General features: G+C 48.3%; 23 protein-coding genes (2 of these 23 only partly in view). 2 read left to right on the forward strand and 21 right to left on the reverse strand.

The features are described from left to right. The 7 genes from M1D67_RS11200 to M1D67_RS11230 all read right to left on the reverse strand — a co-directional run. Positions 1-1,957: the 5' portion of a non-ribosomal peptide synthetase gene (locus M1D67_RS11200; RefSeq protein ID WP_479831828.1), read on the reverse strand. The gene continues 1,847 nt to the left of window position 1, outside the view; the window shows 1,957 of its 3,804 coding nt (coding positions 1-1,957); it begins with the start codon at positions 1,955-1,957; its stop codon lies beyond the left edge, outside the window. Positions 1,958-1,974: 17 nt separating this feature from the next. After that, on the reverse strand, positions 1,975-12,765 hold the full coding sequence (locus M1D67_RS11205) for a non-ribosomal peptide synthetase (protein WP_479831829.1): 10,791 nt from the start codon (positions 12,763-12,765) through the stop codon (positions 1,975-1,977). 22 nt (positions 12,766-12,787) lie between these two features. Continuing rightward, positions 12,788-20,428: an amino acid adenylation domain-containing protein gene (locus M1D67_RS11210; protein ID WP_479831830.1), complete on the reverse strand. Its 7,641-nt coding sequence runs from the start codon at positions 20,426-20,428 to the stop codon at positions 12,788-12,790. A 16-nt stretch (positions 20,429-20,444) separates the two neighbouring features. After that, positions 20,445-28,139 carry an amino acid adenylation domain-containing protein gene (locus M1D67_RS11215; RefSeq protein ID WP_479831831.1) on the reverse strand — a complete coding sequence of 2,565 codons (7,695 nt, stop codon included), beginning with the start codon at positions 28,137-28,139 and terminating at the stop codon, positions 20,445-20,447. Positions 28,140-28,165: 26 nt separating this feature from the next. Next, the gene (locus M1D67_RS11220) at positions 28,166-35,821 is read right to left on the reverse strand and encodes an amino acid adenylation domain-containing protein (protein WP_479831832.1); all 7,656 of its coding nucleotides are present in this window, start codon (positions 35,819-35,821) and stop codon (positions 28,166-28,168) included. 508 nt (positions 35,822-36,329) lie between these two features. After that, positions 36,330-37,967, reverse strand: a complete 1,638-nt coding sequence (locus tag M1D67_RS11225) for an AMP-binding protein (RefSeq protein WP_020451703.1) — start codon at positions 37,965-37,967, stop codon at positions 36,330-36,332. A 31-nt stretch (positions 37,968-37,998) separates the two neighbouring features. After that, entirely contained in the window at positions 37,999-39,159 is a 1,161-nt protein-coding gene (locus tag M1D67_RS11230; RefSeq protein WP_020451704.1) for an acyl-CoA dehydrogenase family protein, read from the reverse strand. Between the two features lie 230 nt (positions 39,160-39,389). Between M1D67_RS11230 and M1D67_RS11235 the strand changes: the two genes are divergently transcribed. After that, on the forward strand, positions 39,390-39,950 hold the full coding sequence (locus tag M1D67_RS11235; RefSeq protein WP_020451705.1) for an NAD(P)H-dependent oxidoreductase: 561 nt from the start codon (positions 39,390-39,392) through the stop codon (positions 39,948-39,950). 34 nt (positions 39,951-39,984) lie between these two features. On the opposite strand, the gene M1D67_RS11240 is transcribed toward M1D67_RS11235, so the two are convergent. The 7 genes from M1D67_RS11240 to M1D67_RS11270 all read right to left on the reverse strand — a co-directional run bounded on the left by M1D67_RS11240 (position 39,985) and on the right by M1D67_RS11270 (position 47,049). Beyond that, a complete protein-coding gene (locus tag M1D67_RS11240; RefSeq protein ID WP_020451706.1) occupies positions 39,985-40,335 on the reverse strand; it encodes a winged helix-turn-helix transcriptional regulator in 351 nt (116 codons plus the stop codon). A 208-nt stretch (positions 40,336-40,543) separates the two neighbouring features. Continuing rightward, positions 40,544-41,815 carry a glutamate-5-semialdehyde dehydrogenase gene (locus M1D67_RS11245; protein ID WP_020451707.1) on the reverse strand — a complete coding sequence of 424 codons (1,272 nt, stop codon included), beginning with the start codon at positions 41,813-41,815 and terminating at the stop codon, positions 40,544-40,546. A 25-nt stretch (positions 41,816-41,840) separates the two neighbouring features. Beyond that, positions 41,841-42,962 (reverse strand): glutamate 5-kinase, encoded by a 1,122-nt coding sequence (gene proB / locus M1D67_RS11250; RefSeq protein ID WP_020451708.1) that lies wholly within the window; start codon positions 42,960-42,962, stop codon positions 41,841-41,843. 38 nt (positions 42,963-43,000) lie between these two features. Next, positions 43,001-43,852, reverse strand: coding sequence for a pyrroline-5-carboxylate reductase (gene proC, locus M1D67_RS11255; protein WP_075213104.1), 852 nt, complete (start codon positions 43,850-43,852; stop codon positions 43,001-43,003). A gap of 351 nt (positions 43,853-44,203) precedes the next feature. Beyond that, the gene (locus M1D67_RS11260; protein WP_020451710.1) at positions 44,204-44,881 is read right to left on the reverse strand and encodes a DUF421 domain-containing protein; all 678 of its coding nucleotides are present in this window, start codon (positions 44,879-44,881) and stop codon (positions 44,204-44,206) included. Between the two features lie 303 nt (positions 44,882-45,184). After that, on the reverse strand, positions 45,185-46,324 hold the full coding sequence (locus M1D67_RS11265; RefSeq protein ID WP_057957866.1) for an inorganic phosphate transporter: 1,140 nt from the start codon (positions 46,322-46,324) through the stop codon (positions 45,185-45,187). 14 nt (positions 46,325-46,338) lie between these two features. Then, the gene (locus M1D67_RS11270; protein ID WP_020451712.1) at positions 46,339-47,049 is read right to left on the reverse strand and encodes a phosphoadenylyl-sulfate reductase; all 711 of its coding nucleotides are present in this window, start codon (positions 47,047-47,049) and stop codon (positions 46,339-46,341) included. Positions 47,050-47,660: 611 nt separating this feature from the next. On the opposite strand from M1D67_RS11270, the gene M1D67_RS11275 reads away from it, so the two are divergent. After that, positions 47,661-48,425: a phosphosulfolactate synthase gene (locus M1D67_RS11275; protein WP_020451713.1), complete on the forward strand. Its 765-nt coding sequence runs from the start codon at positions 47,661-47,663 to the stop codon at positions 48,423-48,425. An 18-nt stretch (positions 48,426-48,443) separates the two neighbouring features. Here M1D67_RS11275 and M1D67_RS11280 read toward each other — a convergent pair whose 3' ends face one another. The 7 genes from M1D67_RS11280 to gltB form a co-directional block, all read right to left on the reverse strand. Next, positions 48,444-49,067: a YitT family protein gene (locus M1D67_RS11280; RefSeq protein WP_020451714.1), complete on the reverse strand. Its 624-nt coding sequence runs from the start codon at positions 49,065-49,067 to the stop codon at positions 48,444-48,446. A 90-nt stretch (positions 49,068-49,157) separates the two neighbouring features. Beyond that, positions 49,158-50,264: a mandelate racemase/muconate lactonizing enzyme family protein gene (locus M1D67_RS11285; RefSeq protein WP_023855743.1), complete on the reverse strand. Its 1,107-nt coding sequence runs from the start codon at positions 50,262-50,264 to the stop codon at positions 49,158-49,160. Positions 50,265-50,281: 17 nt separating this feature from the next. Beyond that, positions 50,282-51,523 carry an MFS transporter gene (locus tag M1D67_RS11290; RefSeq protein WP_020451716.1) on the reverse strand — a complete coding sequence of 414 codons (1,242 nt, stop codon included), beginning with the start codon at positions 51,521-51,523 and terminating at the stop codon, positions 50,282-50,284. 65 nt (positions 51,524-51,588) lie between these two features. Further along, complete coding sequence (locus tag M1D67_RS11295) at positions 51,589-52,596, reverse strand: glycosyltransferase family 2 protein (protein ID WP_020451717.1); 1,008 nt, start codon at positions 52,594-52,596, stop codon at positions 51,589-51,591. Positions 52,597-52,618: 22 nt separating this feature from the next. Continuing rightward, positions 52,619-54,319: a DUF6044 family protein gene (locus M1D67_RS11300; RefSeq protein ID WP_223254868.1), complete on the reverse strand. Its 1,701-nt coding sequence runs from the start codon at positions 54,317-54,319 to the stop codon at positions 52,619-52,621. A gap of 564 nt (positions 54,320-54,883) precedes the next feature. Further along, positions 54,884-56,365, reverse strand: coding sequence for a glutamate synthase small subunit (gene gltD / locus M1D67_RS11305; RefSeq protein ID WP_020451720.1), 1,482 nt, complete (start codon positions 56,363-56,365; stop codon positions 54,884-54,886). 16 nt (positions 56,366-56,381) lie between these two features. Then, on the reverse strand, positions 56,382-57,671 hold the 3' end of the coding sequence (gltB, locus tag M1D67_RS11310) for a glutamate synthase large subunit (RefSeq protein WP_479831303.1). The gene runs 3,276 nt beyond the window's last position; the window shows 1,290 of its 4,566 coding nt (coding positions 3,277-4,566); the start codon falls outside the window, past its right edge — the gene reads right to left on this strand; its stop codon occupies positions 56,382-56,384.

The raw sequence follows: 57,671 nt of genomic DNA on the forward strand, positions 1-57,671 counted from the left end.
TTAAGATCAATCGGTCATTTGTATCGGCTGATGTGTAATTGCTGTTTGAGATCAGTGATACGACATTGCGGTGCGAAATCATTACGCCCTTTGGTTTGCCTGTCGAACCTGATGTATACATGATATAAGCCAGATCATCCGGACGCGTATTTATGTTGATAGCGCTGACAGGTGCCAATTGCGCTTCCTTGGATATCAACACTTTTTTCGGAAAATCAATGTCCGTCTTGAGTCCTTTCTGAACGGCCAATACGTCCGCCCCGCTTTCTTTCAGCATGCAGCTGATCCGTTCAGGCGGCAGTTCGGCATCGAGCGGGAGATAGGCGCCGCCTGCTTTCAAAACGGCAAGAACTCCGATGATGAATTCAGGTGAATGCTCTGCTAAAATGCCGGCAATTCCGTTTTTCTTTAAGCCTTGTTCTTGGAAGATGCGGGCCCATGCAGTGGATGTTTGATCCAGCTCCCGGTATGTCATCGTCAAGCCGCCGGCATGTAGTGCGATATGATCCGGCGTTTTCTCTACTTGATTGGAAAACAAGTCAGTGATTGTTTTGTTCGTATCGTAATCCGTTTTTGTATCGTTGAATGCCCCGATGATCCGGGCTTTTTCGTCAGGCGCGATCATCGGCAGCCTGGAGGCGGGGATATCGGTGTCCTCCGCCACTCTTCGCAAGGCTTCCAGCAGGTGGCCCCTCACACAGTCAATCCATGATTCATCATAAACGTTTGCATTGTAGATGAACTTGATGACAAGTTCATCATCCGGGGCAATCATGAGGTTGAAGTTGTAGCCTGATTGCTCCGACACTTTTACATTTTCGATCTGAAGCGGTGATTCAGCGCGGTTTGCCGAGTCTTGCATTTGCTGCAAAGGGTAGTTTTCAAAAACGAAAATATGGTCAATAGCATGCTGTTTGAAAGCGATATGCGACTGAATGTCAGCCAATGGATAAAAGTTGAACATGTCTTGAGCGAGCCTTTCTTTTTGGGAGCGGCGAAGCAGCTCTGAAAAGGTTTCATTTTCGCTCTCGGTCTTGATTCGCACCGGCACAGTATTGATAAATAAACCGATGATCTTCTCAACGCCCGGAATCACGGAAGGACGGCCGGAAACGACAGAGCCGAACACGACATCATCTGTCCGGTTATAGCGCTGAAGCATTAAGCCCCACACGGTTTGTATGAGAGTGGCGAGTGTGGCTCCATGCTGTTTGGCGATTGTTTTGAGTCTGGCTGTCAACTTTCGGTCTAATGAAAACATCAGCTCTTTCTGCCGATATCCCTTTTCAGCAGGTTTTGCAGACACTTTCGGAAGACCTGTTGGCGCATTGAAGTCTGTCAAGTAGTTCTTCCAATATTCCTTGGCTTTGTCTTTGTCCTGATCATACAACCAGGAAATATATGCGCTGTATGGCTGAACAGGATCTAAAGGCACAGATTCACCCGTATAGATGGCTTCGTACAACTGCATAAATTCTTGGAGCACGATCCCGAGACACCAGCCGTCCATTAAGATGTGGTGATGGCTCCATACACATACGTGTTGTTCCGGCGCCGTTTTGAACAGAGAAATACGCATCAGCATATCTTTTTGCAGATTGAAGCCTTTCTGCCGATCCCGCTCTTTAAACTGGCTGATATATGCGGTTTGATCGGTCTCCGGCATTTCGGTCAAGTCTTCAGCATGCAACTGAAAGGATCGATCGCGTAAAACGACCTGGCGCGGTTCTTTCAGCCCGGCAACATGAGGCAAAAAAACCGTTCTGAAAATATCGTGGCGGTCAATGATCGATTGGACACTTTGTTGAAACCAGTCTAAATGGAGCTGACCCCTTATTGTGAAGACGGACTGTTCAATATATGCGGTTCCTTCGTCTTGCAGGAAAGAATGAAAAAGCATTCCTTCCTGCATGTGGCTTAAAGGATAAATGTTTTGGATTTTTTGTGTATGATCCATTGTTTCCCTCCGCTCGTTTAATGAAATCCGAGTAAGTCGGTTATATTTTTAAAAGCTTCCTCGGTCAGCTCGCGATCATCAAAGTCGCTGACGGTCTTCTCTGTTTCAGTTTTGCCGAGGCAATGGTTCATCAGCTTTCTGAGATAGTACTGACAATCTTGGGAAAGCCGCTCGATGGTTTCTTTTTGAAAACGCCCTGTTTCATATGTCATGTTAACGGTCAGTTTGCCTTCGGCTACGAGTGCGCTGATATCCAGCGACTGTTCACGCTTCCAAGTGCCGGTGATATCCTCGCCGCCCCCCAAAGGAGAAAATGTAAATGCATCAAGCTGTTCTGTTTCGGTTTGCGCACGGTTTCCGATTTCAAATTGTCCTAAATAGTTAAAGGTGATATCAGGTGCTTTGCCGAATTTGATCTTTGCTTTTTCAGGCGGTGTCATATATTTGAGAACACCGTATCCAAATCCTTTATCAGGTATCCGCCTTAACGTGTCTTTTGTTATTTTTAATGCGCGGATCATATATTCTTCATGATGGTCATCCCATGTATTGGGTTCAAGTTGAAGCAATACTGGATATATGGAAGTAAACCACCCTACGGTTCGGCTGATATCGTGATATGCCGCCTCAGATTGACGGCCATGCCCTTCAAGCGCGATTTTTAGCGCCTTTTGCGGCACCCATTGCCATATAGCGAGTACCGCTGACGCCAATAGCAGGTCTTGGGTATCCGTATTGTAAGCATTGTGCACATCTTTTAGAATCGCGTCTGTTTCTTGTTGAGCTAAAGTAAATGATACGGTGTTACGTTTTTTCAAAGCGGTTTTGTCGATATGTGTCTGATCTTTTGGCAGTGCAACTGTTTCATGTTGTTCGATGGCGCGCCAATAGTCTGCTTGCTGTAATAACCGCCGGCTTTCTGCATACTTGGCTAATTGCTCGGTATATGTCTGGAATGATGCGGTTTTTGGCGGGAGTGCTATGTCATCTCCGCGAATCGCCTGCTCATAGACGGATGCCAAGTCTTCCAGGATAATCCGCCATGATATGCCGTCGACGGCCAAGTGATGGATAGCAAGAAACAGGTCATCTCCTTCGCTTGAGCGGAAAAGCCCGACTTGCACCAGCGGCCCGTTTTCCAAGTCCATTGCTTTTTGCAGCTCACGAACTTGGTGTTTGATAATGTGTTCATGATCTTTTGGTTCGCCGGCCAGATTGAAGATTCGCAAGTTGTAAAGCTGGTCCTCTCCGATGTTCGCTGGACGATTGTACAGGCGCAAGTTCCCTTGTTCATCTTTGACGCATATGAGCCTGAGTGCATCGTGATGGACGGTTATCGCTTTTAGCGTTTTCCTCAATGCATCTTCATCTAACGGATTTGACCGATGCAGCATAACCGACTGATTAAAATGGTGGGCTTCTTTTATATCTTGAGACAGGAACCATTTTTGCACCGGTGACCATGTCATCTCGCCTTCTACAGATGCTTGGCTGATCGGTTGTTGTGATAAACGGACATATGGCGCCAATTCTTGGATTGTCGGATGGCTGAAGATATCTTTTACGGCCAATTGCTTTCCTGATTGATGCAATCTCGCGGAGACTTGCAATGCCTTAATGGAATCTCCGCCAAGCTCAAAAAATGATTCATCAATTCCGATCTTGTCCACACCGAGCACCCCGCGCCAGATGGCAGCCAATTCTTTTTCAATATCAGTGGCCGGAGCCGTAAATGTTTGCCTAGTCTCTCCCTTGTGCGGGATCTTTGCCAGTGCGGGCTTATTCAGCTTCCCGTTTGGCATGGTAGGCAATGCATCAAGCGTTTGGAAAAACGCCGGTACCATGTAAGACGGCACTTTTTTGGCCAAAGCTTTGCGCACCATGCCGCAATCTGCGCCGTCTTCAACAACAATATAAGCGCACAGTTCCTTATGACCTGCTGCGGTAACAGAATCCACCACTGCCGCTTCTTTTACTACGGCAAGGCCGGAGAGTGCCGCTTCCACTTCTTTTATCTCGATTCGGTAACCTCTGATTTTGACTTGTTCATCCATCCTGCCGACATACTGCAATGTGCCGTCCGGCAGCCATTTCGCCAAATCCCCCGTCCGATACATGCGCTGATCTGGATGGAACGGATCTTGAACGAAAGATTTTGCCGTTTGCTCAGGAAGATTGATATATCCTCTTGCAAGCCCCGGTCCTGTAATGCAAAGTTCTCCGGTGACACCAATAGGCTGCAAGTGATCTCCTTTTAAAATATAAACATTTGTATAGCCGATCGGCCGGCCGATCGTGATGTTTTCTTCTCGTTTCAATCTTCTGGCCGCAGTGGCCGTGATGCTGCTCTCTGTCGGCCCGTATTCATTGGAAATTTCTATGTCAGGGCGGAGCGAGAAACTGCGCTCCAGCAAATTCGGTTCAATCGCTTCGCCTCCTAATGTGACAAGTCGCAGTGTTTGTACATCTTCCGGCTGCAATACGTCAAGCAGTGTCCGGTATAGAATCGGAACGAGATTCATATGCGTAATGCCGTAATCGGCTAGATATTGTTTAATAGCGAGAATGTCTTTCGCTTCTTCCTCAGCCGGGATAACGGTCTGCACTCCTGATATAAGCGGCGCAAACATACTTGTGACAAATGCGTCAAAAGAAAATGAGGAAAGCTGAAGCGCGATATCATGATCATGAAATTCATAAAAAGCACTGCGCCACTGAACTGTATAAGCGACTCCTCTGTGTTCCACCATGACGCCTTTTGGCTTGCCCGTCGTACCTGATGTATAAATGATATAGGCCAAATGATCAGGCCCGGAAGCAGTTAGAATAGGTGAGGTGTCCTGTTCCTGTACATCTTCAATCAGAAGCACTTCGCCTTTAAAACCATCAGGTACTTGATGAATTGTTTTTTTATCGGTGATCAGCAGTTTAGCTCCGCTGTCGGCTAATACATATTGTTTGCGCTCGTCCGGATATCCAAGATCAATTGGGACATAGGCGCCCCCTGCTTTCCAGGTTCCGAGAACGGCTGCGATCAAGCCTGTTGATTTAGGAATCATAATACCTACAGTGAGATCCGGACCAATCCCTTGATTTTGCAATGTTCTCGCTATTTTGTTGGACCATTCGTCTAATTCTTGATAAGTGAGCACCCCTTCCCGAGTGATGAGTGCAGTTGCACTCGGCGATTTTGCCGCCTGACGGGCGAATAATTCGTGAACGGTTATGTTAGGGCCGTGTTGTTCCGGCATCCTGTTAAAGTTTGTCATCAGCAGCTGTTGTTCTTTAGCTGTCAGCATGCTGATGGCAGGCAACGCTGTCTGCGGTGCGTGGACAATGTGCTGAAGCATTGTCGTGAAATGTGATGCCCAGCGTTCGATCGTATCTTGTTTAAATAAAGATGATGCATATTCAAACCGAAAGTGTATGCGTTCATCCCCTTCTGAAACTTGCAGCGTCAGATCAAACTTCGCCCCAGTCTGAGGCATATCGGCAGGCTGAATATGCAGTCCATCCAGGAAAAGCTCTTGGCGATCCATATTTTGTACGACAAGCATAGCGTCAAACAACGGATTGCGGCTCATATCACGGACGACATCAAGCCTGTCGACAAGCTCCTCAAACGGATAATCCTGATGTTCGAACGCCTCAAGCGCCGTTTCGCGGACCTCCTTTAAGAAATCGCTGAAACATTTGTTTTCTGCCGGCTGCGTTCTGATCGCCAATGTGTTGACAAACATGCCGATGACAGGTTCTAAGTCTTTGTGCGGCCTTCCGGCGCTCGGTGAACCGATGATGATATCCTCCTGTCCGCTGAGACGGGCAAGAAGCGTGCTGTACGCGGCGAGAAGAACCATATACAGGGTGCAACCGTTGTCGCGGGTGATCTTGTATAGGCCGGCTGTTGTTTTCGCATCAAGCGTGCGGGACACTGTATCACCCGCAAAGCTTCGCACCGCCGGGCGGGCGTTGTCGGCCGGAAGCTCCAGCACCGGCAGCTCTCCGTCGAGCTGCTTCAGCCAATAGGCTTCCTGTCTGTTGTACGCCTCCCCTTGTTTGAATGCCTGTTGCCAGACGGCGTAGTCTTTATATTGAATCCGCAGCGGGGCAAGCATCCGGTTGGCGTACAGCTCGCTGAATTCGCGGATTAAGGTGCCGACAGACACCCCGTCGGAAATGATGTGATGCATGTCCACCAACAACAGGTGGCTCTCCTCCGCCTCCTTCACAAGAGCGGCGCGGAAAAGCGGCGCTTCTTGAAGCCGGAACGGACGGACAAAGTCTTCAGCCGCGGCCAATTCCATCAGCTGAAACGGGACATCATCATGAATGCGTTGAACAGGCTCGCCGTCTGCCCCGGTTTCAAACGACGTCCTGAGCGATTCGTGGCGGCGGATCAGCTGCCTGAATACTTCATCAAGCCGGGCGCGGTCGAGCGGTCCTGTCAGCTTAAGCGCCGCCGGCATATTGTAGCCGACACCGCCGTCTTCCAGCTGCTGAAGCACATACATCCGCTTTTGCGCCGAGGACACCGGATAGGTGTCCTGTTTGTCCGCCGGTTCAATCGCCGCATGCGGGCTTTCATCCAATTCCTGAATCACGGCTGCGAGCTCTTCCAGTGTCGGCTTGGCGAAAATCTCCTTCAGCGGCACCTGCACGCCAAACGCTTTGGCGATGCGGGAGACGAGCGCTGTCGCTTTCAGCGAGTGGCCGCCTTGTTCGAAAAAGTGGTCGCGAATGCCGGCAGGGCCGTATTTCAGCACCTCTTCCCAAAGCTTGGCGAGCTTCATTTCCGTGATGGTTTGCGGCGCGGTGTAAGCGCGTCGTTCAGGCGCTCTGTCGGGAGCGGGCAGCGCCTTGCGGTCAAGCTTTCCGCTCGGAGTGACAGGCCACTCACGCATCTCGATGAAGGCTGAAGGCATCATATAGGCCGGCAGGCGTTTGCGCAGCTCTGTCCTTACAGTCTGTTGGTCCTGACCTTCAATATAGGCGCAAAGCTCGGTTTCCTCCCCTTCTGTCCGGGCGATAACCGCCGCTTCCCGCACGCCGTCGATCTGGCGAAGCACCGCTTCGACTTCCCCCGGTTCGATCCGGTAGCCGCGGATTTTCACTTGACCGTCCATGCGGCCCAGCCATTCAACGGTGCCGTCCGGGAGCCATCTCGCCAGATCGCCCGTTTGATACATGCGTTCCCCTGAATAAAAGGGGTCATCGAGAAACCGTTCTTCTGTCAGCTCCGGACGGTTCAAGTAGCCCCTTGCGACGCCCGCGCCTGCGATATACAGTTCCCCTCGACAGCCGAACGGGAGAAGCTGCCGTTTTTTATTTAAAATATAGAGTCTCATATTGTGTCCTGATCGGCCGATCGGGACATGGTCAAGTGTTTTCCTTTTAGGGACATCAAAGTATGCCGCTTCTACCGTCGCTTCCGTCGGTCCGTAGGAATTTGTCAATTCCACCCTCGGCAGAAGCTCATGAAAACGGGAGACGAGGTGCGCCCCCAGCTGCTCGCCGCCTGCAAAGACTCTTTTTAAATGTCTGATGTCGGCCGGTTTTTTTCTTTGATTCATATATTCCAAGAATGAGTGAAGCATAGAAGGGACAAAATGGGCGGCTGTAACTTCCTTTTCCTCCAGCGCTTTTAAGATGATTTCAGGATCTTTTTCCCCTCCTTGAGGAAGCAGATAAACAGAAGCCCCGGCGAATGGCCACCAGAACAGCTCCCATATTGAAGCATCAAACGAGTAAGACGTTTTATGCAGAATGATGTCCGAGTCGTTAAGTGAGTAGCGGGTTTGCAGTGAGTATAAAAAATTGACCGCGGACCTGTGTTCCACCATGACGCCTTTTGGGCGTCCCGTTGAGCCAGATGTATAGATGATATAGGCCAAGGCATCGGGCGGTACCGGGAGATTCGGATTGACTGCCGCTTCTCCGTGATTCTCGCGCCCGCCATCTAGCGGCAAAATGGTTCCCTCAAACATCGATGGATTAGATTCTGCAAGCAAGGTCTTTGCGCCGCTGTCCTTCATTAAAAAACGGATTCGTTCTTCAGGATAGTCAGGGTCGATCGGCACGTAAGCAGCTCCCGCTTTTAAAATGCCATAAATTCCAATCAGCATATCTGGTGAACGTCTCCCCATCACGGCAATCACATCTTCCTGTTGAATACCGAGGCCAATTAGCTTCCATGCAATTTGATTGGCCCGTTCATTCAGTTCTCTGTAGGAGATGGAGACGCCATCCGCCAAAACGGCCGGACGATCAGGCGTCTTTTCTGCCTGCTGCTCGAGCTGATGATGAAGCGGCTGATCCAGTGGGAAATCCATTTTTTGCATCGGGCTGAGGTTTTGCAGAAGTGCGCTTTCTTCCTTTTTCGAAAGGATTGACAAATGGTCCAGTTCCAGCTCCGGATGCTGTGCAGCGTTTTTAGCCAACGTTTTAAAAAAATCGGCCCATTTTTGAATCGTTTTCCGTTCAAACAAATCTGTACTGTATTCAAACTGACAATATATTTGTCCGCCGCTTTCGGCCATGTACAGTGACAGGTCGAATTTAGAAATCGGGTGGCTGATATCTTTCTGCCGAAACTCAAGCCCCTCCATCGACAATTGTTGCCGCTCCATATTTTGCAGTGCAAACGTTGTATCAAAGAGCGGATTTCGGCTCATCTCCCGCTGAACGCCGAGGCGGTCAACCAGCTCCTCTAACGGATAGTCCTGGTGTTCATAGGCTTCTAGCGCTGTTTCTCGAATGTCCTGTAAATATTGTTTGAAAGATATTCCGCTCACCGGACGTGTTCGAAAAGCCAATGTGTTCACAAACATTCCGAGCACGGATTCCAGGTCAGCATGCGGTCTGCCCGCGATCGGCGAACCGACAATGATCTCTTCCTGCCCGCTTAGCCGTGATAATAAAACGGTGTATATCCCAAGAAGCGTCATATACAGTGTGCATCTGTTTTCTCCTGCGAGCTGTTGTAAACGTGATGTAAGATCCTGACTGATCTCGAACGTAACCCGGTCACCTGCAAAGCTTTTTGCCGGGGGCCGCGGTTTGTCCGTCGGCAATTCGAGCACTGGCAGCTCACCGGCCAGTTGTTTGAGCCAATACGATTCTTGCCGTTTGTATATGTCGCTTGTTTTGAATGTTTCTTGCCATGCTGCATAGTCTTTGTATTGAATGCGCAACGGAGCCAGTTCAAGTCCTTTATACAGCTCGCTGAATTCCTGCATGAGCAATTGGATGGAGACACCGTCTGAAATAATATGGTGCATGTCCACTAAAAGCAGATATCGTCCTTTTTCAATGGTCGCTAAGCCCGCCCTGAAAAGCGGAGCCTTTCCAAGATCAAACGGCCGGATAAATGATTCAGATGAAGATTCGTTTGAAAAAGCAAACGGCACCTTTTCATGAATCCGCTGCACCGGCTCGCCGTCGTCTCCTGCTTCGAATGATGTCCTAAGGGGTTCATGCCGGCGGATCAGTTCGCGAAATACAGCTTCCACCCTCTGTTGATCGAGCTCGCCTGTCAGCTCCAAAACGGCCGGAATGTTGTAGCTGACTCCTCCGCCATCAAGCTGGTGCAGAACATACATCCGTTTTTGTGCGGAAGAAACCGGATTTGTCTCCTTCTTCTCTATTTGCTGAATCGAAGCAAACGGGTTTTCTTCCGCTTCACTGATGACTGCTGCCAACCCTTCTACGGTCGGATGGGCAAAGACATCACTTAACGGAATCTGAACGTTCCATTCTTTGGCGATGCGAGAGATGAGCGATGTTGCTTTTAAAGAATGGCCGCCCAGTTCAAAAAAGTTGTCGCGGATGCCGACCGGTCCCCTTTTCAGTAGACCTTCCCAAAGCTGTGAAAGCCTGAGCTCGTTCAAATTGCGAGGTGCGGCGTATGACTGATGCGATGCGGATGATGTCGGTTCTGGGAGGGCGCTTTTATCGACTTTTCCATTTACGGTAAGCGGAATCGCTGGCACAGCAGTCCATTTTACTGGCATCATGTAGTCAGGGATGGCGTCGGCCAAATCATGACGCAATGCAGAAGGGTCGATCGGTTTCCGTGTGCTGTAGTATGCGCACAATTCATGTTCCCCTTCACTGTCTTTTTGAACCAGGACAACCGCTTCCTTAACAGCAGGATGATTTGCCAATGTCACCTCTATTTCCTTAGGTTCGACCCGGTAGCCCCTGATTTTCACTTGATCATCCGTCCGGCCGATATAGTCCATTTGTCCGTCTGCACGAAGCCTTGCTATATCTCCTGTTCGATACATGACGGCTCCCGCTCTGAATGGATCGGGCAAAAATTTCTGTTTTGTCAAGATTGGATTATTGACATATCCTCTCCCGACGCTCGCGCCTGATATATAAAGCTCTCCTGCTACACCGCAGGGCTGAAGTCGTTTGTATTTGTCAAGGATATACATGGCGTTATGGCTGATCGGTTTTCCGATCGGCGGAGAATCCGGGATGTCGCCCTCAGGATGAATGGTGCATGTCGAGACGACATGGGTTTCCGCCGGGCCGTAATGATTATGCAAGTGTATGCCGTGCCGCTTGAGCAATGCCTTAAAAATATGCGAGACCGTCAATTGCTCCCCCGCAGTGATGACATGCTTCACACAGTTTGGAAAGTGGTTCGCATAGTGTTCCTCATTAAAAAGCATCTTCACAAAAGCCGTCGGGAAAAAGACGACTTCTGTTCGCTGTGTATTGATCAACAAAAACAACTGAGCTGGGTCGCGCTTGATTGATTCAGGCGCGATGCAAAGCGTGCCGCCGCTAAGCAAAGTTGTAAACAATTCTTGATAGCAGACGTCAAACGCACAAGATGCATACTGGAGCACATTTGTTTTGAAATCAATACGTGAGTTTTCAAATTGGTCATGAAGCAAATTGGCCATATTTCGATGTTCAAATAAAACACCCTTCGGCTTCCCCGTTGTTCCAGATGTATACATGATGTAAAGCAAATCTTCCGCAGTGTTTACCGTCTCGACATTGCTTCCGTCGCTTTCCGCATCTGCTTCTTCTATGAATGTCACAGATCGTTTTGTTGTGGCTGACTTTGCTAAAGCCGCCACATGATGCTGTGATACAATGTGCTGACAGCCGCTGTTTTCTATGCAATAGCGAATGCGTTCGGCAGGATGGCTCAGGTCAATCGGAACAAATGCCGCGCCCGCTTTTAAAATGCCGAGTACTCCCGCCGCTAATGCGGGAGAACGTTCGACCATGATCGCGACCGGCTCCTGGCGTTTGACACCCCGTTTTCGGAGAAGGCGTGCAAGTTTGTTGGCCATTTCATTCAGCTCTTTATAAGTGATCGACTGCCCTTCATAGTGAATTGCATTTTCATCAGGGGATTGTGCCGCCTGACGTTCGAACATCGACTGGATCGTTTTATATTCACGCTGTTTAGTCTCTATTTTCAACGTGCTGAGCAGGTCTTTTTGTTCCTGCTGTGTTGTGATCGTCAATTCCTCCGGGGTCAAATTCGGATTTTCCAGCACTTGTGCGATGATATGCTGCAAATGGCCTTTGACGCTTTCGATGAAAGAACGTTCATGAATGCCGGAATCAAATCTCATTTTGAGATGAATGTTTTCACCTGGTGCTACCATGAGATAAAAGCTGTAGTTGGTCTCGTCTTCCATGTTGAAATCATGAATGCGAAACAGATCCTCTGCATCTTGTCCACTGTTCAGCAGTGCGATTTCTTTTTCAACAGGATAATTTTCAAAAACAAGAATATGGTCGATTAAGCCTTGTTTGACGGCGGATTCCGCCTGTATCTCATAGAGCGGGTGGTAGCTGTACGGCTGCCCATTGAGCGCATCTTTTTGCACTTGTTTAATCAGTTTCACAAAAGGCACTTTTGTACCGGTAACACGCACCGGTACCGTATTAATGAAAAGGCCGATCATCCGCTCTATCCCTGCAATTTCAGCCGGCCTGCCGGAAATAACCGAACCGAAAACCGCATCATCCGTCTGGTTATAAGCTTGCAGCAACATTCCCCAAAGCGTGTGAAAAATGGTGCTCAATGTGACTTCTTCCTTTGCGGCCAGCTCTTTCAGCTTATCCGTAACTGTTTTAGAAAGGGAAAATGTGACTTCTTCTTGTCTGCTTTTGGCGCCCGCTTTTTTTTGCTGCGGCAGCCGGCTCTGTTGGTCATATCCTTCAAGATAACCCTCCCAGTACCGGGCGGCGGCTTCTTTGTCCTGCTCCATCAGCCATTGAATATAGCTCCCGTAAGGCACAGCAGGCTCAAGCTTTAATGGTGTTTGGTGCAAATGGGAAGCGTATATATGGAAAAACTCCTTCAGGACAATCCCGAGGCACCAGCCGTCCATAATGATGTGATGGAAGCTCCATATGCATGTAAATTCGCGTTCCCCTGTTTTAAAAAGAATGACGCGCATCAATCCATCTTTTTGCAAATGAAATCCTTTGGCTCTGTCTGTTTTTTTGACGTCATCGATCAATCTAAGCTGGCCGGATCGATCCAAATGAGTCAGATCTTTTTCTTCAACGGTGATCGTCCGTTCTTTTAAGACGACCTGCTGCGGAACGGATACATTTTGACTGATAAAAATCGTTCTGAAAATATCGTGCCGGGCGCACAGAGCAGTGATGCTTTTCTGAAAAATGTCTGTGTCAACCTTTCCTGTCATTGAAAATGAGGCTTGTTCGACGTATGCCTGTGTGTCCTTGTTAAGAAGGGTGTGAAATAGCATGCCTTCCTGCATATAAGAAAGCGGATAAATATCCTGAATCTCGTGTTTTTTTGTCATATTTTTTCCCTGCCTCCTGTTCCTACAGTTCCTCGACAAAGCTCGCAATATTGTCCAAATCTTCCGCTGTTAACGATTGGCTGCTAAAATCGCTGACCGTTTTCTCTGTTTCTTGTTTATGTGCGCAATGTTTGATGATTTGGTGCAAATGATGTTTCACCATGTGCAGCAGCTGTTTCATTGTTGTTTTATGGAACCGGCTTGGCGGATAGCTCAAATTGAAATGCAGCTGATTTTGCCTTACCATGGCGCTCATTTCCAGCGTTTGCTCACGCTGCCATGTAGGTGTAATGTCTTTCCCGCTTGCAAGCCCCGAAAAGCTGAACTTTTGTTGGCGTTCTGTATCATTGAATTGCCCTAAATAATTAAAACCGATTTCAGGCGCTTTGCTGAACTGGATTGTTTTGTTTTCAGAGAATGTTAAATATTTCAAAATGCCGTATCCCATTCCTTTGTCCGGTATTCTGCCGAGTGTATCTTTGACTGTTTTCACTGCCAGCCCCAACTCGCCTTCGACTGCATGTAAATCAATCAACACAGGATATATTGTGGTAAACCAGCCGACTGTCCGGCTGATATCCAATTCAGGAAGGGTGTGATCTCTCCCATGTCCTTCCATCGCGATCCGCAGTTTCCTCTCTCCCATCCAATCACACAGGGCTAATGATGCTGCCGTCAGCAGAATATCCTGGGTGTCTGTGTTGTAGGCGTTGTTAACCTTGTGGATTAAAACGTGTGTGTCTTCTTCGGAAAGGGTAAAGCTTTCCGTTTTCCGAATGTTGTCCGCAGCGCTATGCGGTTTTTCACAAGAAAGTAAAGCGGCTTTTTCTTTTTCAACAGTGCGCCAATACGATTGTTCGCGAATGACCTTGCTGCTCTCTGCGTATTCGGCAAGCCGGTTTGCGAAATATTGGTATGAGTCCGTTTTCCGCGGAAGCTGAACCGGTTGTCCTGCGGCCGCCTGACTGTATGCTGCCGATAAATCCTCAAGCAAAATCCGCCATGAGACCCCGTCGACGACCAAATGATGAATGGTGAGAAATAAATAAGTTCCCGACATTGTGTTGAACAAGCCTGCTTTTAGCAGTGGGCCTGTTTGCAAATGGATACTGCGCTGCAAATCAGCGACTTCGTCTTCAATCAGCTTCTCCCATTGTGCCGTTTTAGAAAGGTCTCTTATGTTCAGGCTGTAAAGTTCTCCATGAATTCCCCTGTTAAATTGCTGCAGCTGGCCGCCGTCATCGATGATTGTCATGCGGAGGGCATCATGATGGATGACAAGATGCTGTAAAGCTGTTCGAAGCGGCTGTTCCTGAAATCCTTCTGAGCTATGAAGCATGACAGATTGGTTGAAATGCTGCCTCTTTTCGATATGCTGTGCGAGGAACCAGCGCTGAACGGGCGTCCAAGGTACTTCTCCTTCAATCGGCCGCTGATCTATATTTCTCTCAGTCTTGCGGATGAGAGGCGCGGCTTCTTTAATAGTTGGATGGCGGAATAAGTCGCCTGCCGTGATTTTCAAGTCAAACCGTCCAAGGCGCGCAGATACTTGGAGGGCTTTAATCGAATCGCCTCCCAGTTCAAAAAACGAATCCTCAATCCCGACTTTTTCAACGCCGAGCACCTCTTGCCAGATCACGGCAAGCCGTTCCTCCAGCTGGTTGCGCGGAGGGGCGTATGCTGTGTTGATTGCTGTGGTCTCCGGCTCAGGCAGCGCTCTTCTGTCGAGCTTTCCGTTTTGTGTCAGAGGCAAGGCGGCAAGCTCAACCAAATGCGCCGGGATCATAAACCCGGGCAATTGCTGAGAAAGAAGGGATCTGACTTTCTCGATATTCATTTCCGCTTGCAGACTCATATAGGCAAGGAGTTCTTTATGTCCTGAGGGACCGGTTCGCACGATGACGGCGGCTTCTTTGACACCGTCAATCTGCCGCAATGCTGCTTCAATTTCTCCCAGCTCAATCCTGTAGCCGCGAATTTTCACTTGATCATCCATCCGGCCGATATATTCAATCGACCCATCCTTCAGCCAGCGGGCCAAATCACCGGTCCGGTACATTCGTTCACCAGGTGTGAAGGGATTTGGCACAAATTTTTCTTTCGTCAGTTCAGGTCTCCCGAAGTAGCCTCTGGCTAGCCCGTCCCCGCCAACGCATAATTCTCCGATGACACCCATAGGCTGCAATCTCCCGCGGCTGTTGACAATATAAGCGGTTGAATTAGCGATTGGGCGGCCGATCGGAATGGAATGCTTATACTCGTGTTCAATCCGGAAGCACGTTGAGAATGTTGTGTTTTCCGTTGGGCCGTAGCCATTCCATAGCGCGAGATCCGGCGCCGCGTTGCGAACGCGATTGACATGGTTTGGCGACAGGGCTTCTCCGCCGAGAATCAATCTGGACAGGTCGGAAAATGTTCGTTCATTTTGTTCTGATAATTGATTAAATAAGGATGATGTCAGCCATAAAGTCGTGATGCCGTTCTGCTGTATGAATGTCTTGAGCCGATCGGAATCTAAATAAGTTTCCTTGTCACTGATGTATAAACAAGCACCGTTTAATAGCGGTCCGAATACTTCAAATGTCATCGCGTCAAATCCCAATGACGCTGTCAATAAAATCCTGTCTTCAGGTGAAAATGCCATATCGCTGTTTTTTACGAGACGGACGACGCCGCGCTGTTCAACCATTACGCCTTTTGGCGTGCCGGTTGATCCGGATGTATACATGATATAAGCGAGAGAATCAGGACCGCCCTGCTGTTCGGGATTGTTTGCTGAAATGCCGGCCTCAAGCTGGATGTCTTCTATGAATAACCGTTTTCCTGCCATATGAGATTCTAATCGATCTGATTGGAGGAGCATCACAGCATTGCTGTCAGACAACATCCATTCCAGCCGTTCTGTCGGCATGTCTTCAGTGACGGGAAGATAGGCTCCGCCGGCTTTTAAAATACCTAGAATTCCGACCGCAAGTTCAGGGGTGCGACTTGTTAATAGTGCGACAACACTTTCTGAACCGACGCCATTTGCTCGAAGCGCAGCGGCTATTCTGTTGGCGCGTTCGTTTAGTTCACGGTAAGTCAAGGTTTGCCTGTCATATATAACGGCCGGGGCGTGAGGTGTTTTGGCTGCTTGATATTCAAATAAACGGCTGATCGTTTCGTGTTTCGGGTAGTCTTGTTTTGTCTGATTAAATGTGTGAATGAATGAGCTTGTCTCATGTTCATCTAATACATGGATATCTCCGAGATGAATGTTCTGATGTTCGATCACATGATGGAGAATATGAATATAGTAGGAAAGCCATTTCTTGATCGTTTGTTTTTGATAGATGTCTGTATTGAATTCAACATCAAAACGGATTGTCTCTTGATCTTCTTCAGCTGCATAAAGAGTCATATCAAACTTAGAGACTTTATGGGCGTCATGAGCTATAGTCGTCAAATGCAAGTCATGCAGAGTCAGTGATTCCCGCTCCATATTTTGCAGAGCGAACATAACGTCAAATAACGGATTGCGACTCATATCACGGACGACATCAAGCCGGTCGACAAGCTCTTCAAACGGATAATCCTGATGCTCGAACGCCTCAAGCGCCGTTTCGCGGACCTCCTTTAAGAAATCGCTGAAACATTTGTTTTCTGCCGGCTGCGTTCTGATCGCCAATGTGTTGACAAACATGCCGATGACAGGTTCTAAGTCTTTGTGCGGCCTTCCGGCGATCGGTGAACCGATGATGATATCCTCCTGTCCGCTGAGACGGGCAAGAAGCGTGCTGTACGCGGCGAGAAGAACCATATACAGGGTGCAGCCGTTGTCGCGGGCGATCTTGTATAGGCCGGCTGTTGTTTTCGCATCAAGCGTGCGGGACACTGTATCACCCGCAAAGCTTCGTACCGCCGGGCGGGCGTTGTCGGCCGGAAGCTCCAGCACCGGCAGCTCTCCGTCGAGCTGCTTCAGCCAATAGGCTTCCTGTCTGTTGTACGCCTCCCCTTGTTTGAATGCCTGTTGCCAGACGGCGTAGTCTTTATATTGAATCCGCAGCGGGTGAAGCGTCCGGCTGGCGTAAAGCTCGCTGAATTCGCGGATTAAGGTGCCGACAGACACCCCGTCGGAAATGATGTGATGCATGTCCACCAACAACAGGTGGCTCTCCTCCGCTTCCTTCACAAGAGCGGCGCGGAAAAGCGGCGCTTCTTGAAGTCGAAACGGACGGACAAAGTCTTCAGCCGCGGCCAACTCCATCAGCTGAAACGGGACATCATCATGGATGCGCTGGACAGGCTCGCAGTCTGCTCCAGTTTCAAACGACGTCCTGAGCGATTCGTGGCGGCGGATCAGCTGCCTGAATACTTCATCAAGCCGGGCGCGGTCGAGCGGTCCTGTCAGCTTAAGCGCCGCCGGCATATTGTAGCCGACACCGCCGTCTTCCAGCTGCTGAAGGACATACATCCGCTTTTGCGCCGAGGACACCGGGTAGGTGTCCTGTATTTCTGCCGGTTCAATCGCCGCATATGGGCTTTCATCCAATTCCTGAATCACGGCTGCGAGCTCTTCCAGTGTCGGCTTGGCGAAAATCTCTTTCAGCGGCACCTGCACGCCAAACGCTTTGGCGATGCGGGAGACGAGCGCAGTCGCTTTCAGCGAGTGGCCGCCTTGTTCGAAAAAGTGGTCGCGAATGCCGGCAGGGCCGTATTTCAGCACCTCTTCCCAAAGCTTGGCGAGCTTCATTTCCGTGATGGTTTGCGGCGCGGTGTAAGCGCGTCGTTCAGCCGCTCCGTCGGGAGCAGGCAGCGCCTTGCGGTCAAGCTTTCCGCTCGGTGTGACAGGCCAGTCACGCATCTCGATGAATGATGAAGGCATCATATAGGCCGGCAGGCGTTTGCCTAGTTCTGTCCTTGCGGTCTTTTGATCCTGACCTTCAATATAGGCGCAAAGCTCGGTTTCCTCCCCTTCTGTCCGGGCGACAACCGCCGCTTCCCGCACGCCGTCGATCTGGCGAAGCGCCGCTTCGACTTCTCCCGGTTCGATTCGGTAGCCGCGGATTTTCACTTGGCCGTCCATACGGCCCAGCCATTCAACGGTGCCGTCCGGGAGCCATCTCGCCAGATCGCCCGTTTGATACATGCGTTCCCCTCGATAAAACGGGTCATCGAGAAACCGTTCTTCTGTCAGCTCCGGACGGTTCAAATAGCCCCTTGCGACACCCGCGCCTGCGATATACAGTTCTTCGGCCACCCCTATGGGCTGGACAGCTTTCTCACTGTCTAAAATATAAAGACGGGCTCCCGGTACAGGTTTTCCGATCGGAAGCCGCATCCGTTCCCTGTCTTTTTCGTGGTCGTACCGAAAAAATGCGGCATCCACCGTAGCTTCTGTCGGCCCGTAGCCGTGAATGACCGCAGTCTCCGGCAAAGACCGGGCAAATCGGGCGGCTGTCTGGGGAGCGAGCGCTTCACCTCCGGCGAATACGCGTTTCAAGGTTTTCGCAAGGCTTGTCCTTTTCTCCTCTGTTTCCATCTCGACCTGGTCTAAAAAGCTGTTGGCCATCGCCGGGATAAAATGCGCCGTCGTCACTCCTTCGTTTGTGAAGGCCTCTGTCATCAAAGCGGGATCCTTCTCCCAGCCCTGCGGAAGCAAATACATGGAGGCGCCGGGAATCATCCACCAAAACAACTGCCAGATCGAAGCATCAAATGAAAACGATGACTTGAGCACGATGACATCATCTTCAGTTAATGGGAACTGGCGCTGCATCCCGGACAAAAAGGCGGCAGCCTGTCGGTGCTCAACCGCGACGCCCTTCGGTGTCCCGGTTGAACCGGATGTATAGATGACATAGGCGAGTGAGCCGCCATCTGTATGAACGCAAACCGATTCGGTCTCCGCTGTCTCCGCTTGAAACGATGACAGGTTGACTTCAAGCGTCTCACCGGCAAAACCGGAGACGGACAAATCCGGCCCTGTGACGAGAAGCTTGGCGCCGCTGTCGGCGAGCATGTATCTGAGCCGTTCTTCAGGATAGTCTGGATCAAGCGGCACGTAAGCGCCGCCGGCTTTCAAAACAGCCAGCACCGCGATCACCATCTCCGGTGAACGGTCGGCGAGGACGCCGACCACACTTTCTTTGGCAACGCCTTTTTTCTTCAACCGGACAGCGAGCTGATTGGTATACTGATCAAGCTCTCGATATGTTAAGGTACCGCCGGAAAAACGAAGCGCCGGCATGTTCGGCGACAGAGCTGCACGGCGGGTGAAAAAACCATGCAGCGTCGGCGCCAAAGGTGCAGCGGGCTCTGTTTGATTGAATTCGTACAGCATCTTTTTGGCAGTCTCTTCGCCAAGCAATGCAATTTGTGCGATTTGTTGATTGGGATCAGCGATGACAGAGCCTATGATATGGCGTAAATACAGTTCGATTTTTTTCATCATGGCTGGATCATACAGTCCGATATCAAAATTTATGCGAATATAAAGCGAGCTTCCCGGAATGATTTTAATGCTGCATCCATAGTTGGTAACTTCCTCCATATCGAAATCATCGACTGTGAAATCGAATGCATCAGCTTGATTCAGACTTTCAATTTCGCGCTGGGCCGGTATGTTTTCAAATACGACAATATGGTCAAACAGCTCATGTTTCAGCGTGCTTTGCGCCTGAATATCATATAAAGGATAATAACTGTACGCTTCCGCTTTCAGTGACTCCTGCTGCAAGTGGCTGACCAATGTCAAAAAGGACTCCGGCCCGCTTTTGACCCGGACGGGAATGGTGTTAATGAAAAGCCCGACCATTTTTTCTACGTCCTCAAGATCAGACGGCCTCCCGGAAATAACGGAGCCGAAGACTGCGTCATCACAGCGGTTGATCTTTTGCAGAATGATTCCCCATAATGCCTGAAAAACCGTATTCAGCGTCGCGCCTGCTTGCAAGGCCAATTTTCGCAGCCCTTCAGTCTGTTCTTTAGATAGGGTAAATGCCATCTGCTCAAGCTTTCCTTTTGAGGATGATGATGTTTTGGGCAGTGATGCGGTTTGTTTGACATCGACAAGCCTTGTTTTCCAAAAGGCTTCAGCTTCTTTTCGATCCTGTCGCATCAGCCATTTAATATACTTGCTGAACGGCTGAACCGGTTCAAAATCAGGAAGCTGCCCTTTTCCTAAAGCCTTGTAAATCGCAAGAAATTCTTTCATCACAATACCAAAGCACCAGCCATCCATTAAAATGTGATGATGGCTCCAAATACAATGATATTGTTCGTGTGCCCTTTTTAAGATAGATACTCTCATAAGAGGGTCTGTTTGCAGATCAAATCCTTTTTTCTTGTCGTCATGTTCGAATTGATCGACAAATGTTTCTTTAGCCGCCTCGTCCAGATGAGAAATATCAACAAATTGAAGGCGGCTTTGCCGCTCTTTTAACACGACTTGGCGCGGTTTTGCCACATTTTTGTGTATAAACGCAGTGCGGAAAATATCATAGCGTTCAATCAGCGCGTCTAAACTTTTTTGAAACCGTTCTGTATCAAGCGAGCCGTTTATCGTAAATGATGCCTGTTCAAAGTAGGCTCTAGATTCCTGATCCAATAGCGAGTGAAACAGCATGCCCTCCTGCATAAAAGATAAAGGATAGATATCTTGTATTTCCGGTTGCTGCACCATCAGCGACTCTCCTTTTCTATAATTTATTGACAGCTCCCATAATGTCGCTTAGTTCCTCCAAAGTTAAATCTTCATCAGTGAAGTCTGTTGCACTTTTTTCATGGTTTTCTTTTTCTGTGCAATGCTTGATGATCGTTTTGAGAAAAAATTGAACATGGTCTGCTAGAGCTTGTACTGTTTCTTTCTCATATTGAAGCCGGTTGTAGACAAAGTGCATGACGAGACATTCTGAAGATATGGCGCCGCTGATATCGAGAAGATGAGGCCGCTCCCAATCCGGACTGATCTCATGCCCCGCTTTGACGGGAGAAACGCGAAATCCGCTCGACTTGATATCTTCGTCAAACTGTCCCAAATAGTTAAAGCTGATGTCGGGACGCTGGAAATCTTCAGGTTCCCACATGCCGCCGATGTATTTCAGCACCCCGTAGCCAACGCCCTTATACGGAATACGGCGCAGCATGTCTTTTGTCCGCTTGATGTGGTAGCCGAAACGCTCATGATCATCTGCGGACTCCGGAAGGCTTGCATCGAGTAAAACAGGATAAATCGAGGTAAACCAGCCGACCGTCCGGCTGATATCGATATCCTCCAAATGCGCTTCTCTTCCATGGCCTTCCAAGCTGATTTTGAATCGATCATTGCCGGTCCATTTGTGAAGCGCAAGACCTAACGCGGCGAGTAATATGTCATTTGTATCTGTCGTATACGGCTTGTTTACAGCCGTTAACAGACGCTCTGTTTCTTGTTTTGTCAGCCGAATGTCTATGGTGTCTGTATCTTGCAGCAGATTCGTAATGGTTTCGGCATCTTTCGGAAGCGGTTCAACTCTTGTTTTTTCCCTTTCAGTCCAGTAATCTATTTCCCGTAATAGCTGTCGGCTTGTTGCGTAATCAGTCAGCCGCTTGGCATAGGTTTGATAGGAATCTGTCTTTTCCGGAAGCACGATTTCTTTTCCCGCCAGGGCCTGTTTGTATCCGGCGGTTAAATCTTCGAAGAGGATGCGCCATGATACTCCGTCGATGACAAGGTGATGAATCACAAGCAGCAAATGATCGCCGTCCGATCCGCGAAAAACGCCGGCTGCAACAAGCGGTCCTGTCTGAAGCTGAATCGATTTCTGAATATGTTCCGCGGCCCTTTCAATCATCACATGCTCTTGAGCTAATGATCCTGCTTCTCTTACATCAAGCAGTTCAAACGAAAACAGCTCCTCTTTGGCAAGCTCTTCGGCTCTGTTGTACTGTGTTAAAACTCCGTCTTGATATCCGCATACCATCCGCAATGCGTCATGATGGACCACGATATGGGCGAGCGTTTTTTGCAGAGCTGTTTCATCAAATCGCGCGGAACTGTGCAGCATGACAGATTGATGAAAGTGATCGTGTGACAAAGATTGTGAGAAAAACCAGTGCTGTACAGGCGTCAGCGGCACTTCGCCGTTGACGGGCGCTTGATCAATCTCGCGCCGGACTTTCGTTACCCGCTTTGACAGCTCGCCAAGCGTCTGATGTTTAAACAGCTCGCGAACCGTTGTTTCATAGCCTCGCTGCTTTAGCCTTGCGCATACTTGCAGCGCTTTAATAGAATCTCCGCCAAGGTGAAAGAAATGGGCGTTCACACCGAGCCCCTCCATTCCTAAGAGCTCTTCCCAAATCTCAGCCATCATCTGTTCAATATCGTTTCTTGGGCTTATATCTTCATCTGCGCCCTGATTGGCCGCCGGTTCTGGCAGCGCATTTTCGTCGAGCTTGCCGTTAGCTGTCAGTGGCAGTTCATCAACCTGTATGATCCGCGCGGGTATCATGTATTCCGGGAGGAGCGTTCTGAGAGATGTACGAATCTCTGCTTCATTCAGGCTTTGCGCCGTTACCGCATATCCATAGATCGATTGCTGTCCGTCTTTGTCATTTCTTGTTATGACTGCTGCTTCCTTGATTGGAGGCAGTTCTTGAAGGGCGCTTCTGATTTCTCCCAACTCAATCCGGTATCCTCTGATCTTCACTTGCGCATCTTTTCTGCCGACATATTCCAGCTCGCCGTTTGGCATCCTTTTGACGATGTCTCCCGTACGATACAGGCGCTGACCTCCGACATATGGATTTGTGATGAATCGGGAAGCGGTCAGCTCTTCTCTGTTGATATAGCCTCTTGCGACTCCGGCGCCTGCGATATACAGTTCTCCCGGCACACCGACAGGCTGCAGGTTCATATAGGCGTCCGCGACATAGGCTTGTAGGGTTGCCAGAGGTTTTCCGATATTGCTTTTATTGTGTTTCATATCGGTTCGAGTCAGCTTTTTATACGTGGCGTGCACCGTTATTTCGGTAATGCCGTACATATTGATGAGATCCGTTTCTGGATACTTCTCAATCCAGTTCATCAGCATCCCGGGCTGCAGGGCTTCTCCCCCGAAGATGACATAGCGGAGCTGTAAGCGGTCCGAATGCCTTAATTCTTCATCGATAAGCCCGTGAAAAGCTGTAGGCGTCTGGTTTAGCACAGTCACGCCTTCTTTTTGTAAAAGCCGCCGGTAGACATGGGGATCGCGGGCGGTTTCTTTCGGGACAATGACAATTTTTCCGCCGTGTAAAAGAGCGCCGAATATTTCCCAAACCGAGAAGTCGAAACAATAGGAATGGAACAGTGTCCAGACGTCCCGGGATCCGAATGAAAAAGGCAGCTCGTCATGTTTGATCAGGCTGACCACATTGCGGTGTTCAATCACTACACCTTTTGGCTTTCCTGTTGTTCCTGATGTGTAGATCACATATGCCGGCTGTTCGGCTGATATCGGCTGGCGCCGCCTTTTCGCTGCGGCTTTTTCTGCCTCGTCAATATATAAAACAGGTATGTCTATAGGTTCTTCCCATTGTTGTCCGGATTGAGTAAGCAGCAGTTTGGCCCCGCTGTCATTCAGCATAAAGCGGATCCGTTCAGCTGGATAATCAGGGTCGATCGGCAAATAGGCGCCTCCCGCTTTTAAGATGCCGAGAATCCCAACAAGCATATCGAGTGAACGGTCTGTCATTAAACCGACCACTTGCCCTGAACCGACACCATGTTCATTCAACACAGCAGCTGTCCGTTCAGCCTTTTCATCAAGTTCCCGGTAAGACAGCTGCCGATCATCGATCACGGCGGCTATTTGATCCGGAGCGGCTATTGCCTGTTTTTCAAATAGACTCGCGATGTTCTCTTGTCTCGGGTATTCAGCCGTTTCTCCTGCAGCATTGATCAGCATGTTTTGTTCTTTCGGAGTCAGCATTTGCATGTCGGACAGTTTCATGTCGTGATTGGCCGACATGCTGCCGATTAGCGCTTTAAAATGATCAGACCAGCGCGCGACCGTTGCCTTTTCAAATAAGGCGGTACTGTACTCAAAATGACAGCTGATCGTACCGTCATCTTGTTCTTCGGCATGCAAAGTCAAATCAAACTTTGACGAGTGATGCGGCAGTTTATGTGATAAAAGCGTCAGTTCCGGTAATTCCACCTTGAAATCATCGCTGTTTTCAAGCACCAGCATAGCGTCAAAAAGCGGGTTGCGGTTCACTTCTCGTGGGGCGTCAAGGTGTTGGACGAGCTCCTCAAACGGATAATATTGGTTGTCAACAGCCTCAAGTGTCAGTGTTTTGATCTCTTTCAAATATTTACGGACTGTTTTATTCCCTTCAGGCTTGCTTCGCATCGCCATTGTATTCACGAACATCCCGATCACGCCATCAAGTTCTGCGCGTTCTCGGCCATGTGCCGGCGAACCGATGACAATATCCTCTTGGCCGCTCAGTTTAGAAAGAAAGACTGAGAAGCCAGCCAGCAACACCATATATAACGTTGAACCGGTCTCATCCATTAACTGGCGTAGCTTTTCCCCTGTTTCCCTGTCAATATGCGTGGTCAAAGTGTCTCCGCTAAAATCGGGGAGAAGCGGCCGTTTTTGATCAAGCGGCAAGTCCAGCACCGGTAACGTTCCCTTCAGCACTTCCAGCCAGTACTGTTTTTGGCTGCCGAATACCCCGGCTGAAAACTGTTCATTTTGCCATACAGCGAAATCTTTATATTGCAGTGTCAATGGAGGCAGCTCTTTCCCGCTGTAAATGGCCGTGAATTCACGAATAAACGTGCTCATTGACATTCCGTCAGCAATGAGATGATGCATATCAAGCAGGAAGAAATGCCGGTCTTTGTTCAACGCGGCTAAGCAGACTCTGATCAGCGGAGCTCTTTCAAGATCAAACGGCTGAACGAACGATTCCAACACTTCATTGAGCGATTTCTCGGATTGGATGTGCAACTCTGTCCATTTCACTTCGGCAGATGATACGACTTTTTGCATCGGCTCCCCGTCCTGTAAAACAAACGAAGTGCGCAGCGCCTCATGTCTGTCGATTAATGATGCAAAAGTTTCTTTCAATCGCTTTCGGTTCAGTGTTCCGCAGAGTTCCAAGCAAGCGGGCATGTTGTAGCTTGTACTGTCTTTTGCCAGCTGATGTAGGGCATAGAGCCTTTTTTGCGCGAAAGACAAAGGATACAGATTTTTTTCCGGTGCTGGTTTTATCTCCGGACGGGTCTCACTTTTGACCCGTTCTATTGCAGGAGCCATGCTGGCAATCGTCGGATATGAAAAGACTTCGCGAATCGGCAGCTGAACATTAAGCCGCTGATAGATTTTTGAGACAAGCGCCGCCGCTTTAAGAGATTGACCGCCCAATTGGAAGAAATCATCATGTATGCTAATCCGCTCCCGCTTCAACACGTCTTGCCAAATCGACATAAGCTCTGTTTCCAGCAAAGTGCGGGGCGCTTTCGGCATGACGTCTGTCCCGCCTGAATGTGCCGGTTCCGGGAGACCGGAGCGATCCAGCTTTCCGCTCGTTGTAAGCGGCATTTTGGGCAGTATTGTAAAGCTGTCAGGCATCATATAGGCCGGCAATTTCCCGGCAAGGGCTCTATGCAGGTCCAAGCGCTCTGTTTCCTTTTGCAACACAACATAAGCCGCAAGCTCCTGTTCTCCATCTGCTGTGGTGCGTACGAGTGCCGCCGCGTCTTTTACCCCGGAAATACCGCGAAGTGCGGATTCAATTTCTCCTAGTTCTATTCTGAATCCTCTGACTTTTACTTGGTGATCCAGGCGTCCAAGGTATTCGATCGTTCCATCCGGCAAAAAGCGCGCCTTATCCCCTGTCCTGTACAGCCGTTCTCCTTCATGAAAGGGATGGGCGGTAAAGGCTTGATCTGTCAATTCCTTTTGCTGAAAGTACCCTTCAGCAAGGCCTTTTCCTGAAATGCATAATTCACCGACAGCACCGATCGGCTGAAGGAGGTTCCCGTGCATAATATAGACAGATGTATTATCAACCGGCCGTCCGATTGTCAATCGCTCGCTTTTCTGAAGATTCCGCAGCACCGTCGTTGACACGCTGTTTTCTGTCGGTCCGTATTCGTTTATCAGTTCGGCGTTGCTGCAAATCTCGCGGCTTACGGTGATTAAATCAGGTGTCACGGCTTCCCCGGCGAATGTCACAGCCCGGAGTGTTTCCGCGTCTGTTTTTGTCAAGGTCTCCAGCAGTACGCGGTATAAGGAAGGAACGAAGAGCAGATGGCTGACGCCGTGTTGGGCGATAAGCTGTTTCATAGCCACGACATCTTTTGCATCATCTTCATCGGTCAGCAAGACGCAGGAGCCTGACAGAAGCGGTGTGAACAGACCTGTTATTGACCCGTCAAACACATATGAAAAGAGATGGAGCGCGATATCTCGGTCTGTCATGCTGTATTCTTCCCGTCTCCATTGCAATGTATTGGAAATGCTTCTGTGGCTGACGAGCACCCCTTTGGGCTGCCCCGTTGTCCCTGATGTATAAATGATGTAGGCCCAATTTTCGCTGTCTGACTGTGCTGAAAGAGCGGCTTTTGGTTCCGCGTCTGTTTCTTCAATTGTTACAATCTTCCCTTTGTAATCCGCAGGGATAAAAGGGAGCAGTTCTTGTTGCGTAACGAGCCATTTGGCTTGACTGTCGCGTAAGAGAAACGAGAGCCGCTCAGGCGGATGATCCGGATCAAGCGGCATATACGCACTGCCCGATTTCCAGATGCCGAGAAGAGCTGCGACAGTTTCTTTTGAGCGGCGCAGCATAACAGCTGCAACTTGATTTGGACCTGCGCCTTCTTTCCTTAGCGCACGAGCGATTTGATTAGCTCGCTCATCTAATTCACGGTAGCTCCAGCTTGTTTCATTGAATCTGAGCGCCTCTTGTTTCGGTGTTTTGGCGGCCTGCTCTTCAAACAGCTCATAAACTGTTTGATCCGGATAAGTTCGCTGTTTGCCGTGAAAGGAATGAATCAGTTTTTTTTCAGCGAGTGGCACGGGATCAATGCTTGTGATCAATTGATCGGGATCTGATAGTATACAATCGATCACTTCTTTTACATGCCCTTGAAGCCGAAGTATGTCGGTTTGATCATAGACCTCGGCGTTATAGCTGAATTTTATGTAAAAGGTCTCACCGGGAACAATGACAATATTCAAGTCGTAATTGGTTTCCTCTGACGTGGAAAAATGATCAAGATGAAGAGCGTTTTCCTCCGATTCTTCCCAGCCGTTAACCTCTTTCTGCATTTGGACGGGATAATTTTCAAATACAAGGATATGATTGACCAGGTCTTTGTTTAAGCCGCTCTCGTTTTGAATCTCATAGAGAGGATAATAGCCGTGATCTTCACAAGTCAGGATGTCTTTTTGCACCTGTTTGGCGAGTGAAGAAAATGACATACCCGCAGAAGAGCGAATCCGGACAGGCACCGTGTTAATGAACAGTCCGGCCATTGATTCGATCCCGTCAATGGCGGAAGGCCTCCCTGAAACAACTGCGCCGAATACAGCGTCATCAGTCGCGTTGTAGCGGTGCAGAAGCAAGCCCCATATACTTGTAAACAACGTGTTTAACGTCACGCCCAATCGCCTTGCTAAATCGGAAAGTTTTTCAACCGTTTCCGGCTTGAGTGAGAATTGAAGGTGACTCGGTGTATAAACGCCTTCTGTTGTTTTGCTTTTTGAACCGGGGACAGAGACAGGCTCCCCGTACCCTTCCAAATAATCGGACCAGAAGGCAGCTGTTTTTTCTCTACTCTGACCGCGAAGCCAAGTCATGTATGTGCTGTAAGGCGCCGGCTTCCCAAGGCGGAAAGGCCGGCCGTTTCTTAGAGCGTAGTACATATGGAAAAAATCTTGCAGCACAATACCTAAGCTCCATCCATCCATCATGATGTGGTGGTGGGTCCAGACGCATGTATGTCGTTTTTCTCCTGTTTGATACAGGGTCAGCCGCATTAATGGGCCTTTTTGCAGGTCGAACCGTTGATGCCGATCTGCTTGTTTGCAGCTATTTATCAACGTATTCTGTTGTTCAGCCGTCAAGGCAGAAATATCCTCCGTCTGAACAGCTACTTTTCGGTGTGATAGAACGACTTGCTGCGGCCCGTCCAGATCAGGCACCTCTTTTATATAAATCGTTCTGAAAATGTCGTAACGTTCAATCAATAGATCCAGACTCTTCTGAAATGAATCCAGACACAAATCACCGCTGATGGTGAAGGAAATTTGTTCAATATAGGCGTTTGAATCAGGGTGAAGCAGTGAATGAAACAGCATTCCTTCCTGCATATACGACAATGGATAAATATCTTGAATCTCTGTCTCTTGCGCCATGAATGCCACACACCTTTCCGGCGAAATTAAAGTTCTTTTACGAGATTGGCAATACTTTCGAATGAAGCGGAAGTCAATTGTTTATTGCTGAAATCGCTCAATGTTTTTTCTCGTTTTTTCTTGGCGGAACAATGCTCAATGACCTCACAAAGGCGGTCATAGAAGCCATCCATAAATGTTTCAATCGTACGCCTGGAAAAGACGTCGGTATAGACAGTTTGAATATCAAGCCGCTGATTGACGACCATTGCATTAATGTCCAAATCAAATTCTCTCGGCCGCTCTTCTGCAATGTTGTGGCGCTGCTGATAAGGAGACATCCGCATCATTCCTTCGAGACCGTCGAACTGTCCGAGATAGTTAAAGCAGATTTCAGGTTCACGGTGCTGAATACGTTGGGACGATTGCAAAAGCCCGTATCCGGTTCCTTGGTTCGGCACGCGTCTCATCATGTCTTTCACGTTTTTTATACGGCAAGCGGTTTTTTCGCTTGAATTGTCCGGTGCACTCATGTCCAGAAGAACCGGATAAATCGAGGTGAACCATCCTACAGTTCTGGAAATATCAATGTCCGGAACATGTCCTTCCCTGCCATGTCCCTCAACACTGACAAGGAAATGCTCACGTTTCGTCCAATCGGCAAGCGCCATTCCCAAGGCCGCCAGCATCAGTTCATTCACCTCTGTGCCGTATGCCTGTTTTGTCTGAAACAGCAGCTGGTTTGTCAGTTTCACGCTTAACATGCGCGAAGCGATGAGTGCCGTTTTTTGCAGCCTGTCCGCATTCCTATGACCGTCTTTTGGTAATGCGGTCGTTTCAAAAGATATCGCATGCTCCCAATATGCCGCTTCCTCAAGCAGTTCGTTGCTTGTTGACAATGGATGCAGCCTGTTTGCATATGTTACGTAAGAATCGCTTTTCTGCGGCAATTTAATTTTTCTGTCTGCTAAAGCTTGCTGATAAGCTGTTTGTAAATCTTCAAGCAAAATTCTCCATGACACACCATCCACAATCAGATGATGAATGGCGATCAGCAGATGGTCTGCATCCCGCAATCTGAACAATCCAATGTGACAAAGGAGTCCTTCGTCCAAACGCATTGCCCGCTGTATTCGTTTTTCCTCCGCTTCTATGCGTTCGGCAATCTGCGTCTCATCGGCGAGGTCTATGGTCTTAAAGCTGAATCCATCCTCATCCGTTTGACTGATTCCGCGATTATATTGAAGGATGCGTCCGTTATCGTCTTTTTTAAACATCATCCGCAAGGCGTCATGATGCTTGATTAAAGCGGATACGGCCCGGCGCAGTGCAGTCTCGTCCAATCTTTTTTCACTTGTGAGCATGACAGCTTGATTGTAATGATGTTCAAAGGCGCCAGGATAGGCAAAAAACCTTTGCTGTACAGGTGTTAGACTGGCATTCCCTTCAACAGGTCCCTGATCGGCAATTGATACGGTCGGAGTCAGGTGACTCGCCAGTTCTTCAATGGTCGGAAATTGAAATAAATCCCGAATCGTCATATCCCATCCTTCAGCGGCAAGACGAGCCGACACTTGCAGCGCTTTTATGGAGTCTCCCCCCAGCTGAAAGAAAGAGTCGGTGATGCCGGCTTGCCGTACATGGAGAACATCCTCCCAAATCCGGCATAGCAATGCTTGTTTTTCATTTTGCGGGGCATGGTAAGTTTCCAGTGGCTGAACATGTGCAGCAGGCAAAGCGTCTTTATTCAATTTGCCGTTAAATGTAAGCGGCATTTTCTCTAAACCGACAAAATGAGCTGGAATCATGTAAGCCGGAAGCCTTTTTGCCAAATCTAAACGCAAATCGATGATGTCTGCTTCTTTAGGAACGACGTATGCCGCCAAATAGGTTTTCCCTTCAATATCTTTTTGAATGGCGACTGCCGCTTCTTTGACATGCTCGTTCTTCAAAAGCGCATTTTCTATTTCTTCGAGCTCAATTCTGTAGCCCTTTATTTTGACTTGTTGATCAAGACGCCCATAAAGACGGAGGGTGCCGTCGGGAAGCCAGCAGGCCTGATCTCCGGTTTGATACAGCGGCCGACCTTGCGCTAATGGATCGCTGAATTTGGCTTTTGTCAATTCAGCTTTTTGCCAATAACCTTTGGCCACGCCTTCTCCCCCAATAAAAAGTTCTCCCGGGACGCCGATGGGCTGAACTTGTTTGTTCTTGTTGAGAACATACATTTGTACATTTGGGAGCGGAATGCCGATCGGTACAAAATCGTGATAGCGCTCTTTACTCATCGTGATTTCATAATAGCTTGAATCAATGGTCGCCTCTGTTACACCGTAGCTGTTGATGATCCGCATCTCTTTTCCGAATCGTTCATTTAATGTGTAAAAATCCTGTGCACTGACAATATCTGAGCCCAGAATCAGCACCTTTAGGCTCGGTAATCGATATTTCCGCCGGTAAACATATTCCATAAAGGGAACAATCAGGGCTGGTGTCGATTCCATTAATGTAATCTGCTGTTGATTCATCAGCTTACATAACAGTTTGGGCTCAATTCGGACATCATCCGGGCAAATCACAAGCGTTCCCCCGTCTAAGAATGCCCGGGCTATGTCTCCTGAAAAGACATCAAACGAGAAACTGGCCATTTGCAGCACTCTCACCGGTGTGCGGTCAAGCTCATAGATGCTTCGCCAAGCAAGCGCTGCATGTGTGAAATTGCGATGTCTGACTTCAACTCCTTTTGGCGCTCCTGTTGTTCCCGAAGTATAGATGACATAGGCAGTATCTTTTGGAGTTGCTGTTGAAACCATATTTTCCTCGTGCAGGCCATTATGTTCATGGTCAAGCTGGATGCAAGGCATACTGCCATCTGTCAAAAGTGAAGCGATATCTATATATTCAGCCTGGGCCAGTAGCGCAGATGCTTCGCTGTCTTTTAATAAAAACCGAATTCTTTCTTCTGGATAATGGGAATCTATCGGGATATACGCTCCTCCCGCTTTCAGCACGGCCAAAACACCTATGATGGCTTCAATCGAACGATTGGCCAAAATCGCAACTCGTTTTCCAGGACCGATTCCGGCTGTTTGAAGCGTCCGCGCCAGTCGATTGGCGCGACCATTCAATTGGTGATAGCTGATCTGTTTCGAGCCCTCAATGACTGCGATTTTCTGAGGATTATTCGCTGTTGTTTCTTCAAACAGTTCGTGAAACACTGCTGTTCGTTCTGGAAGTTGAAGGTGTTTGTGATTAAATTCAACAAGAATTTGGTATTGATCTTCATCGTTCAGAAGATTGAAGCGTGCAAGATCTGTCTCGGGCTGATGGGCGATATGGCGCAAAAGTACAAGCAAATGTTTCATCCAGCGCTCGATGGTTGTTTTTAAGAAAAGATCGGTGCTGAATTCCATGTCGAGACGGATATTCCCGTTAGATTCGCAAGCGGTCAATGTAAGGTCAAAAATAGATACTTGATGGGCAAATGTTTGAACGCGATTGACTTGAAGGCCGGCTAATTGCATATCGTGCTGTTCCATGTTTTGCAAAATAAACATGGCGTCAAACAACGGATTGCGGCTCATATCACGGACGACATCAAGCCTGTCGACAAGCTCCTCAAACGGATAATCCTGATGTTCAAATGCCTCAAGCGCCGTTTCGCGGACCTCTCTTAAGAAATTGCTGAAACATTTGTTTTCTGCCGGATGCGTTCTGATCGCCAATGTGTTGACAAACATGCCGATGACAGGTTCTAAGTCTTTGTGCGGCCTTCCGGCGATCGGCGAACCGATGATGATATCCTCCTGTCCGCTGAGCCGGGCAAGAAGCGTGCTATACGCGGCGAGAAGAACCATATACAGGGTGCAGCCGTTGTCGCGGGCGATCTTGTAAAGGCCGGCTGTTGTTTTCGTATCAAGCGTGCGGGACACTGTATCACCCGCAAAGCTTCGTACCGCCGGGCGGGCGTTGTCGGCCGGAAGCTCCAGCACCGGCAGCTCTCCGTCGAGCTGCTTCAGCCAATAGGCTTCCTGTCTGTTGTACGCCTCCCCTTGTTTGAATGCCTGTTGCCAGACGGCGTAGTCTTTATATTGAATCCGCAGCGGGGCAAGCATCCGGTTGGCGTACAGCTCGCTGAATTCGCGGATTAAGGTGCCGACAGACACCCCGTCGGAAATGATGTGATGCATGTCTACCAACAACAGGTGGCTCTCCTCCGCCTCCTTCACAAGAGCGGCGCGGAAAAGCGGCGCTTCTTGAAGCCGAAACGGACGGACAAAGTCTTCAGCCGCGGCCAATTCCATCAGCTGAAACGGGACATCATCATGAATGCGCTGGACAGGCTCGCCGTCTGCCCCAGTTTCAAACGACGTCCTAAGCGATTCGTGGCGGCGGATCAGCTGCCTGAATACTTCATCAAGCCGGGCGCGGTCGAGCGGTCCTGTCAGCTTAAGCGCCGCCGGCATATTGTAGCCGACACCGCCGTCTTCCAGCTGCTGAAGCACATACATCCGCTTTTGCGCCGAGGACACCGGATAGGTGTCCTGTTTTTCCGCCGGTTCAATCGCCGCATATGGGCTTTCATCCAATTCCTGAATCACGGCGGCGAGCTCTTCCAGTGTCGGCTTGGCGAAAATCTCCTTCAGCGGCACCTGCACGCCAAACGCTTTGGCGATGCGGGAGACGAGCGCTGTCGCTTTCAGCGAGTGGCCGCCTTGTTCAAAAAAGTGGTCGCGAGTGCCGGCAGGGCCGTATTTCAGCACCTCTTCCCAAAGCTTGGCGAGCTTCATTTCCGTGATGGTTTGCGGCGCGGTGTAAGCGCGTCGTTCAGCCGCTCCGTCGGGAGCGGGCAGCGCCTTGCGGTCAAGCTTGCCGCTCGGGGTGACAGGCCAGTCACGCATCTCGATGAAGGCTGAAGGCATCATATAGGCCGGCAGGCGTTTGCCCAGTTCTGTCCTTGCGGTCTTTTGATCCTGACCTTCAATATAGGCGCAAAGCTCGGTTTCCTCCCCTTCTGTCCGGGCGACAACCGCCGCTTCCCGCACGCCGTCGATCTGGCGAAGCACCGCTTCGACTTCCCCCGGTTCGATCCGGTAGCCGCGGATTTTCACTTGACCGTCCATACGGCCCAGCCATTCAACGGTTCCGTCCGGGAGCCATCTCGCCAGATCGCCCGTTTGATACATGCGTTCCCCTGAATAAAAGGGGTCATCGAGAAACCGTTCTTCTGTCAGCTCCGGACGGTTCAAGTAGCCCCTTGCGACGCCCGCGCCTGCGATATACAGTTCTCCGGCCACCCCTATGGGCTGGACAGCTTTCTCACTGTCTAAAATATAAAGGCGGGCTCCCGGTACAGGTTTTCCGATCGGAAGCCGCATCCGTTCCCTGTTTTTTTCGTGGTCGTACCGAAAAAATGCGGCATCCACCGTAGCTTCTGTCGGCCCGTAGCCGTGAATGACCGCAGTCTCCGGCAAAGACCGGGCAAATCGGGCGGCTGTCTGGGGAGCGAGCGCTTCACCTCCGGCGAATACGCGTTTCAAGGTTTTCGCAAGGCTTGTCCTTTTCTCCTCTGTTTCCATCTCGACCTGGTCTAAAAAGCTGTTGGCCATCGCCGGGATAAAATGCGTCGTCGTCACTCCTTCGTTTGTGAAGGCTTCTGTCATTAAAGCGGGATCCTTCTCCCAGCCCTGCGGAAGCAAATACATGGAGGCGCCGGGAATCATCCACCAAAACAACTGCCAGATCGAAGCATCAAATGAAAACGATGACTTGAGCACAATGACATCATCTTCAGTTAATGGGAACTGGCGCTGCATCCCGGACAAAAAGGCGGCAGCCTGTCGGTGCTCAACCGCGACGCCCTTCGGTGTCCCGGTTGAACCGGATGTATAGATGACATAGGCGAGTGAGCCGCCATCCGTATGAGCGCAAACCGGTTCGTTCTCCGCTGGTTCCGTTCGAAGTGATGACAGATTGACTTCAAGCGTTTCCCCGAAAAATCCGGAGACGGACAAACCCGGCCCTGTGACGAGAAGCCGGGCGCCACTGTCAGCGAGCATATATCTGAGCCGTTCTTCAGGATAGTCTGGATCAAGCGGCACGTAAGCGCCGCCGGCTTTCAAAACAGCCAGCACCGCGATCACCATCTCTGGTGAACGGTCGGCGAGCACGCCGACCACACTTTCTTTGGCGACGCCTTTTTTCTTCAACCGGACAGCAAGTTGATTGGTATACTGATCAAGCTCTCGGTACGTTAAGATACCGCCGGAAAAACGAACCGCCGGCAAGTTCGGCGACAGCGCCGCGCGGCGGGTGAAAAAACCATGCAGCGTCGGCGCCAAAGGTTTGACGGAATCTGTTTGGTTAAAAGCAGACAAAATCCGTTCCTTTTCGTTGGACTCTACCATATCGATGTTTTTAATCGGCTGGTCCGGCTTCTCAAGTGCCTTCTCCAAAACGGTTAAAAGATGGGATTGAATCCGTTTGATGTCATGATCAGTAAACATAGCGGTTTGATAATCAAAATTTAACTGTATGATACCGGTATCAAGGCGCTCTTTAATTGAAACAGACAGCTGATTTGCAGTGCGCCCGCTGAAATACATGGCCGTTTCATATTCAAAGCCATCTGCTTGTTGCCATTGAAGCGGCTGATACTGTATGGAAGTGACAATTAAATTTTGCAGATCACCATGCTGATGCCTTAATTCGTTCATCAGCAGATTGTAGGGATATTTTTGATGACGCATGACTGAAAGCTGTTCTTTCCCGATGCTTGTGACAAATGAAAGAACATCACAATCCGGATCGACTTCCATTCTGATTGGCAGTGTGCTCACAAACATACCGAGCATGTCTTTTTCCAGCCTGGAGGCGCGGTTACCGTAATAGGTCCCAATCACAATATCCTTGCTGGATGTCATTCTGCTGATGCATATGTAAAACGAAGCCATAAACAGAGAAAGAATGCTGATTTGATGCTTTTCGCAAAAGTGTCGGATTGATTCTGCCAAGGGATGTGAAAGAGTCAGGGTTTCTCTTAAAGCGGCGGTGCTTTGTTGTTGAGGCAAGGCTTTTTCTGTTAGTGGGAAATGTTCTGGAATGGTGTGGTAGGTGTTTGTCCAAAATAAGCGGTCTTTTTCAAACCGGGAAGATTGCAAGTATTGCTTCTCTTTTTCGATATAGGTGAGATAGGAAGGTTCATGATGTTGAGGTAAGGGTTCATTCCGAATCATTTTTTGATACATCTCTATCAGTTGATTGCCTAGCAGATTAAGAGAAATACCGTCCATTATGATATGGTGGAATTTTGCATAGAGCCAAACTTCTTCGCTCGAAATCGCCAGCAGGGTGAATTGATAAAGCGGTGAATGAAACAGCTTAAACGGAATCGAAGTCTGATCGTCAATCCACTTATTCCGTTCGGACTTGCCGGCCTTTGTCAAATCAATAGTCTCTATGGAAAGCGGGCGATGTTCAGCGAGATAAAGATCAGGCTCTTCCCCTTTCCCTTCTGTCAGCTGAAAATGAAGTGAATCATGCCGGGAAACTGAAAAATCCAAAGCCCGCCGCAGCACATCAAGGTCAATAGCGCCCCTGAATTTGACACAGGCTGCAAGATTGCAGATACTTGTACCCGGATCGAGCAGCTCGGTAAACCATACTCTCCTTTGAGCATGGGTCAAAGTGTAGGTTGTGTTCAATGGAACCCCTCCATTTCAAATATAAGAGAATAAAAAAAGTAAAATAATTACAGGTTATATGACAATATATGGCTAAATCATACGTATGAGAATCATTGTAATACAAATTCGATAAAATACAACAATGTTTACAATAAATTCAATAATTTTTTAGAAAATGGTTATTTTATCTCATCTGCAAAATTCTTGTCTTTACTGCTCATAACATAAGAAAAGCTCTAAAGCGGAGAAAATATCACGATGTTTATACCATTTTATTCAAAAAACAGAGCTGGAATTCCACGCACTCCGAGCAGAAATGCAAATAAATTGTCATCATTTATTCGTAAAAAATATCATCTCACGTGTTTTTGAAAAACCTCATAAAAAAACTGTACCTTAACCAATTAAGATACAGTTTTGCTTCACTTTCAAAAGCTTTAGGCTACACGGCATCCGTTTACATGTGCGGATGATCCGTTTAACAAAAGAGTCCCTCATTTTAGTTCGTCGCACTTGCAAGAGAAAATTACAATTGAAAATGTTCAAGCGCTTGCTCCCTTAATTTAAATTTCTGCACTTTTCCCGATGCCGTCATCGGGAACTCTTCGACAAATGCGATATAGCGCGGAATCTTATAACGGGCGATTTTACCTTTGCAGTATTCTTTTAATTCGTCAGCTGTCATGGATGCTCCGCTTTTCAGTTTGATCCAGGCCGATATCTCTTCACCGAATGTTTCGTCAGGCACACCGACAATTTGGACGTCGAGAATGTTGGGATGCTTGTATAAAAACTCTTCTATTTCCCGCGGGTATATGTTTTCTCCGCCTCGGATGATCATGTCTTTTAATCTCCCGGTAATCCGGCAGTAGCCTTCTTCATCCATTACGGCTAAATCACCTGTATGCAAAAATCCGTCCTCATCAATCACCGCTGCCGTGTCCTCAGAATTTTTGTAATAGCCTTTCATGACATGGTAGCCGCGTGTGCACAGCTCGCCTTGAACGCCTCTTGCAACCTCCTGATTTGTGCCCGGTTCAGTTATTTTGACTTCAACATTCGGCAAGGCGCGCCCTACGGTTTCGACCCTTCTTTTGAGCGAATCGTTGACCCTCGTCTGGGTAATGACCGGTGATGCTTCTGTCTGTCCGTATGCAATCGTTATTTCAGACATCCCCATGTTATTGATCACTTTTTTCATAACTTCAATCGGACAGTTTGAACCGGCCATGATACCCGTTCTTAAAGAAGACAAGTCATATGATGCAAAATCTTGATCATTCAGTTCGGCAATGAACATGGTCGGTACACCGTGCAGCGCCGTGCATTTTTCCGTTTCGACAGCGGAAAGCACTTCTTTTGGATTGAATTCTTGCACCGGCACCATCGTCGCACCGGCGGTGACGCAAGCGAGAGTTCCCAGCACGCATCCAAAGCAGTGAAAAAAGGGTACGGGGATGCACATTCTGTCTTTTCTCGATAAATTCATGCATTCCGCAATATTTGCCGCGTTGTTTGCCAAATTGGAATGAGTGAGCATCACGCCTTTTGGAAAGCCTGTCGTACCTGATGTATATTGCATATTGATGACATCATGCTCTTTGAGTCGTTCCATCCTGTGATCAAGCGCTTTTTCGCTTACCGAACCGGAGAGCTTTAATATGTCATCCCAAAGGTACATGCCGGGATGCCTTTTATCTCCCATCAAAATAATATTTTTTAAGAAAGGCAGTCTTTCAGATGCGAGCTTACCCGGTTCCGACTCCTTCAATTCAGGAATCAGTTTGTAAAGGATATCAATGTAAGAAGTGCCCCGGTATGATTCCATTAAAATGAGTGTTGTGGCATCTGACTGTTTCAGCACATATTCAAGCTCTGATAATTGATAGTTCGTGTTGACTGTGACAAGCACCGCGCCCGTTTTTGCCGAGGCAAACTGGGCGGTGAGCCATTCCGGAGTATTGGAAGCCCAAATTGCGACATGTTCACCTTTTTCAATACCGAGCGCCACCAGTCCTTTTGCGACTTTTCTGCACAACTGGTCAAATTGCCGGTACGTATAACGGAGACGGCGATCCGGATAGACGACAGCCTCGTGATCAGGTGCGTTTGCCGCGGTTTTCTCCAACAATTTTCCGATAGTCAAATGGAGCAGCTCTGCCAACGTTGTCCCTCCCCTCTCCCGGAAAGCGTTTTCATTTTGCCGCTTGTTTGCCTATGCCGAGCTGCCTTGCGATGACGAGCCGTTGAATTTCTGAAGTTCCTTCACCGATTTCCATTAATTTGGCATCCCGCAGCATCCGCTCGACTCCGTACTCTTTCATATACCCGTATCCTCCGTGTATTTGAATGGACTGATTACATGTCCTGAACGCCATCTCTGAGGCATAAAGCTTGGCGAAAGCCGCTTCCTTTGTAAACGGCCGGCCTTGATCTTTCAGCCATGCGGCCTTCAGCACCATATTGCGGGCAAGCTCAATTTCCATGGCCATGTCGGCAAGCTTGAACTGAATCGCCTGGAAATAGGAGATGGGCCGGCCGAATTGTTTTCGTTCGTGTGCGTATGCAAGCGCGGCCTCAAATGCGCCTTGAGCGATACCGACGGCCAGCGCGGCGATCGAAATTCTGCCCCCGTCAAGTGTATTGAGAAACTGTTTAAACCCTTTTTCCGGGCTTCCCAACAGATTTTGTTTTGGAACGCGGACATTGTCCAAGATGAGCTGCGATGTATTGGAGCCGCGGACACCCATTTTGTCATATTCGCTATTAATGGTGAAGCCTTCCGAATCTGTCGGAACGATGATGGCGGAGATGATGTTTTTTCCGTTGTCATCTTTTCCGGTGACGGCGGTGACGATGACGGTCCGGGCATATCCGGCATTGGTGATCCAGCATTTCTCCCCGCTGATCACATAGCTGTCCCCTTCCGAGCGGGCTTTTGTCCGGGTGCCGCCCGCATCTGATCCTGCATTCGGTTCGGTCAGCCCGAACGCTCCGAGCGCCCGGCCCGTCGCAAGTGGCACGAGATATTCTTGTTTTTGTTCTTCGGTGCCGAAATAATAAACCGGTGCAGCCCCGAGCGATACAGCCGCAGCATAGCTTAGACCGGTGCTCCCGCACGCTTTGCCGATTTCTTCGACGCTAAGCGCATAGGAAATCGTATCCCCGCCTGACCCGCCGTAGCATTCCGGAAACGGAATCCCCAAGAGGCCGAGCTCCCCCATTTTTTTAAATGTCTCAACCGGAAATTCTCCCGTCCTGTCAACATGTTCGGCATGCGGTGCAATTTCCTGTTTCGCAAAATCTCTGGCGAGTTCGCGAACCATTTGCTGTTCTCTTGTTAGTTCAAAATTCATAAAGTGACCCCCTTTTTGGATCGTCAAATTCCTTAGGCAGCAGAGCTTTGTAACATTATATTAAAAAAGTGCATTTTTCATGCCAGAGGATTTTGGACAGGCAAAATCGGACCGTTTGATGACAACTGATACTTACCTTTACGTAAGTACCTGAACCAAAAGTGCATACTTACAAATTCGCAGTGTGAACTTTATAATCAAGATGAAAACATGCCGAAGGAGGAAAATTTTTGAAAACACTGATTATCGTTGCACATCCAAGTTTAGAAACATCAGTTATCAATAAGCGCTGGGTAGAGGAGCTCAAAAAATATCCGGAAAAGTATACGGTTCACGAATTGTCCGACGTATATCCGGATGGAAACATTGACGCGGAAAAAGAACAAAAATTGGTGGAAGCGCACGGCAATCTTGTTTTTCAATTCCCTATCTATTGGTTTAACTGTCCGCCTCTTCTTAAAAAATGGCTTGATGATGTATTGGCTTACGGATGGGCTTATGGTTCAAATGGAGGTGATCGATTAAAAAATCGTAAAGTGGCATTAGGTGTATCCGCCGGAATTAAAGAAGAAGATTATGGTGAAAACGGAAGGTACCGCTATACGCTTGAACAAATATTAGTTCCATTTGAAACGACATTCCGATATTGTCATGCAGACTATCGTTCATTTTTTGCGTTTTACGGCAAGGAAAATGAGCCCGGCGGAAATGAGGAAGAAGCGACCGGGCCGGGAGCGGGAGAATTGGAGAAAAGCGCCCGGGATTATTTGCGTTTTATTGACAATCTTTAAGTTTTGCGGAAATCATTCCGGTTGAAACAGGCTGTCAGCCCAGCCTGTTTTTCTCTCCCCACTCACACATCATATTGAACAAAGGTAAGAGAGAACGTCCGCGTTCAGATAATGAATACTCCACCTTTGGGGGAATTTGGGGAAATTCCTTACGTATAATAAGGCCGTCTGCCTCCAGCTCTTTTAACATGATGCTCAGCGTTTTGAAGGAAATGGTGCCGATGCTTCGCTTCAGCTCATTATGCCGCATCACTTCGCGTTCAGACAGCCAATATAGAATGATTATTTTATATTTGCCGCTTATCAATGACAACGTATATCCAAAACCGGTGTTTTTAAGATCCACACCGGTCGGAACGCAGGTTTTTCCGGTTGGGGGTTGCATAACGTACACTCTCCTTTTGAATCCTATATCATAGATCATTATGTAATTTGATTGAAAGGATGTAAAGGAAGGATTTTAAAGGATGCTTAAAGAAAAACCACTGCGCCGTATGTTTTCCGTGATACGGCGGATGCAGCCGTAAGAAAAAACTGCACCTCAAGATTGTCAGGTGACAATTGAGGTGCAGTTTCAATGCAAGCTTTTTTATTTATCTTCTGATATGGCCGTCGCCTCTCATGATATATTTGCATGTGGTCAATTCTTTCAGACCCATAGGTCCGCGGGCGTGAAGCTTCTGTGTAGAAATCCCGATTTCCGCGCCGAAGCCGAGTGCGCCGCCGTCGGTGAACCGGGTTGAGGCATTGTGATACAGTGCTGCCGCATCAACGGTATTCAGAAAAGCCTTGGCTGTTTTCGGATTTTCGGTGATAATCGCTTCTGAATGCTTTGTTCCGTATGTTTCGATATGATCGCAGGCTTCTTCAAGACTTGCTGCGACTTTAACCGCGAGATCAAGGCTTAAATATTCGTTCTGCCAATCGGCTTCCCCCGCTGGTATCGCGCCTGGAATCCATTGAACCGCCTTTTCGTCCCCGTGAACTTGAATACCGTGTTCGTTTAAAGCATTGATAAGCGCTGCACTGTTTTCCTCAAGCCATTTTTCGTGAACAATCAGCGTTTCAAGCGCATTGCAGACGGCGGGGCGGTCTGTTTTCGCATTGATCATGACATTGATTGCTTTTTCAGGGTCTGCTTCCCGGTCGATATAGATGTGACAGTTGCCGACTCCCGTCTCAAGAACGGGAACGGTTGCGTTCTCAACGACTTCCTGAATGAGGGCACCGCCTCCCCGGGGGATGAGTACATCGATATGCTCTTTCATCTTGAAGAGCTGCTTCGTGGCGCTTCGGTCCGTGCTTTCGATAAATTGAACAGCATCGCGGGGAATGTCTGTCGTTTCCAGCGCTTGGTGCATGACCGATACGATCGCTGTATTCGAATGAATGGCGGAAGAGCCGCCTTTCAAAACGATCGCATTGCCCGATTTTAGAGCGAGCCCGGTCGCATCGACAGTCACATTCGGACGCGCTTCATAGATCATGCCGATGACGCCGAGAGGAACGCTGACTTTTTCCGCCTTTAGCCCGTTGTCGAGCGTCCAGCTTGATAGCGTTTCTCCGACCGGATCATCCAGTTCCGCGACTTCCAGCAGTCCATCGGCAAAATCCAGTACCCTGTCTTCATTGAGCGACAGGCGGTCGATGTAGGCTGCATCATAGCCTTTTTTTCGTCCCGCTTCAATATCTTTGGCATTTTCAGTGAGAATATAGCTCATGTTTTGTTTCAGGTGTTCGGCCAGTGTAGCAAGCGCCTCGTTCTTGTCTTTTTCAGTTGTCAGCCGCAAAGATTTTGCAGCTGTTTTTGCCTTTATCGCTTTTTCTTCGATTTGTGCCCTGATGTTCTCGCTTGTCGCCGTCATGTCAATTCCTCCTTTGATTTGTTTTTTAAAGCGGAACGGATAGCTCTAAATGACAGACAAACGCTTCTCTGTCAACGACAGCCTGTGAGGAAGCGGCTGTTTCCTGATTCGTATCCTTCTTCCATTTACGAAGCTGGGATGAGGAAAAGTTGACGACGCCGAGGCCGATTTCCTCTCCTTCCTGATCAAGGATTCGAACGACGGAACCGTTGCTGAAACGGCCGTTAATTTCGTAAATACTAGAAGGATACAGGCTTTTTTTACGGTCGATAATAAACTCTTTGCTTTCGTTGTGGACGATGATGTCTCCTTCAGGTCCAGAGTTAAATGCTATCCATTGCTTTTTATGGTTGAGTGTGTGTGAATCGTCATTCGGAATAAAATACGTTCCCCTCGCAGTCCCGCTGATTGCTTCTTGCAACAGACCGGAGGTGTCTGCACGCCCTAAAAATCCTTTGATGCCTGAAGCCATTGTAATTTTAAAAGCGTCCAGTTTCGACTTCATGCCGCCTGTTCCGACTTCGCTTCCGGCATCCCCTGCTGAAGCTTCTATCTCCGGCGTGATTTCATTTACTTCCCGGACGAGTGCGGCGTCCGGCGTTTTTCGCGGATTCGCGTCATAAAGGCCGTCTATATCAGAGAGGATGGTCAGCAGGTTAGCGTCGATCAGACCCGCCACTTTAGCAGAAAGCGTATCATTGTCTCCGAATTTGAGCCGGTTGACGGTAACTGTGTCATTTTCGTTGATGATCGGAATAATGCCGCGTTTCAACAGAACATTCATCGTATTTCTCACATTGTTGTACCGTTTTTCATCTGAAAAATCGCTTTTTGTGATTAATATTTGTGAAGCGATATAGCCATGGGATAAAAAGAGCTTGGAATACGCTTCGATTAGTAAGCCCTGGCCGACAGATGCGGATGCTTGTTTTTCAGGCAATGTATCCGGCCTGTTAATGAAGCCAAGTTTCCGGTATCCGGCCGCCACAGCGCCAGATGAAACGAGGAGGACTTCGTGCCCTTCATCTTTGAGGCGGACGATCTGCTCAACGAGCTTTTCGAGCTTTTTGCTGCTGATTTCGCCGTGAAGACTTGTTAAAGAACTGCTTCCCACTTTGACAACTACCCTCTGTTGATTAGAGGTCATTTTATCACTCCTGTAGTATTTTTCTTCGTTACGGGTGCTTACTTTGCTGCGACTAATTGTTCAAGTTCGAGACTGATGGTTTTGGATCGTTTTGCGGCTTGTTTGACCGCCTGTTCGATCGCTTCGCCTCCGCCGCTTTCCTCCAAGGCCTTTAAACCGGCGGCAGTCGTACCGTTAGGGGAAGTGATGTTGTCTTTGAGAACAGCTGTATCTTCAGGGCTTTCCAACAGCATTTTGGCGGCGCCTAACAATGTCTGCGCGCCGATTTCCCTCGTTAGTTTTTGGCTTAATCCAGCCTCGGCTCCCGCTTTTTCGATGTGCTCCATTAAATAATAAAAGTAAGCAGGCCCGCTGCCGGCAATGCCGGTGAAAATGTCCATTTTGCTTTCTTCGATGGAATAGACTTCTCCCATGCATTGAAGCAGTTGTTTCGCGGTTTTTGACAGATCGGCTGTTACATGGCTGCCTTCGGCCATGGCGGTTGCAGATGCGCCGATTGCACTTGAGGTGTTAGGCATGATTCGGATGACAGGCTGCATGCCGTGCAGCTCGTTTTCAATAAATGAAATTGATATGCCAGCTAAAACTGACACGATAAGCTGATGGGGTTGAATATGCGGTTTCATGGAAATAAGAGCACTCTCTGCATCTTTCGGCTTCATCGCCAAGATGAAGCAATCGATGTTCTGATAGTCAAGTTCTTCTTTTCTGACGCCTCGTATTCCATATTTCTGCTGGAGTTCTTCTAAACGCCGGTGGTTCGTGTGGTTTGTAACATAGATTTGCGAAGCAGGCAGTTTTTTGGATTGAACGATGCCTGAGATCATTCCCTCTGCCATTGATCCTGCCCCTATAAAAGCTACGTTTTTTTGATTAAAGATCTTTAACATCTCCCTTTGTTCGCATTTCTGTTCGTATTTTTTCGAACACGGTTAGTATATTAACACTTTAGATATTTATGTCAAGTTTGCGTGTTTTGATTGGACGGCGCAGGTCATGTGAAAAATGGAGATTTTTGAAGAAAAAAGGAAAAGAAAAAGAGGCTGAAAGCAGATTTTTCAGCTTCAATTGCACCTTTTGTCGTTTGTCTTTCCTCCATTTGAAGGCCGTTTGAATGATTTAACGGAATTTTTTAGAGATTGACAGCCTTTCGGACCGGTAAAAAAGTACGATCCTTTAGCCGTGTGAGCGCAAATAGAAAAGCGCGGGCTCGAAGCTTGTCGAACCCGCGCTTGCCAATATCAATAGGTTGTAACGTAAAGCTGCCCCTCATCGCCGCGCCATTCCGCATAAAGCACCTCTTGATACTGTGTAATACCTTGACTTGATAATTGATTTTGCAGCCAAAGCTCGTCAAAGCCGGCTTCATGCAGATTGTTCTTTTCGAGCTCGCCGTCGAGGATTAACGGCACCGGGAGCTGAACCGGTTTGTAAGGGATGTTTAAGTCTTCTTTTGTCGGCATCCCGTATTTGTGTTTTGGCAGGACGCTGAGCGAACCGTCTGTTTCAAGGATGGCATATTGAATCTCGTTTAAGGAAAAACAGCCTTTTTCACGTGCCAATGTCTGCAGCTGGTTCAGGTCCAATTTATTTTTTTTGAGGGCATTATAATCGATTTTTCCTTTATTGATCACAATACTTGGCCTGCCCTCGAGAAAACCTCTGATGTTTTGCACTTTTTGTGATAAAACTTCTATTGAATAGATTAGAATGGCCCAAACGAGGATGGCGAAAAGGACTTTCCAGATGGTGACATCCTGATCGAAAATCGCGTTTCCAACCATTTCCCCCAATATTAAAGCGGAAATAAAATCAAACGGCGTAATTTGGGCAAATTGGGTTTTCCCCAGAATTTTCGTCATCAGAAATAAAGCTGCAAACCCTATCGTCAGTTCGACTACCAAGTGTACATATTCCATCAAGGTTCCCTCCCGAATCTCTCTCTTCATTGTTAACAATCGGGATGTAGTTTAAACCAGAGGAATACTTTTCCTGAGAAAAAGGGCCATCTGCTGCGCCGCGCCTTCTGCCAATCCATTGGTATTCTTCAAAAAATAGCGGCGTCGTGCCAACCTCTTCTTCGATCATACGGCTGAGAAGTGCCGTTCCGCTCATGACTTCTCACGATCAGGCAATGAAACAGATAAAGCTGCACGAGCGCCTTTTTTAAATCCGGCTGATTCCGGGCCTTAGTCCCAATCATCCAAAACAGGCGGGCCCGGTTAACTAAAGTCCCTCCATGCGGCAGGCTCTCTTTTTTGCCCTCTTCCTCCAACGATCGACTTTACATGATCCCTGTTTCTTCGGACATCTGATTGTTTCTGCCTGGCATGTTTCATAAGGCTTACAGATCCAAGAGTGGCAAGAAAAACACATAAAACAACTGCAACTGAATATAAATCAAAATCGAGAAAGATTTTCACGAGACTATACGAAATGACAAGTGAAAAAACCGGTGAAACAACCCATACTTTCATTAACTTCAAAATAACGCTTTTACGAAAAATTGCCCTTCCCTTTTCAGAAAGGCCAATCCCAATGATGCTGCAAGTCGTAATCTGGGTTTGCGGCACGGGAATGCCAAATAGCGAAGCGCCGATGACCAGGGACGCACCGAGTCCTGAAACACATGACCCTTGCAAAAGCGAAAACTCGGTGATTTTTTTCCCATTCGTCTCAATGACTCTGCTTCCAAGGCAAATGGCTCCGATAGCCACGAACAGTCCCCCAAGAAACGTTCCGCTGCTGACTGACAAGAGGCCTGCTCCAACGAGAGGTCCGACGGAATTCGCGACATTGTTCATTCCCGCCGAAAAGGCTTCTAAAAACCCGGTTAAAATCACTAGTGCGGTGAGCAGCCGCGCCCATTTTTGCTGTTTAAGCCACCGCAGCCTCTTCTCGGCTTTTTTCAGCAATTGTCCAATGAAAAAAGCGAGAAAAAAAGCGGCAATCGGAATGATCAGCCAATACATGACGATCACCAACAGCTTATCGGTAAATACCGCTTGAAATGCGACGCCGACCCCGACAATCGAGCCTACCGTCACCTCGCTGGTTGAAAGGGGAATCCCCGCGATGTTTGCAATAAACAGCGAAATCGCAGATGCTCCGAGGATAATCACGACAATATGCACATTGAGAATAGACGTGGGGATAATGCCTGAACCGATTGTTTTCACAACCTCTCCTCCGCCTATCATGGCGCCCAAAAATACACCGATTCCGCTGATCCACAAGGCCGCCTGCCTTTTCCGGACGGCACCTGCGCCATACGCTATTCCCATTGAAGCTGCTGCTCCGCTCGCTCCTATGTTCATGGCAAAAAACAAAGCGATAATGAATGCCAAAATGGTAATCGTCATCTTTTACCCAGCTCCTACCGGAATTGATGCAGCCCGCATTCTGTTTTTTCCTGACGGGCCCACCTTCCCGCTCTTAAATTGCCGCCGTCTGCCACGGGAGACGTACACACCTCACAGCCGATGCTCGGATAATCTTGATCATGAAGCTTGTGATACGTCAGCTGATTCAGCTTAATGTAAGTCCAGACATCTTCCCATGTCCAGTGAATAAGGGGGCAGATTTTAATCAGTTTAAAATTGTCGTCCTTGTTGATATAACGGACATGTTTCCGTGTTTCCGACTGCTCCCGCCTCAGCCCGGTCATCCATGCCTCCATCCCTGACAGATGCTCTCTGAGTGGCTCGATCTTGCGAAGGCGGCAGCAATGGTCCGGATGGCGTTTCCAAAGTTCGCTGCCATAGCGTTTTTCCTGTTCTTCAAGCGAGAGGCCGGGTTTTAAAAAGCGAATCGACAGACCGGGATAGCGATCTTTCACTTCATTGATAAGTTCATATGTTTCCGGAAAATGCAGTCCTGTATCTAAAAACACGATGTCCGCTTCTTTCACAACTTTTGAAATCAAGTCGATCAAAACGATTCCTTCCGCGCCGAAACTGCAGGCATAAACAATTTTTTGATACGTGCTGTACGCCCATTTCAAAACGTCCATCTCGCCGCTGAAGGTATCCATCACCTCTTCAGAAGCTTTTTCATTCCATGTGTGATACGTTAAAACATCGTTCATCGATTTTCCCCCAATACGCCCTAAAGGTTAGTTTTCTTACCCCCTGATACGAAACATGAACTGAAAGAACATATAGGCAGATTATTCACTTTTTAAACTAAATGTGATCTGGAAATTGTTATGATTTCAGCAATTTTGTGAATATCTGAAAGACCCGGCGCGCCAAATTGAAATAAACCGATTCATATCAGTCAATCATTACATCTGTCTTGCGGCATTAAAATAAAAACTGGCGGTGAGAGATCCGGATTTGATATACTGATATATTTTCTAAGATTAAGTAAGGGCTTCGCGTATCTGTCGCGGGCCTTCTTTTTACGTCAGTTTTCATTGTGAAGAACTAGTGAGGAACCATATGAAAGGACGGCGAATATACTTACTTTGACTTCACAAAATGGATAGATACCTAGTTGAGAAGCAAGTCAGGAGATGAGAGGCTAACATGCTGCCTAATGGGAGGTGGACGAAGATCACTCCTTGCCGAACGGCAACACATGAATGGGAGAAACGATAAACGGGAAAAGGTGAATTCTTATTGTGACAGCTGAATAATGGCCGACAGACATTTACCTAAAAGTATGAAAGATACAGCAGATTGTGAGGGGTAATCAATGATTTCATCTGAACTGATACTGCCCGACAGGCAGCTTAAACCAAGATTAAAAGGGATCACCATCCTGATTGATAACGGGGTTCCCTTGAACTTTTTTAAAGATACGATTCACGGAGCGGCAGATTATATAGATTTTGTGAAATTTGGATGGGGAACATCTTTAATTACGAAATATTTGGTTGAGAAAATCGATTGTCTGAAGCAAAATGACGTTCAATTCTTTTTTGGCGGAACGTTGTTTGAGAAGTTTTTAAGCCAGGATAAAATTGAAGATTACTATCGCTACTGCAAATTATATGGATGTCGTTATGTGGAAATATCAAACGGAACGGTCCGTCTCTCTAATAAAGATAAAGCAAGCTTTATTTCCGATTTTTCGAAAGAGTTTCACGTGTTCAGCGAAGTCGGCAGCAAAGACAGCGCCCTCAGCAGTGAGCTCGAGTCAGCCGAATGGATCGATTACATCCTCGAAGATCTTGAAGCCGGGGCCGAGAAAGTGATCACGGAAACGAGGGAAAGCGGCACGAGCGGGCTGTGCAAAAGCGATGGAGAAATGCGGTCCCAGCTTATTGAGGAGATCCTTCATTCCGGCATCGCTTCAAGGGATTTAATTTTTGAAGCGCCGACGAAACAGCTGCAGACGTGTTTCATTGAAAAAATCGGTCCTGACGCCAATTTGGCGAATATACCGTTTCAGGATGCCATTCCGCTTGAAACGCTGAGACTGGGACTTCGATCAGATACATTTTATTTATATGATTAGGGTCGTTTGAAAAGCGGCCTATTTTTTATTGCGGAAACTGGCGATAGGCATCAATAACGGACGGAAGCGAATCTGATAAATCGCATCGATGATCCTCGTAGAAATCCACTGGCAGATTAGAGCTTGGATAACGATTCCCCAGGCGATGACAGACGCCGTCAAAAGGAAGATGAATGCGTTCATCATAAACAGCGCCGTTCCCGGTTTTCCACCGCGGTAAATCGATATCATTAAAGCCAGGGCGCCAAAACCGCCGTTAGAAATATTGTATTTATATAGCAGTCCAACCCCCGTCCCCAAAAGGACGGATCCGTAAAATAAATCCAGCCAGATATTGTTCGTCGTCATGAGGGGCATGCAGGATTCGAAGATCTGCACCGAAACGGACGTCATGGTAATCGCCCCCATCGTCCCGAAGACCGTTACGGGTTCAAGCCATTTAACGGCCGTTAAAAGCAGCGAAAAGTTGACAGCCCAGACGGTTAATCCGTGCGGAACCTGAAACCAAAAATTGAGCAAAACAGCGATGCCGGCTGCGCCCCCTGAAGGAATATGGTTCGGAAACAAAAACAGCGCCATGCCGAGACCCTGTAACACGCTGCCCAGCACGATAGCATGTACGATTTTGAGCTTTCTTCCCATACGGATATAATCCCCTTTAAAGAAACTTGTCCTCTTCCTACTATATGTAAGGGGAAATGAAAAATATCACATTTTTTCGAGTTGGCGCTTTCACATGTAAGACGAGCCGTCCCATCCATACGCTTCTACGAGCTCTGTATCGATTTCGATTTTGTCCGGGACTTGAATGTATCCGTCTTTTATGCTGACGGGCACGAGTTTTGTGAACGGATTCTCCATCGCATCCCATTCGAGCGGTTCGATATCTTCTCCGTCCATTTTGCTCCAAGGCGGCAGACAGGCTTGTCCGAAAACGGCGTACATTCTTGAAAGTCCGCCGTCATAGCTGTGGGGAGAAACCCTTTTTCCGAAATGCCTGGCGAGCTTCAGAACGGTTTGAAAATCGTCTGTGCCGTCACAGTGCATAACATCGGGTTGAGCAATATCGACTGCGTTCTCCAGAAAAATCGGCAAAAACGGTTTTGCGCCTTTTACATTTTCTCCTCCGGCAACCGGAACAGAAAGCGCTGAACGCAGCATCCGGTATTCAGCGGGAACGTCAAACGGCATGGGCTCTTCAAACCAAAGCACGTTGCCCCAGGCGGAAAACCACGTTTCCCACTTCCGTGCGGCGGCCTGGTCATAACTCTGGTTGGCATCGAGTATCAGTCCGGTGTTTTGGCCTGTCATCTCCTGGAACGCCTGAATATGCGCCAAGTCTTCGGAAAACAACTTGCCTCCCGCTTTCAGCTTGACGGTTTTAAATCCGGACCGCACGGCCTTTTCGACGAGCCGGAGGGAATGGCGGCTCCAATCGGGCCTGTCTGAATATGATTGAAATGAGGCATAGACCGGGATCTGCTCCCTCAGTTTTCCTCCCCATAATTCACATACCGAAAGGCCTGCTTTTTTCGCCGTAATGTCCGTTAAAGCCATGCTAACGGCAGCTGCGGCCCGCTGATGCCACTTTTTGATGACGGTGACAAGCTCCGTGCGATTGCCCGCTTCTTTTCCAATTAAGTAAGGAATGATCCGTTTTTTAAAGCCCGCATCCAAAGCAGGCAGCCAATCCGCACATTCTCCCCATCCCGACAGGCCTGAAGCTGTCGTGATCCGAATCAGGTAGCACGTTCTGTAGCTTTTCAATCCGTTCGCATCGCCGTAAGGGGAGGAAAGCCTGTGGAACAGCGGAAATGTGTCAACCTTTTCAATGCGCATATTTTTTCTCTTCCCTCCTATCTTGCGTCAGCAGGCTGCAGCCCCTTCTCCCCTTTTTTGGTGTCTTCCTTTTTGACATGAATCATCGTCAGCACCAACACACCGACGACTAATGTCAGGCCCGCAATCGACATAAACATGCCGAGTTTCGACCATTCCATCAGCCTCCCGAAAATCGGCGGACCGATCGCGACTCCTAAAAATCTGACCGATCCGTACAGCGATGTCACAAAGCCGCGCCTCTCTTTTCCGACAGCCCCGGTTATGAAGCTGTTGACACACGGCAGAACAAAGCCTGTACCGATGCTGCTGATGACAAGGATCGAAATAAAAGGAATGAGCGCGGAGAAAAAAGACAGTGTGCCGTAGGAAACCGTAATCAGAGCGAGCCCGATAACCATCATTTTTTTCATCAGCTGCTGATTTTGTCCGATTTTGCTGCCCGTAATATATGATGTTGTACACATGACAAGCAGAGGGATCGCCAAGATCAGACCTTTCTTTACGCCGTCTGTATGAAATTCTTTTTCCAAAACATCAGATAAGTAAAAGAGGATGCCAAACAGAGTAAACAAACAGACGGCCCCTGCGAGATATGCGGTGAAAAGCCATCTGCCCTCATGTTTAAAAACGCTTGTCAGCCCTTTCACATATTTTCCGAGAGGCGGCGGATCTTTTTTCTTGTCTTTTTCTTTGATAAAAATCCAAGTCAAAATGATCGGTGCAATACAGAAAGCAGGAAATGCAAAAAACACCCAAAACCAAGCGATCAATGCTATCAATGATCCTAAAATCGGAGACAGCACTTTTCCGAAGCCGTTCGAGGCTTCAACGAGACCGAGCACCCGGCTTTCTTCAGATCCTTTAAAAAGGTCTCCTGTCAGCGCCATTGCGATCGGCGCTGTACCGGCTGCTCCAAGCCCCTGCAGTCCTCTCCCGAAAAGCACCCACGGGAAAGCGTTCGCAAAGGTCGTCGATGCAAATCCTGCAAGAATCCCGCCGGCCCCGTAAAGGAACAGGCACGGAATAATCACCACTTTCCTTGAGAAGCGGTCCGCCAAGTAACCCAGCAGCGGAATAAAGAGCGCTGCAGTAATCGAAAACACGGTAATGACAAGGCTGACTTGAAATTGCGATAAATTGAGTTCAGATTTCATCTTCGGCAAAATCGGAATCAGCATCGAATTTCCCAACGTCATAATCAATGGGATCGACCCGATCGCGACAACCGTCATGCCAGAGGTTTGTTTTTCTGTCATAAATTTGTACATCCTTCCTTATTCAAAATGAACTGTAAAAGTTAAGTAATCCGTTTGATCCGTCATCAACTGAACTTCGTTTCCGGCCGTTTTTCAGGTTCGCGCCGGCCGAGCCGTTCCGTATATAAATCGATATCCACCGCATACCTCGGCCTTCTTTTCACTTCGGTGAAAATCGTTCCGATATATTCGCCGATAATGCCGATCCCCATCAATTGCAAACCGCCCAAAAACCATATCGAAATGATCAACGAAGCCCAGCCAGCATTCGTGTAGCCGAGCAGCTTTTGAATCATTGCATATAAACCTGCGATACAGCTTAGGAAAAATAAGAAGAAGCCAATCAGGGTAAAAAAACGGATCGGAGCGACACTGAATGACGTAATCCCGTGAAAAGCGAAAGACAGCATTTTTTTCAGCGGATATTTCGTTTCTCCAGCCAGCCGCTCTTTTCGGTCATAGAACACTTTGGCCGACCGGAGGCCGATCAGGGGCACCAGACCGCGCAGAAAAACATTTGCTTCTGCATAGCGGCTGAGCTCTTCAAGCGCCCGTTTATTCAAAAGCCGAAAATCGGCATGGTTATCGACCAGCTGGATGCCGAGCTTATTCATGATCCGGTAGAACCATGCGGCTGTTGTTCGTTTAAACCATGTATCCGTTTTCCGGCTGCGGCGTACGCCGTAGACGATTTCATAGCCTTCATGATATTTTTCGATAAACCGGCGAATTGCCGAAATGTCATCCTGAAGGTCGGCATCGATTGAAATAACGCAATCCGATTTTTGCTTCGCTTTATCTAGTCCGGCTAAGAGAGCTTTTTGATGTCCCGAATTACGGGCCAGCTTCAAGCCTGTCACATAGCGGTTTTTTGTGCTTTCCATAGCAATCAGCGGCCATGTGCGGTCCGTCGATCCGTCATCGACAAATAAAAGCTTGCTCTCTGCAGAGATCAGCTTGTCTGCTGTGAGATCATCCAATACCGCAGTCAGCTGTTTTGCGGTTTCGGCAAACACGTCCTCTTCGTTATAGCAGGGTATGACGATTGTCAGCAAAGGCTGTTGAAGATTCAATTTGCTTCCTCCTTATCGATGCTTATTTCGCTTCATATACATAGATGTTCCAAGCGGACTGCGGGTGGCTGAACCGCTTTAAAAACGCCAGCTTGTTTTGTTCTGCATTCATAATCGGAACCGAAGAAAAAATATATCGCCCCCCCATTTTTTTGAACGCTTCAGTGTTCAATTCGAGGTTCGTGATTTTTTTCTTCGTGCTCTTTTTGAACGCGTAATGTTTTCCGAGCTCGTCAACAAACAAGTAGCAGCGGCTCCCCCACTCATCGAAATAGCGTTTCAGGACCGGATTTTTATCAAGCTCTTTGGCGATGATTTTCCGGAATTGATACTTGTACTTCAGCGGATAAATATTGGCATACGTATCAAGTGTGTAAAAACCGTTATACTGCGCAATCGCGGGATGCAGGCCGATGCTCGCCACCCGGTAGGAATCGGGAGACCGGCCGATGAACCGTTTGATCTGTTTGAACTGATCTGATGCATAAAATTCCCGAAAGGTCGGGGCATGGTGGTATGCGCCGTAAGTCAGCTCTTCATGAAACGGTATAAGCACGAGCAGCTGGGCGACCAGCGCGGCATGGACGAAGCGCCGCCATCTCTTCCCCATTTTCCACAATATGTAGCATGCAACTGCAAAGCTTGCGTATATCACAAGAGGGCGCAAAAAGTGAAAACGCGCGAAATTGAATGCCGAAAGCAGACTGATCTTTTCCTTGGGAAGCGCCCACAGCTTGTTGAACCAGAGGGCATACCATAAAGAAAGCGCATAATTTAAAATGAATAAAAAGATGAACAGCTTTTCTTCTCTTGGCCGCTTTTTTCGTTGTCTCGCAACGACGAGCCCAAAAGTGAGCACAATCAAAGGCAGGATCACTGCCGTATGGACGGTCATGACATGATTGTGGCCGAGCACGAAATTTTTAAATGACAGCCGAAACGAATGAAGGATGTCGTGCCTGGATGAAATAAATTCAACCCGATGCATCGTTTCGCCTGAAGCGAAAACCGAATAAACAAGCCGGTATTCTATCGCCAGAAAAATGCCCGTCATGAGAGCGATGCTTCCGAGAAAGCGAAGGTTAAAGCTGCGCTTTGAAACCAAATCATAAAGCCAAATCAGTGAAACGGCTGCTAGGAAAAAGAAGAAACCGAGCACAAAGCTTGAGTAAAGCGGCAAAAGCGCAAGGGTCGCCCATTCTTTCCATGAGTCTCTTCCTGCCCTGATGTTTAAAAAAGCCCATAAAGCTAAAGGATGGCCAAGCGTGCTGAGCATTCCCGAAGGCCAAAAGGGTGTCAGGGCAAAAGCAAGTGATACCGCGATTCTGATGAAATACGCTTTTTCATCGCGAATCAAATGGCTTTTCAGCAGCAGGTACATCCCGACAAAGGCAAACACCCTCGTGATCGTTTGGCTTATAGCGTATGCGGTCATCGAGGGAAACAAGGCATGAAGCCAGACAATGCCGCTCCATTCCGTTCCGTAAGCATCCCGCGGCAGTCCGTTGATGATTTGCGGAATAACGGCTTTAACACCGCCGAGCAGTTGACCGCTTTCCGCCAGCACCTTATACCATGCAATGTTGGAATCCAGGTTGTCATGCACGCGGATATGAGCGTCTTCATTTAATATGTAAAGCGGAAGGACATAGAGAAGAATGACACTGAATGCGAAAATTAAATATCGCTTTTCCTTGCTGGTCTTTTTGACGAATAACGACACGAATACCACATCCAATTTTGTTCTCTTTTGGAAATATAGAGCTTTTATCATATCGCTGTTATTATTCGTGGAAGCGTTTTGAAAAATTCATCAAAATGAAAAAAGCTGTCTGTTTCACCAGACAGCTTCGCTTTACCCATTACCAAGGGTACGGGTAGTAAGGGTAGTATGGATAAAAAGGAAAGAACGGATAGAAGAATGGATACGGATAAAACGGCGGTCTCGGTCTAGGGCGCGGTCTTGGCCGCGGATAGGGGTAGCCGCCATAAGTAAAAGGCTGCTGTCTATCCGCATCCGTCCAGTCATCTTGATATTGATAAGTTTCTTCCACTGTTATAGCCTCCTTTATTGCGTTGCATACTTTAGGTTATGTTATATACCATTAAATGGAGTACGTACACAATTTTTTTATCATTGCCTTTGTATAAATTCGAACAAATAACGATATGGCAAGTCGAATCAGCAGGTGAATATTGTGAAGCAAACAAAAAATCAGCCTGCCCTGTCAACCTAAAGAAGGTCGCAGGACAGGCTTTATTTATATGATGTGAAAACCCCTTTGTTTTATGGCAGTACAGAACTTCCCATTAAATATTTGTCAACCTCACGGGCGACTTCGCGTCCCTCGTGAATCGCCCAAACGATCAGGCTCTGTCCTCTTCTCGCATCCCCTGCTGCGAAGACTCCATCGACATTCGTTTTAAATTCCCCGTATGCTGCGTCAACTTTATTTCTCACTGTATTTACCCCGAATTGTTCAAGCAGCGGCTGTTCCGTTCCTTCAAAGCCGATAGCGATAAAGACATATTGAGCAGGCCATACTTTTTCCGTGCCCGGAATTTCGTGAAACTCAAATTTTCCTTGATCATTCTTTACTTTTTTCATTTGAATCGTATGCAGTTCTTTCAAATGGCCGTTTTTGTCTGCGACAAGCTTTTTCGTTTGGATCGAATATTGTCTCGGATCGCTGCCGAATGCTGCTTGCGCCTCTTCATAAGCATAGTCCAGTGAATGGACATGCGGCTGTTCAGGCCACATATTTTCGGCGGTTCTTGTATCGGGCAGCTTCGGATGTTTGCCGAACTGGACGACGCTTCGCGCTTTTTGGCGCAAGGCCGTTGCAACGCAGTCTGCTCCGGTATCTCCCCCGCCGATGACGATGACATCTTTATTTTTCGTATTGATAAACTGTTTATCTTTAAAATTCGAATCGAGCATGCTTTTTATAGTGCCTGTTAAATAGTCCATGGCAAAGTGGACACCTTTTGCTTCCCGGCCTTCAATCAAGAGATCGCGCTGTTTTTGGGCTCCTGTGCAAAGGATAACCGCATCGTACTGTTCTTTTAGCTCGTCGGCTGTAATATCTTTGCCGATTTCCGTATTGGTGACAAAGTCGATGCCTTCCTGCGTCAACAGTTTGATGCGGCGTTCGACAACGCTTTTTTCAAGCTTCATGCTTGGAATGCCGTACATTAACAGGCCGCCCGGGCGGTCGCTGCGCTCGTAAACAGTGACCGAATGCCCCGCTTGATTCAATTGATCGGCGCTTGCCAGACCGGCAGGCCCTGAGCCCACGATCGCGATTTTTTTGCCGCTCCGTTTTTTCGGAATCCGCGGCTGAATCCATCCGTTTTCAAATCCTTTGTCAATAATCGTCCGTTCGATCCCTTTGATGGATACGGCCGGGTCGGAAATCGCCACCGTACAAGAGCCCTCGCAAGGCGCCGGACAGACCCGCCCCGTGAATTCAGGGAAGTTGTTTGTCTTCAGAAGGCGGTCAAGCGCTTCTTTCCACCTTCCCTTGTAAACGAGGTCGTTCCATTCAGGGATTAAATTGTGTATCGGACATCCTGACGTATAACCGCCTATATCCATGCCGATTTGACAAAAGGGGGTGCCGCAGTCCATGCAGCGCGCTCCCTGTCTTTTTGATGCTTCCTCAGAAAATGGAGACGAATATTCGTTCCAGTCATTTATCCGTGTGAGAGGATCGCGTTCAGCAGGCTTTTCCCGCTTGAATTCCATAAATCCTGTTGCTTTGCCCATTTTCCCCTCCCCTTTCTTACTGTGCCACCGCTTCTTTTGATGAAGCAGCCGCAGACGGTTCAATCTTTTGCTTCGTACCGGCTTCAAACGCGTACATCAGCGCTTCTTCATCAGACAAGCCGGCTTCTTTTTGCTCTTTAATCCGCTCTATCATTTGCTTGAAGTCTTTCGGAATCACTTTCACAAACCGGCCGACGGCCTCTTCCCAATGATCAAGTATCGAAGCTGCTTTTGAGCTTTCAGTATATCCGTAATGGTTTTCGATCATCGTTTTCAGTTCGGCGATTTCCTCAGGTGCTTCAAGTGTTTCAAATTCGATCATTTCAGGATTGCATTTCCGTTTAAAGGCTTTTTTGTCTTCGGTGTACACGTAGGCGATTCCGCCTGACATGCCCGCGGCAAAGTTTTTGCCGACGTCGCCGAGAATAGCGACGCGTCCGCCGGTCATGTATTCGCAGCCATGGTCGCCGATGCCTTCAACGACAACGCTGACTCCGCTGTTTCTGACGGCAAACCGTTCGCCGGCGAGTCCGTTAATATAAGCTTCTCCGCTTGTAGCACCGTAGAACGCAACATTTCCGACAATAACATTTTCACGGAATGCAGGGTTGAATTCGTCAGGCGCTTTGACGGCGATTTTTCCGCCTGAAAGACCTTTGCCGATATAATCATTGGCATCCCCTGTCAAATACATTGTCATTCCTTTTGGTACGAACGCGCCAAAGCTTTGCCCCGCTGAACCTGTGAATCTGAGCGTAATCGTATCTTCAGGGAGGCCTTCTTCGCCGTAGCGCTTAGAAATTTCACTTCCGGTTATGGCTCCTGTTACACGGTTGATGTTGCGGATTTCAAAGGATGCTTCCGCAGACGTGCCGTTTTCAACAGCTGACTGGACGGCGGGTAGAATTTGCGTAATATCAAGTGATTCATCGATTTTGTGGTTTTGCGGCGTACGGAATGTGCGTGCGCCTTCCGGCTGATATAGCAGGTTTGATAAATCGAGCTGACCCGCTTTCCAATGTGCTTTCGCCCGTTCGCTGACACGAAGGACATCCGTGCGGCCCACCATTTCATCAACTGTTCTGAAACCGAGCCGGGCCATCAATTCGCGAACTTCCTCTGCGACAAAGAGCATGTAATTCACGATGTGATCCGGATCGCCCATGAACTTTTTGCGCAGCTCAGGGTTTTGCGTCGCTACCCCGACAGGGCAAGTATCCAAATGACAGGCTCTCATCATAACGCAGCCGAGAACAACGAGCGGCGCTGTGGCAAAACCGAATTCTTCGGCTCCTAAAAGCGCAGC

This window comes from Bacillus sp. PK6-025 (assembly GCF_056530265.1).

Bases quoted from the DNA above. Each gene is read 5' to 3' on its own strand.
- gltD (WP_020451720.1), bottom strand. From the start codon at position 56,365: ATGGGCAAAGCAACAGGATTTATGGAATTCAAGCGGGAAAAGCCTGCT.
- M1D67_RS11215 (WP_479831831.1), bottom strand. From the start codon at position 28,139: ATGGCGCAAGAGACAGAGATTCAAGATATTTATCCATTGTCGTATATG.
- M1D67_RS11290 (WP_020451716.1), bottom strand. From the start codon at position 51,523: ATGACAGAAAAACAAACCTCTGGCATGACGGTTGTCGCGATCGGGTCG.
- M1D67_RS11210 (WP_479831830.1), bottom strand. From the start codon at position 20,428: ATGGTGCAGCAACCGGAAATACAAGATATCTATCCTTTATCTTTTATG.
- proC (WP_075213104.1), bottom strand. From the start codon at position 43,852: ATGTTAAAGATCTTTAATCAAAAAAACGTAGCTTTTATAGGGGCAGGA.
- M1D67_RS11285 (WP_023855743.1), bottom strand. From the start codon at position 50,264: ATGCGCATTGAAAAGGTTGACACATTTCCGCTGTTCCACAGGCTTTCC.
- M1D67_RS11270 (WP_020451712.1), bottom strand. From the start codon at position 47,049: ATGAACGATGTTTTAACGTATCACACATGGAATGAAAAAGCTTCTGAA.
- M1D67_RS11275 (WP_020451713.1), top strand. From the start codon at position 47,661: ATGATTTCATCTGAACTGATACTGCCCGACAGGCAGCTTAAACCAAGA.
- M1D67_RS11230 (WP_020451704.1), bottom strand. From the start codon at position 39,159: ATGAATTTTGAACTAACAAGAGAACAGCAAATGGTTCGCGAACTCGCC.
- M1D67_RS11240 (WP_020451706.1), bottom strand. From the start codon at position 40,335: ATGCAACCCCCAACCGGAAAAACCTGCGTTCCGACCGGTGTGGATCTT.
- M1D67_RS11260 (WP_020451710.1), bottom strand. From the start codon at position 44,881: ATGGAATATGTACACTTGGTAGTCGAACTGACGATAGGGTTTGCAGCT.
- M1D67_RS11265 (WP_057957866.1), bottom strand. From the start codon at position 46,324: ATGACGATTACCATTTTGGCATTCATTATCGCTTTGTTTTTTGCCATG.
- proB (WP_020451708.1), bottom strand. From the start codon at position 42,962: ATGACCTCTAATCAACAGAGGGTAGTTGTCAAAGTGGGAAGCAGTTCT.
- M1D67_RS11205 (WP_479831829.1), bottom strand. From the start codon at position 12,765: ATGACAAAAAAACACGAGATTCAGGATATTTATCCGCTTTCTTATATG.
- M1D67_RS11280 (WP_020451714.1), bottom strand. From the start codon at position 49,067: ATGGGAAGAAAGCTCAAAATCGTACATGCTATCGTGCTGGGCAGCGTG.
- M1D67_RS11245 (WP_020451707.1), bottom strand. From the start codon at position 41,815: ATGACGGCGACAAGCGAGAACATCAGGGCACAAATCGAAGAAAAAGCG.